We start from the raw sequence: 55,313 nt of genomic DNA on the forward strand, positions 1-55,313 counted from the left end.
GTGCGCTGCCCGGTGTGCGGTGAAGGGCACATGCTCCTGCGCAACGGTCGGCTTGGCCCGTTTCTTGCCTGCTCCAACTACCCGAAGTGCAATACCCTGCTCAATCTCAGCAAGCAGCGCCACATCGAGCCGATCAAGACCCCGCCCATTACCACCGATCTCGCCTGCCCGAAATGCGGCGCGCCGATGTATCTCAGAACCGGCAAACGAGGGCTGTGGCTGGGCTGCTCGAAATTCCCTAAATGCCGTGGCAGGCTTTCATGGAGCACGCTCGATCCGGAGACGCAGGCCCGCTGGGAAAAAGCGATGAACGAGCATATGGCGGCCCATCCGTCCTTGGCCATCACGATGCTCGACGGCAAGCCAGCACCGATGAATTTGCCCATCGAAGACATCATCGCCCGCGCGGAGGACGCAGGACTCATTAGCGCCACAAGCGAACAGCCGGAGGCTGAAGCCACGACGTGAAGCCTTGGGAGTGACGGCTTTAGAGGTCAAAGAGTACCTGTAGGTCATATAAGTCCTATAGGAGTTATATGAAAACGGCTGCCAGGAAAGACAGCCGTTTTTCGTTTGGGGAGATTGTTAAAGAAGGGATTCTCCTCACAGCCACAAGAGCGCGAGGTGGTAGGTGATGAACGAGGCGATCCAGGCCACGGCGAGCACATAGACGGAGTAGAGGAGCACCGGCTTCCATGCGCCGACCTCTTTTTTCATTACGCCTACCGATGCCACGCAGGGGATGTAGAGCAGCACGAACACCATCAGGCTCAGCGCCGTGGCTTTGCTGAAGCTGGGATCGCTCCGAAGAATTTGCGACAGGCTTGTCTGTCCGGCGGCGTGACCGATCGAGAAAATCGTGCCGAGCGTCGAAACCACCACCTCTTTTGCCGCGAGGCCCGTGACCAGCGAGATGCCGATGCGCCAGTCGAAGCCGAGCGGGCGGATGAGCGGTTCGAGCAGTTTCCCGCTCCGTCCGGCGAGCGAGTATTCGAGCTGGCCTGCGTCGATTCGCGCTTTGAGCTTCTGCAACTGCTCCGCTTTCAGCTCCGGTGCGACCGCCGTTGCCTCGATCTTCGCCTTCTCTTGTGCAAGCTCCGCGTCGAGCGCCGAGCTGCGCGGGAAGTTGCTCGCCGCCCAAATCACGATTACCGCGCCGAGAATCAGCGTTCCGGCTTTTTTGAGGTACATCACGGCCTTCATCCGCGCCTGAAATACCACCGAAGTGAGCGTCGGCCAGCGGTAGGGCGGCAGCTCCATCACGAAGGGCTCCGAGTCGCTCTTCAGCACGGTCGATTTCAGCAGCCACGCCGTCCAGAGGCCGATCATGATGCCGAGCAGGTAGATGCCGAACATCACGTTGGCGGCCATCGCTGGCGGGAAGAATGCTCCTGCGAGCAGCACGTAGACCGGCAGTTTTGCGCTGCAGCTCATGAAGGGAATCGTCATGATGGTGGCGAGACGATCCGACCGGCTCTTGAGCGTTCGCGTCGCCATGATGGCCGGAATCGAGCAGCCGAAGCCGGTGATCATCGGAATGAACGACTTGCCGTGCAGGCCGAAGCGGTGCATCACCTTGTCGATCACGAAGGCCGCACGCGCCATGTAGCCAGAGGCTTCGAGGAACGACAGCCCCATGAAAAGCAGCACGATGTTTGGCAGGAACTCCACCACGCTGCCGACGCCTGAGATCACGCCGTCAACAAAGATCGAACGCACCATTCCGGCGGGCAAGTGCGGCGCGACGGTGTCCGAAAGCAGGTCGAAGGCGTAGGCGAGCGCCTCCACCAGCGGCTTGCCGAGCGTGAAGGTGAGCTGGAAGATCGCCCAGACGACGAGAAAAAAGACCGGCAGGCCGAGTACCCGGTTCAGCACCACCATGTCGATGTAGTCGCTCACCGAGGCTCGTGTGGCCTTCGGCAGGTGAACGCACTCCTGCATCGCGCCGCGCACGAAAGCGTGCCGGTCTTCGGTGATGAGCGCTTCGGGATCGGTGTTGTGCAGAATGCCGCACTCCGTGATCGCCTCCTGCAACGCCAGCTCGATTTTGACCCACACCGGAAATTTCTGCACCTGGGTGTAGACCTCGCGGTCGTTTTCAAGCAGCTTGATGGCGAGCCAGCGGTGGTTGGCTGCTGCGTCGAGTTCGCGCTCGTGAGCCAGCAGGAGGGCGATCTTGTCGATAGCCTTCTCGACCTCGGCGCTGAAGGTGATTTTGTTTTTCTTGATCTCGATTCGCCCTTCGCTGACGCTGACGATGTGGTCGAGCAGCTCGTCGAGCCCCTTGCGATTGCGCGCGGAGATCGGCACGATGTGGCTGCCGAAGAGCTGTTCGAGCTGGTCGAGATCGATGGAAATTCCTTTCTCCTCCACCTCGTCCATCATGTTGAGCGCCACGAGCAGATCGACTTCCATCTCCATGAGCTGCACGGTCAGCATGAGGTTGCGTTCGAGGTTGGTGCCCTCGACGACGTTCACCACCACATCTGGTTTCTCGTCGATGATGAAGCGGCGGGTGACGATCTCCTCCGGTGAGTACGGCGTCAGCGAATAGGTGCCGGGCAGATCGACCACGGTGATGCGGTAGCCTTTGTAATCGAGATAACCTTCGTGCTTTTCGATGGTTACGCCGGGGAAATTTCCTACGCGCTGGTGAGCGCCGGTCAGCGCGTTGAACAGCGAAGACTTGCCCGCGTTCGGATTTCCGGCAAGCGCGACCGTAATGGTTTTCTGCTGGCTCATGCGCGTTTTCCGAAACGGTGGCGTCTGCGGAAGCCCGGCCATCCGTGCGGATGCCCTTCGTCCCCGGCCAGTATGTGTACGGTAATCCCTTCGGCCTCGTTGCGTCGCATCGTGAGCAGCATGCCGTTGCAATTCACTTCTATGGGATCGCCGAGCGGAGCAAACCGCAGCACCTTAAGCTTCGCTCCTCTGACAAGACCCAAATCCATGAGGCGCCGCCTGACGGCAGGTTCTGCCGCCACCGAGGTCACCTCCGCCCGATCTCCGGCTTTCAACTCCGATAACTTCATCTCTATTTAATCCTCAGAAAATCAATGGCTTGTTGTCTTAAGTAAAATTAGTGTAAATAACGGTCCGGACAGACGAAAAGTTTTCCCGTATTGATGGCGGGGCAAAATTTCTGAAAAAAAAACAGGTTCTGCGATTAATCCTGCCCGTGAGCCACTTCCCGGCCCGCAAAGGGAGGCCAGCCCATCGTTTTGCCGCCGATCAGATGCGCATGGATGTGTCCGACGCTTTGCAGGGCGTCTTCGCCATTGTTGAACACCAGCCGGTAGCCCGATTCGAGCACTCCGGTCTTCTCGGCCACGATGCGTGCGGCAAGCAGAATCTGCGCGGCGATCTCCGAATCGCCATCCTTCAGATCGCTGAGCGACCGGATGTGCTCCAGCGGAATGATGAGCACATGGATGGGCGCGACCGGGTTGATGTCGTGAAATGCGGCCACGTGGTCATTTTTGTAAACCAGATTGGCCGGAATGTGCCCGGTGGCAATCTTGCAGAAAATGCAGTCTGGATCGTAACGTGTCATGGTGTTGTCGATTTATGAATGCTGAACTATTGTTTCTGGATGATAGACAGGCTCATGCTGCCACCCGAACCGATAAGCACCACCGTGATCGCCCCTTTGATTCCGGTCACGCTTCCCCGGTCACCCTCCTTTTCCGGAACGATCATCGAGGTGGTTTCAAACCCTTTTGCCTTGAGCACCGCTTCGTAATCCAGAAGAGCATGTTCCGGCAACCGCTCGATGGCCATGTCCCAGCTGTTTCCTTCAGGTGTTTCGGTTCTGATGATCTTTCTGATTGTGCCGTATGGATATCTTGGCACATCGGCGGGCGCATCATCCGGCCAAGGCTTTACCGCATCGGTAATCTCGACCGAGCCTTTGCCAGATTCGATCGTGACGGCTGTGGCATTATCGGCAGCCGCGGAAACCGGCTTGGGCGCAGTGTTTTGCTGTTCAGGCGCCTTATGGTTGCAGGCCCCGAGGATACTTGCAAGGGAAATGAGGTACAGACCTTTGGCGGTTTTGCTGAATACCTGCCGGCTCATGATTTTTCCTGATAGGTGGATGATAATAGCTTCATGCAGCACATGTAATATAAAAAGAGCGCCGACTGCGGCAACTTCGTCCACCCGGGGTAGCATAAAGGCGGTGCGATTACTACATTGTCTTCGATAAACTTCGTTAACATTTGTTCTCCCCCTTCGCCATGCTCCAACAGGCAAAATCCGGAGAACGTATTCAAACAATGGAACCTGACGATGATCAAACGACGCATATGCCACATGTTTGGCGCAATGATCCCTCTTCTGCTCGCTACCCTGTTCATGGCTGCCTGCAACGGAAACACCCCGAAGCGGGTCACCGACATTGACGGCAATACCTATGGAACGGTGAACATTGGCGGACATGTCTGGATGGCGGAAAACCTGCGAGTGACCCGTTACCGGAATGGCGATCCCATCGCGGAGGTGAAGGAGGGCGCCTCGTGGACCGCACAGACAGCCGGAGCGCGATGCTCTTACGACAACAGCCCGGAAAACGGTAAAACATACGGCTTTCTCTACAACTGGTATGCCGTCAGCGATCCGAGAGGTCTCGCTCCCGAAGGCTGGCACGTGGCTACTGACAAGGAGTGGCAGGCGCTGGCCGATGCTCTCGGCGGTGAACAGGAGGCCGGTGCTGGCCTGAAAGCTCCTGGAAAATGGGGCAATTCATCCGGAGAAACCCAAAGCAGCGGGTTCAATGCCTTGCCCTCCGGCGCTCGCCGGGATGCCGACGGTGTTTTCCTCATGCTCGGCCAGTTTGCGCGCTTCTGGACCTCCACGCCGGCCAGTAACGGCAAAGCTCTCGCCCGAGCTTTAGGCTTCTACGACAACGCCCTGCGCGTCGGAGAAGTTGTCCCCAGGAACGGCTTTGCCGTGCGGTGTGTCAAGGATTGACGAGGCGCACATTTTGCCCATCAGATACCAAAACGGCAACTACTCGCTCTGTTCCATCAACGGTTCTTTTTCTGTCGTCTCCGCTTCAGCGGCGGTGGCGACGAGCACTTCGGCGATGCGGAGGGAGCGGCGGCACTCTTCGATGTCGGGGCGGCGGTCAGCGAATTTGACCAGATCGGCCTCGTCGAGCAGCTTGATCAACTCCTGGCGGATGCTGATCCTTCGGGCGGCAAGTTCATCTGCGATCTCCTGGGTAACCATTTCCAGCGCGCCGAACTGGTAGCGCTTTTGGAGAAATTCCCGCAGGATGTTGCTGAGTGATTCGTATCCAGCGGCGGGCTGCAAGCCCTTGGAGAGTTGACGGTGGATCGCGCGGAGTCTGTTGCGCGCGGCTCGCCCCGGGTCGGCGAGATGACGGCGCAAAGCGGTGATGAGCAACTTGACAAAGTATCCGGCAAGCCCCAGCGCCGCCAGCGAGAGCAGCACTGGCACAAGCAGCCACGTCGGAAACGGCGCGCTGACCGGCGGCGCGATAGGGCGCAGCTCCGTGACGGTTGAGTCGGTCATGCTCAGCACTGTCACCGATTCGGAGGGGGTGATGACGAGACGTTCCGGTTCCGCCGCCGAAGCGTGTTTCGAGACGACCGTAAACCCCGGCAGCGGCTTACGGCCCGAGCCGAAAACAGCGAGTTCGGTATCCATCCGGAATTCGGCGCGGCCATCCGGCAGGTTTTTCGAGAAAGATTTGGTGCCGGTGATCTCGAACGGCGTGCCCTGGCCGGCTTTGAGCGAGACCACGGAGATCGAGTCACGGTGGTCGTGCTGCACGGTAATGACGTAGCGCAGCCGTTCCCCGGCAAAGAGGCTGTCTGGCTCGGCGCTCACCCTCACGTCGGCGGGACGGAGCGTGGCACTCACGGAGGCTGGAGGTATCGCCGTGCCGAGGCCGGCGGCCATAAGCAACGCTGCAAGTTTCGATTTACACCTTGCGCTCACGGTGCCGGAAGAATGCGTTCAGGCCGCCGATGATCGACTTGCCGGTATCGAGAAAGACCGCATCGACCTTCATGCGGCTCAGTTGCCGCTGCACCGCCTCGCGCTTCGCCCGCTGCTCCTTGGCGTAGCGGGCCAGAAAAGCGCGGCTTCCTGCATCGATTGTCAGGCGCTCGCCTGTCTCCGGATCGACCAGATCGAGCAGCCCGGAATGGGGAAGCTCGTGGTCGAGCGGGTCGCCGATGTGGATGAGCACGAATTCGTGGCGAGCGTTGAGCAGCTTCATGCCCCGCTCGTACTCCGAACCGAGCAGGTCGGTGAGCAGGAAAATAATCGACTTGCGCTTCTGCGTGCGGCGCAGGAATGAGAGTGCCGCATCGATGTCGGTTTTCCGCCCGCATTGCCGCATCGAGAAGATTTCGTTCAGAATGACCAGCGCGTGGGCGCGGCCTTTGCGGGGAGGAATGTAGGTCTCGACCGTGTCGCTAAAAACGAGCAGCCCCACCATGTCGTTGTTCTGCACGGCGCTGAAGGCGAGAATTGCCGAGACTTCGGCGGCCAGCTCCTTTTTCAGCCGTCCGCTGCCGAAGAGCATTGAACCGGAGCCGTCGAGCACCAGCATCAGGATGCGCTCGCGCTCCTCGGTGAAGATCTTGACGTACAGGTCGTTTTTGTGCGCCGAGGTGTTCCAGTCGATGGTGCGCACGTCGTCGCCATACTGGTACTCTCGCACCTGGCTGAACTCGATGCCGCGCCCTTTGAACGAGGAGTGGTACTCACCGCTGAACAGCTCGTTGACCAGCCGCCGCGAACGGATTTCGAGCTTGCGCACCATTGCGGAAAGCTCGCCAGGATCGGGCGCTCCGTTCCTGCCATTCCCCGTGCGGGAGTCTTCAGGGCACCTGGACATGTTCGAGAATGTTTCTGATGAAGTCCTCGGCCTTCATGTTTTCGGCCTCAGCTTCGTAGCTCGGGCGAACGCGGTGGCGCAGCACGTCATAGACGATGCTCTTGACATCCTCCGGTGTGGCATAGGCGCGGCGCTGCAAAAAGGCGTGAGCTTTCGAGGCAAGCAGAAGGAAAATCGAGGCTCGCGGCGACGCTCCGTATTCGATCATCGTCGAGAGACCGTCGAGGCCGTAACGCTCGGGCGATCGGGTGGCCGTGACCAGATCGACGATGTAGCGCTGCACCCGCTGATCGACGTAGATGCGATCCACCAGGCTCCGCGACCGGAACACCTCCTCCGGCTGGACGACCGCTTGCACCTCGATGGGAGCCTGCACCGCTGACGCCCGTTGCATCACCTCCAGCTCCTCCTCGAAGGTCGGGTACTCAACAATCACCTTCATCATGAATCGATCGAGCTGCGCCTCCGGCAGCATGTAGGTTCCCTCGTGCTCGACGGGGTTTTGGGTGGCCAGCACCATGAACGGTTCGCCGAGCGGGTAGGTGACATCGCCAATCGTCACCTGCTTCTCCTGCATCGCTTCGAGCAAGGCGGACTGCACCTTGGCTGGCGATCGGTTGATCTCGTCGGCGAGAATCACGTTGGCGAACACCGGGCCCATGCGCGGGTAGAACTCCATCGTTTTCGGATTGTAGATCATGGTGCCGATCAGGTCGGCGGGCAGCATGTCGGGTGTGAACTGGATGCGGTGGAACGAGAGGTTCATCGCAGACGCAAAGGTTCGCACGATGAGGGTCTTAGCAAGACCCGGCACCCCCTCGAGCAGCAAATGGCCGTTGGCGAGCAGGGCGATGATCACCCTGTCGATGACCGCGCCCTGGCCGATGATGGTGGAGGCAAGCACCTCTCGCACCCGGTCGATAAAAGCCGACTCCTCGGCAATTTGCCGCCCAAGCAATTCAAGATCCGTTTCCTGTTTCATGGGTGAGAGATGAATATTCGCGTGCTTTCAGTGAACAATGTAGAGGTTATGGACGACGTGGACAACTATCAATGATCAGTTCTTCACTCCTGCCAGAAAACACCTTTTATGCCAAACGCCAGCAGCACGAGACCGATGACGAGTGATGGCCAGGAGATCATGTCACCGATGTAGAAGGCGCTGTTGAGCAGCCCTATGCCTGGCGCGAAAAGCAGCACGAGATCGGCTCCGATGAGAATCATGAACGCCTTCAAAAAGCTTATCCTGACGCGCGGTTTGCTATTGTTCTCCTCTTTCTTAGCTTTGGCCATTACGCATTTCCTCTCTTGAGCGATGAATATTTTAGGGATAGAAACCAGTTGCGACGAAACCTCGGCGGCTGTCCTCAGCGATGGATCGGTCCGGTCGAACATTGTCAGTTCTCAGCGATGCCATACCGATTTCGGCGGTGTGGTGCCGGAGCTGGCTTCACGGGAGCATGAGCGACTGATCGTCTCGATCGTGGATGCCGCCATAACCGAAGCAAATATAGCAAAAAATGACCTCGATGTCATAGCCGCTACCGCCGGGCCGGGGCTGATCGGCGCGGTGATGGTGGGGCTTTGCTTTGCCGAGGGCCTGGCCTGGGCGCTTGGCAAGCCCTTCGTGCCGGTCAACCATGTCGAGGCGCACATCTTTTCACCCTTCATCAGCGACGAACCTGGCCACCGCGAGCCGAAGGGCGACTTCGTTTCGCTGACCGTCTCCGGAGGCCACACATTGCTGTCGGTCGTGCGGCAGGATCTGGGCTACGAGGTAATCGGACGCACCATCGACGACGCGGCGGGCGAGGCGTTCGACAAGACCGGCAAGATGCTTGGCCTCGGTTATCCGGCGGGGCCGGTGATCGACCGGCTTGCCCGCGAGGGCGATTCGGATTTCCACCGTTTTCCCCGAGCCCTGACCGCAAGTTCGCAGACAAGCAAGAGTTACCGGGGCAACTTCGACTTCAGCTTCTCTGGCCTCAAAACCTCCGTGCGCACCTGGCTCGAAGCTCACGACTCGGAGTATGTCCAAAAGCATCAGGCTGACCTTGCAGCCTCAATCCAGTCAGCGATTGTTGAGGTGCTGGTCGAAAAGAGCGTCGCCGCCGCGCTCTTGCATAAAGTCAATGCCATTTCGGTGGCGGGCGGCGTGAGCGCCAACTCCGGCCTCCGCTCGGCGATGCAGGCGGCCTGCGACCGGCACGGCATCGAACTCTTCATTCCCGCGCTCGCCTACTCGACCGACAATGCAGCAATGATCGCCACCATGGCGCAGTTGATGATTGCGCGAGGCAAGTACCGGATCGAGGATAATTCCTATGGCGTAGCGCCTTTTGCCCGCTTCGAGGCAGCCAGAAAAGGGGCGCGTTGAAATAGTTTGGGAAATAAATTATCTTCGGATTCGAAAAAAAAGCGCCCTATCCGGCCCGAATGTTGCCGGAGAGCCCAGCTCCGAATACCAACCGCAAGCTACTGACCATGTCTGACACCATCCTTGCCCTGATGCTCTTCGCCCCGCCAGCCGGAGGCGCGACGCCGAATCCGTTCGTCCAGCTCGTACCGCTCGTCCTGATCTTTGTCGTCTTTTACTTCTTCATGATCCGCCCGCAGCAGAAAAAACAGAAAGAGCGCGAATCGCTGCTCAACGACATCAAGCGCGGCGACCGGGTTGTTACCATCGGCGGCATTCATGGGACCGTCGCCGGGATCGAAACCGAGAAAAAAACGGTTCTTGTGCAGGTTGCCGACAACGTCAAGATCAAGTTCGAACGTTCGGCGATTGCCAACATAGAAAAACAGGAAACCGGCGACAAGCTCGCCTCGAAGGAGTAAGAAGCATCGATGCAGGAAATACCCGCAATTCTGGTTCTTGAAAACGGCTCGGTCTATCGCGGCACCGCCTTTGGCCATGCTGGTGAAGCGACAGGCGAAGTGGTTTTCAACACCTCGCTGACCGGCTATCAGGAAATTCTGACCGATCCGTCCTACACCGGACAGATGGTGGTTATGACCTACCCGCTCATTGGCAACTATGGCATTACGCCGAACGATAACGAGTCGAAGAAAATCTGGGCTTCGGCGCTGATTGTGCGTGAAGCCTCCAACGTTTACAGCAACTACGAATCGACCCGCAGCCTCGACGCGACACTCAAAGAGGCTGGCGTGATGGGGCTTGCCGGCATCGATACCCGAAAGCTGGTGAGAGAGATTCGCCAGAAAGGCGCGATGCGGGCGGTGATTTCGACCTTGTGCGATGACGTCGCGGCGCTCAAGGCGCAGGCGGCGGCCATTCCCGAGATGACCGGCCTCGACCTGGTGCAGCGCGTCACCACCGGAGAGCGCTACACGGTGGACAATCCCGACGCCAAATATCACGTCGTCGCTTTCGACTATGGCATTAAGACCAACATCATCCGCCAGCTCAACGCCGAGGGGTGCAAGGTCACGGTGGTCAACGCCAAAACCACCGCTGACGAGGTGCTCGCCATGAATCCCGATGGCATCTTTCTCTCGAACGGCCCTGGCGATCCTTTTGCGGTCACTTACGCCATCGACACCATCCGGGAGCTGGCCGCACGGAACAGCACGTTGCCGATCTTCGGCATCTGCCTTGGTCACCAGTTGCTTTCGCTCGCGTTCGGAGCGAAGACCTACAAGCTCAAGTTTGGCCATCACGGCGCGAATCATCCGGTAAAGAACCTCTTGAGCAACACGATCGAGATCACCTCGCAGAACCACGGCTTTGCCGTCGAAATGGAGAGTCTGCCGGGTGAGCTGGAGCTGACTCACAAGAATCTCTACGACATGACCGTCGAGGGTATCCGCCACCGCGAGCTGCCCTGCTTCTCGGTGCAGTACCACCCCGAAGCCGCTCCCGGCCCGCACGACTCGCACTACCTCTTCAAAGAGTTCACCGAACTCATGGAGAGGTTGAAAAACTGACCCGCTCCGGTGCTGGGGTTCCGAAATGAGCGCCAGCGCCTCTTCCGGCAGCAAGAGCCGACAACACAGGGTTTTACATCAGCGGCGCGGTTGGCATCGGAATTCCCGGCTCTTTCAAGACCGGCTGCCGCCCGGTTGTATTTGCTATACTGGCCTGTACGACCGAAATCCTGGCCTCCCCCGACACGACGAATGGCTCAAACTTCGGCCTGAAATCGGGTCTCGCGCTTAACGGAGCCGTCGGTTACAATTTCGGGTCGGCGCGGCTTGAAGGCGCGGCCGGCTACCAGAAGAACGATTTCAAAGATGCGGATCAAGACCTTTCGCCCCTGACCGTCATGGCGAACGTCTATTACGATTTCGGCAAAGAGTCGAGTATCCGCCCCTACATTATGGGCGGCGCCGGCATGGCTCATGTCAATAGGTTGTGGACGGATGAAAACGAAGAGGTGTTCGCCTGGCAGGCTGGCGCAGGCGTTGGCGCCAAAGCCGCCAAAAACACGACACTTGATTGCGGGTACCGCTACCTGAAGCCAGACAATGTCGATACCTGCGGCCTGGGTGATGGCAAACTGGAGTGCCACACCATCATGCTTGGCCTCAGATACCAGTTCTGAATGCTCCTTCCCTTTGCCATGCCGGATGAACGTTACGATCGGGAACTATTTTTTTGATTTCGTGGTTGCCTTCTGTGTGTTACTTCTTGGTTGTTTTCTGTGTGTTACAAAACCTGTTGATAATATGTATGTTATTTTATATAATAGGTTAAGCCATGCGTTACCATGGCATGACTGTTTGGTCAGTCAGTTGCGCAAAGAGTTCTTTTGTTAACGTTAAACCTAAAAGGAACGATCATGAAACAGACATCAAAAATGGTAATGGTTGCTGTTGCGCTCTTGGCGGGCGTGAGCGGCACCGCTTGGGCGAACGGCACGGAAGTGCCTCCTCCGGCACCGTCAACCTACACTCCTCCTCCGCCTCCGCCGCCGGTTGAAACGCCAGCTCCGGCACCGGTTGTCAAGCAGAGTAATGCCGGTCCGTACATCAGCGGCGCCGTGGGACTCGGTTTGCCTGAAAAACTTGAAGTTCTGGGTGAGGGGGATGAAAAAGTCAAGATGGATAGCGGCATAGCGCTTGCCGGAGCTCTTGGCTACAACTTCAACCCCGTAAGGCTTGAGGCTGAGGTCGGTTATCACCGTCACGACATTAGCGATGACTATGAGATTGATGGCCATGTCTCACTGCTGACGGTGATGGCCAATGCCTACTACGACATCGATGCCGGTTCGGGCATCAAGCCGTACCTCATGGGCGGTGCTGGCTGGGGCCATACCAACGTGAGCGTTACAGACAAGAGTGACGATGTGTTTGTCTGGCAGGTCGGCGCAGGCGTTGGCGCTGAGGTTGCTCATAACACGACCCTTGATCTTGGGTATCGCTATGTGAAGCCGAATGATTTCCTTGTCGATAATGGAGGTCCTAAAGCCAAGTGGGCGATCCACAACATCATGCTTGGCCTCAGGTATCAGTTCTGATTTACGGCTGAAACATTAGCGCGAATCAAAACCGGAAGCCATGGCTTCCGGTTTTTTTATTGCCCCGCCCTCCGCTTCACGCCATCGCGTCCTGAACGAGCAGTATTCAGAGCGCCTTCAACCGCTTTACTGCTTGCCTGAAATGCTTATATTGTTCCCCTGTCTCAAATCGATCCTCGACCGCTGCATGAGTTGCGCCAGCGCCTGGTGGCGGCCGGTTTTCATCATCTAACAAAAGACGCCGCTCAGGCAATGCTTGGTTCATGAAAAAACGACTCTTCACCCCTGGACCGACGCCGGTACCGGAAAACGTCATGCTTCGCATGGCCGCGCCAATCATCCATCACCGGAATCCTGAATTTATGGAGATTCTGGAGCGGGTGCACGAAAACCTCAAGTATCTGTTTAGAACAACCCAGCCGGTGGTGGTTATGACCTGTTCGGGCACCGGCGGCATGGAGGCGGCCATTTCGAGCCTGTTTCGGCAGGGCGACAAGCTTATCACGATCAATGGCGGCAAGTTCGGCGAACGGTGGAGCGAGCTGGCGCGCATCTACACGGGCAACTGCGTCGAGGAGAAGATCGAGTGGGGCACGGCCATTTCACCAGAACGAATCGCCGAACTGCTCGACGAGCATCCGGACGCGATGGGCGTCTGCATCACCCATTCGGAGACCTCCACCGGCACCGCATCTGACGTCAGGGCGTTGTGCGCGGCTATCCGTGAACGCTCCGAGGCGCTGATCCTTGTTGATGGTATCACCGCCATCGGCGCGCACGAGTTCCACTTCGATGACTGGGGCGCGGATATCTGCATCACCGGCTCGCAGAAGGGGCTCATGATGCCGCCCGGCCTGGCGCTGGTGGCTGTCTCGGAGCGGGCGCAGGAGATCATCCACAACCGCAAGCATCAGCCGCAGTATTACCTGAGCCTGCGCAAGGCGCTCAAATCCCATGCAGGCAACGACACGCCTTTCACTCCGGCGGTTTCGCTTATCATCGGTCTCGACGAGGCGTTGCAGATGCTGCGCGCCGAGGGGATCGAAAATGTCTGGGCGCGCCACGAAGCGCTCGCGGGCGCATGCCGCCTCGGCTGCCAGGCGCTCGGCATGGAGCTGTTCAGTGAGTCGCCCTCGTACGCCGTTACAGCGGTCTGGCTGCCCGAAGGCGCGGACTGGAAGGAGTTCAACACCACCCTGAAGATCAAAAACGGCATCACGGTTGCCGCCGGGCAGGACGACTTCAAGGGCAGAATCTTCCGGATTTCGCACCTTGGTTATTACGATGAACTCGACATGCTGACCCTGATGGGCGGGCTTGAGCGGTCGCTCAAAATGATGGAGATTCCTTTCAGGGTTGGCGCTGGCGTCAGCGCCGTCCAGCGGGCGTTTCTCGGGGAGTAGGGGCCGGTTGTTTTGCAGAATGGCCGGGCGAGGTTGATTATATTGGAGAAAATGCCGCCATGAAACGAGCACTGTTGTTACTGATCGCGCTCTTTTCCTTCGATGCGGTCAGGTCAAACCTCGAACAGTACAACCTGTTCTGGAAGGCGAGCCGGCAAGCCCAGGCCGGTCACTACGCGCCGGCCATTCAGCAGTACCGGCAGTTGCTCGATCGCTATCCGGCGGGCCTGTTGCGATGCGAGGCATCCTTCAATCTCGCCTGTGCCGAGTACGCCATGAAGCACTACCGCCGTGCCGCCGAATTGTTCGCCGCGCTTCCGCCCGGTGACGCCACACTTAGCAAGACCGCTGGTTATAACCAGGGTAACGCCCTGGCGATGGAGGCGTTCCGAAGCCGCAAGGGCCCAGCCCAGGAGGCGCTGCTTGGCCGGGCGCTGGCATTCTACCGGCGCGCCCTGCTCGATAATCCGCAGAATGCAGACGCGCGAATCAACTACGAAATCGTGCTGCGTGCTATGCAGCATCGTCAGCCACCCTCGCCTGCGCCACAAGGCGGAGGTTCTCCGGATGGCAAAGGGCAGGATGGCGGCGGCGCGGTCTCGCAGCTGATCCTCGAAAATGCCCGCCAGGAGGAGGCGCGCCAGATGCGCAAATATTTCAAGCCGCTGCCGACCAAGCCTTCGGAGCAGAACCAACCCGACTGGTAAGCCAGATGGCGTGGAACAAGCAAGTCGCCCTGGTCTTTCTGCCCTCCGACAGCGGCGTCGATGGCGCACGCTCGCTCTACGGTGACACCGAGCCGCCCGGCCTGAGGCGATGGCTCGACAGTGGCGTCCGGAACCTCATCAAACGAACACAGTTCGCTATTCCGCCGCTTGCCCTGATGATCCTTGCCTCGATCGAGGTGCCCGGCGTCGAACAGACGCTCTGCGACCTCCGGTTCGAGGAGTTTCCCTTCGACCGGCAATGGGATCTGGTCGGCATCAGCGTGCAGACCGGCATGGCCTCGAAAGCTTTCGAACTGGCCGACCGCTTGCGGAGCCGGGGTGTCAAAGTCGTGCTCGGCGGCCCGCACGTCACCATGTTCCCCGACTCATGCCGCGCGCACGCGGATTGCCTCGTGCACGGCGAGGCGGACGACCTCTGGCGCGATGTGCTCGCAGATCTCGTCACCGATTCGCTCAAAGCCGAGTACCGCCCGGACGCCCCTCCGGACTTGCAGCTTCACCGCCCGGTGAGCCGCGCCTCGCTGAAAAAAAACCGCTACTTCACCACCAACCTCGTCCAGACCGGACGAGGCTGCCCCTACCAGTGCGACTTCTGCAACGTCCACGTGCTGAACGGCAGGGTGCTCCGGCAGCGCAAAATCGACCACATTGTCGATGAGGTGCGACGCTTCAGCGAGGAGGACAAGCGCATCTTCTTTTTTGTGGACGACTCCATCAACGGCGACCCGCTCTTCGCGCGGGAGCTGTTCAAACACCTGATTCCGCTCAACATCACCTGGTTTGGTCAGGCGACCACCGCGCTCGGCCAGCAGCCGGAGCTGCTCGACACCTTTGCCCGCTCCGGCTGCCGCGCGCTGCTCGTGGGCATCGAGAGCATCGAGCCGTCGAGCCGCATCGCCCACAAGAAGACGCAGAACCGTACCGACGAACTGGCGGGCAACATCCGGGCGATCCGAAAGAGCGGCATAAGTCTTTACGGAAGCTTCATCTACGGTCTCGACGGTGACACACTCCAGACGCCGCAAGCCATCCTCGACTTCATCGCCGACACCCGCCTCGACGTGCCTGGTATCAACACACTCCGCCCTATTCCCGGCACGAAGGTGTTCGACCGCCTGCGCGAGGAGGGACGGCTGCTCTTCGACCCGGAGGACATCACCTCGTTCCGCTACACCTTCGGCCAGGAGATGCTTTACCGCCCGAAAAACATTCCGCTGCCGGAGTTCATCGAAAGCTACTCCGAGTTGACGCGCAAGGTCTTCAATATCGGCAACGCCATCCGGCGCGGGCTGGAAGCGCCGGGCATCAACGCCGCCGTGCTTTTTTTCAACCTGTTTTACACCCATCTCTACCGCCTGTCGAGAAACGATCTCCGCAAGCAGCTCGAAACCCTCGGAAGCGCCTGAAAGTGTTTTGAGCGGAGACGAATTATGATTAAAATGAAGTTCGTCTTATTTTAGCGAGGATACTCCCAACGACAACACCGATAAATCAAGGAGAAAGCCATGAAACGTTTTTTGCCATTGCTCGCCACCGGCCTCATTGTTCTTGGTGGATGCGGCCTTGAAAAACCGCCAGCCAAACTTGCAGAAGAGATCGACAAGGCTGAAAAGGCCGATCAGCCCAAGACCGAAGCCGCGGCTCCTGCTGCCGCTCCTGCACCAGCGCCGGCAGCGACCCCGACTGATCCCGCGCTTGCGGAAGGCAAGACCATTTACGAAGGCGGCTGCAACGCATGCCACGACGCAGGTATGATGGGCGCTCCAAAACCGGGCGACAAGGCTGCCTGGGCTCCGCGCATCGCCAAGGGCGAGGAGTCCGTGATCAAAAACACGATCAACGGTCTGAACGGCATGCCCCCCAAAGGTGGCAACGCCGCCCTGACCGACGAGCAGCTCACCAACGCCGCGAAATACCTGATCAGCATCTCGAAATAAGCGAGCGCAGTTTTTTCAGGAGGCCGAGAAAAAGCTCGCCTCCTGAAAATTTTCATGAAGAAAAACGTAGGCCATCAAGACAGAAATTCTCTGTTTTCTGTTGGTGTGCCCTCTTCTGAAATCATTTGGAGGTCAGCGCTCAAAATGATAAACTTCGTATCGTTAAATCGTCATTCACTCATCGAACAGCAATGAAAACTCTCAACGGAGAAAATAGCTATGTCCCGTTTCGTTTCAGCCGCTCTTGTCGGCGCCGCCCTGCTCGTTTCTGGCAACGCTTTCGCTTATGATGCCGCTGCAGGTAAGGCTACCTATGATGCAAGCTGCGCAACCTGCCACAAGACTGGCATGATGGGCGCCCCGAAAGTTGGTGATAAAGCCGCATGGGCTCCCCGTATCGCTCAGGGCATGAACACCCTGGTCTCGAAATCGATCAAGGGCTACAAAGGCACCAAAGGCATGATGCCTGCCAAGGGTGGCAACGCAAAACTGACCGACGCACAGGTCGGCAACGCCGTTGCTTACATGGTTGGCCAGAGCAAATAAGTTCTCTTTGCATACCAGCGGAAAACGGGAGCCAGCCTCCCGTTTTTTGTTGCCCACCGATCCTCCGATTCACTCCCGCCGGTGATCCGATATTTTCTTATCTTTGCCTGTAGATCGTCGAGCGAGGAATCATCACAACGACTGGAATTACCCATGGACACCGAACTGCTCGGTTATGCGGCAGGCATCCTGACCACCATCGCATTTATTCCCCAGGCGATCCAGATGATCCGGACACGACAGGCGCGTGACATCAGCATGACCTGGGCCGTAACCATGACCGCCGGCGTTTTTCTGTGGCTTTGCTACGGCATCATGAAGCAAAGCTTTCCGATGATTTCAGCCAACAGCATCACCCTGCTTTTGCTCTTCATCATCCTTTTTTTCAAAATCCGGGATCAAGGCAATTCCAACTCCTGAATATCATCTTTCCATCATTATGGCACGACTTTCCATAGGGTTTATCGGCACCGGACGCATTGCCCAGGCGCTTATTTCCGGACTTTCACACGACCCGAACATCGTCATCTGCGGCTACGACAAGATGCCTGATGCACTGCACTCGGTATCCCTGCAATACGGCGTCAATACCGAGGAGTCAATCGAAAGCCTCGCGCGCGACGCGGAGATCATCGTCATTGCCGTCAAGCCGTACCAGATGGCCGAAGTGCTCGCAGAGCTGAAACCCGCACTCCACGGGCAGCATCTCATTGTCAGCGTGGCGGCAGGAATCTCGACAGGCTTCATTGAATCGAACTGCCCTGAGGGCACGAGGGTGGTGCGAGTGATGCCGAATACCCCGGCGTTTGTGGGTGAGGGGATGACCGCCTTGTGCAAAGGGATGCACGCCACAGCGGACGACCTTCTGGTTGCCGAACGGATTTTCAACGCGATTGGCAAGACGGCCATCATCGAGGAGAGCGGCATGGATGCCGCGACGGCAGTGTCGGGCAGCGGACCGGCCTACATGTTCAGGATCATCGACTCCCTTGCCGAAGGTGGAGAGGCGTGCGGCCTCGACCGCGAAACCGCGCAACTGCTCGCTGCCCAGACGATGCTCGGCGCGGCGAAAATGGTGCTCTCGGGCCACAAAAGCCCCGAAGAGCTGGTGCGCGAAGTGACGACTCCCGGAGGTACCACCGAAGCCGGGCTGAAAGCGATGGACGAGCGCGACCTGCGTGGAGCGCTCATCGACACGGTCAGGGCCGCCGCCGCCCGTTCGAAAGAGCTGATGAAGTAGTGACGATGTTCACGCGCCTCATCCTCTGGCTGCTGCCGCTCCTGCTCGTGCTTCCGGCAGCAAGCGCCGCGGAAACTGCCGGCGGAAAGCTCTTCATTGAATCAACGCTCGACAACGCTACGCCATGGGTCGGCCAGGAGGTAAAGCTCACCTACACGCTTTTTTTCAGTGGCACCGCGCCGCAGATCGAAGACAAAAGCCAGCCGGAGCATTCGGGCATATGGGTGCGCGAACTCGCCCCGGAAAACTATATCAACAGTGCGCCGGTATCGAAAAACGGCGAACTCTTCAGGAAAGCGGTCATCAAGCAACTTCGGCTGGTCCCGCTACAAAGCGGCAAACTGCCGGTTACCGGCTACCGCTTGCGCTGCCTCGTGCCGCAACAGGGCGAGGCGTCACTCGACAGCCGCAACGACACCGAGACCATCGTAACCGCGCCGACCGCCATCATTCAGGCGCGGGCGCTGCCAAAGCCCGCGCCCGCAGATTTCAGCGGAGCCGTCGGCCACTTCACCCTTTCGGTTTCACCGGAAAATAGCACGGTTCATGCTGGCGAACCGCTAAGCCTTTCAGTCGGCATCAGTGGCAAGGGAAACCTCGATACTCTGCCCCCCCTGAAGGTTTTACTGCCGGAAGGAATCCGGCAAGAGGTGTCGGTTGCATCGCCCGATACGGCTTCTGCAAAAGGTTCGACCTCGTCGGTGAACACAAAAATGCTCCTGATTGCGTCGAAAGAGGGCACATTCAGGTTTGTTCCGCTAAAGCTCACCGTTTTCGATCCTGAAACCGGGCGCTACGAAACCATAGCGTCAAACGCCATCGTGATCAAGGTCATTGCCGGTCGGACCGCGATGATGCCGCCGCAATCTCCGCTCCCGGGTGTCATGCCTCCACCCGCCGATCCTGATCCGCTGGGCGCAGTGATCAGGCCAATCATCATGAGCATGGGCCTTGCCGTTCTGGTGCTCATTTTCGGTCTGCACCTCCGTTACATCAAGCGGTACAAGCGTACCGGAGTCCAACAAAAAACGAGTGAAGCGGCGGAACCAATCAGACCGACAGCGGCACCTGCGCCCGCCACTCAGACGAGCACTGGTGGCAAATCACCGCAATCCCTCCGGAACGAGCTGTACGGCGCTGTCAAAAAAACCGGAATCATGAACCCCGCGGGCCTGACCACAAAAGAACTTGGCAAGCTGCTGAAAGAAAAAGGGGTAAAGGCGCAGACCATTTCGGCGTTAACGGAACTGCTTTCAGGCATCGACCACGCCCTCTACTCGCCGGGCCAAATCTCTCCGGAAAAGCTTGAAACCATGAACCGGGACGCCAGCCGGATCATAGCCGATCTGACTCGTTCCTGACAATTATGGACCATCAAACCTGTCAGGAACCGTTCAGCCCTGACAGATGCAGGGCGACTTCAGGATGATCGGTGATGATGCCATCGGCACCAAAACGTTTCATCCTGAGCATGTCTTCTGGGTGATTAACCGTCCAGACAACCACCTTCGCGCCAAGACCGTGCAGCCATGACACCAGCGACTCATCGACCAGATCGAGCCGGGGATTGACATATTCCGGCACGAACCCGGGGCGCTCCGGGAAACGGTCGAAAACCGCTCGTTCCTCCACAAGCAAACCGTAGCAGAGCGTGGGGGCGAGATTTCTGGCGGCAACAAGAATGCGATCGTCAAACGACTGAAGCCGCACGCGGCGCTCAAGCTCCGAGGCTGCGATCTCCCGGGTCACGAGCGCGGCATACTCCTCAGGCAGAGGATGCGCCGCTCCGTCCAGACCAGGCCACGACTTCACTTCGAGATTGTAGATCATTTCCCCCGGACGCCCGGCACGGCGAAGCTGCTCTTCTACCGTGCCGAACACCTCGGACAATATCGGACGAACCGCCCGGACGCTGTGCCGAAAAGGGAAATCGGCCGACGCCTCGCCGCAATCGAGCTGCGCGATCTCGTCATAGTTCATGGCGTAGAGATAATGCTTCGACGGATTGTCACCAGATGCGCAACTCACCCACGGATCGTGGGACACGACCATGCGAAGGTCTCTGGAAACGTTGAGATCGAGTTCAATCACGCGACAGCCAAGATCGGCCGCCTTGCAAAACGCCTGAAGGGTATTGTCTGGATAAAAAGCCCTGGCTCCGCGATGAGCCTGAATTTCAAACGTCATAAGAACGGCTTGATGAACTTCACAGGCCAAAGGCCTTCCTCGCCGGGTTCCTGCTTGATGGATCCGTGAAAAGGCAAAATCTTTTTGCGCGATCTATCAAAATAAGCCCTGACGGTTTCTGTGGCAGCTCAGGCGCTCTTGTTTCCGTTCGAAGCCCGGAACGGTTTGGACGCAACGGCTTTTTTGCCTCTCTTTTTCTGAATGTTCTTGCCTGCAGGCTTGGTACCGTTTACCGGAACAAGCCCGTGAGTACCGTAAAGACCAGGTGAGGTGTTGGTGCGGGTCTTGTTGAATTTGTTCTTACGATACTTTTTTTCAAGGTCGGCGTAAGGACTCGGTGGGTCCGGCGACGTATTAAAATTATTATAGTTAGGCTCATCGAGAGCCTCGTCAGCCTCATCCAGGACCACGTCAGGATGAATCTTATTGTACAAGTTGGTATACGTTTAGTTTACAAAACCTTGAGCGGCAAACCCAGCTTTGGGGCGTTTTCGGCAAGGACTTGTAGTTAACAATTTCGCCCGTAAAAAGCAAGATGGTGTTTTGCTGTTGTGATGTCGTCAAAATCGCTTCCAAGGGGCGAGGGGTGGCTTTGTCATTGTTTGTTGTTGTTGCAAATCGTAACTTTCATTCCAGTAAACACAACCATCAAACCTGGAGATCATCATGGACATTCGCCGCCTGATTCTGGCCTTCATCCTGCCGCCCGCAGCTGTCATGAACAAAGAAGCCGGCACCATCATGCTAACCGGAATTCTTACCCTCTGGGGCTGGATCCCCGGTGTGGTGGCAGCCCTTATCATGATCTCGAAAGAGCAGTCCGGCAAAACTGCGGAAGCGTAAAGTTCTTTCGAACTTCCAGTAAGTACACTGGCCACTCCATAAGAGTTCCTCACTGGCCCGGCATTTTCTGAAAAAAAAGAAATCCGGGCCGGGTGTTTTTACCAATGTTCAGAGCACATCGACTCCTGATCCATACAGCGTCTGAACCTTTCAGTTCAGACGCTGCAGAGGCTCAACCAGCGACAACCATGTCTTCATCCAGCCACAAGCGCATCATCGGAATCGATTTCGGCACCAAGCGGATCGGAGTGGCGCTGAGCGATCCGTTGCGGATGTTCGCGCAGCCTCTTGGTACGTTCGATATGGAGGGGCTCGTCAGGGTGCTGTCGAGGGTACGGGACGATGAGGGAATCGAGCTGGTCGTGGTTGGCTATCCGATGAGCGACAAGGGTGAAGAGAACCGCATGACCGGCGTGATCGACCGTTTCGTCGCGGAGCTTCGGGAGTCGTTTCCGGGCACTTTGATCGAGACTTTCGATGAGCACCGCTCGTCACGCACGGCGATGAAAATCCTGGCCGCTTCGGGAAGCAGCCGGAAGAAACGCAACGAGAAAGGACGGCTCGACACCGCCGCAGCCTGCCTGATTCTGCAAGGATACCTCGATAGCCATTCCTGAGCGCACCAACACCGTGCGTCAAGGGATTTTAGGTTTAACATTTCACACGGGCTTCTGTATCTTTATCGTTAGGTGTCTGGTGTTTGCGGATACCCGGAATTTCCTTTTTCACGCATCATTGACCGATTTTTCCTCATGACCAATTCGGAAACCCTCGCGATGTTCAAGTCGAGCGGCGCCTTGCTCGATGGCCATTTCCGGCTCACTTCTGGCCGCCACAGCAACTCCTATTTCCAGTGCGCCAAGGTGCTGCAATACCCGGAATATCTTTCGGCGATCTGCGGCCAAATCGCCGGATTTTTCAGGGAGAGCGGCATCACGACGGTCATTTCGCCCGCCATTGGCGGCATCGTCGTCGGCACGGAGGTCGGTCGGCAGCTTGGCGTCAAGACTATCTTCGCCGAACGCAAAGAGGGTGCGATGATGATCCGGCGCGGCTTCTCCATCGATCCCTCCGAGCAGGTGCTGGTGGTCGAGGATGTAATCACCACCGGTGGCTCCGTCGCCGAGGTGATCGAGCTGGTCAAGGCCGCCGGAGCGACTGTGGCCGGAGTCGCCTCGGTAGTTGACCGTAGCAACGGCAAGGTACGGCTGGCGGACAAGCAGTTCTCGCTGCTCACGATGGAGGTGGTCAGCTACGCGCCGGAGGAGTGCCCGCTCTGCAAGGAGGAAATCCCGATTTACGCGCCGGGCAGCCGAACCAATCCCCAGTGCTGAGCAGCCAGATGCAGCAGGGCATCCACACCATTTCGTTCGTCGGACTCGGGCTTATCGGCGCCTCGCTGATGCAGGCGCTCAAGCGCGCTGCCGGGGCGACAGGGCGGAACATCGAGATGATCGGCTTTGATCCGGCCTTTGACGCAGCAGACATCGTGGCGATTACCGGCGAGTGCGGTCTCGACCGCTTCGAGCCTGATCCGGCGAAATTGTACAACGCTGATCTCGTCGTGCTCTGCGCGCCGGTTGTCACCAACATCGCCCTGCTCGATGAGGCGAAACGGCACATCCGCAAGGATACCTTGGTGAGTGACGTGTCGAGCACCAAGGCTGAAATCGCTGCCAAAGCGCAGGAGCTCGGCATCGAATTCATCGGGATGCACCCCATCGCCGGGCGTGAACAGCAGGGCTACCAGGCGGCCTCGCCAGAGCTGCTCGACGGCCGACTTGTGATTCTCTGTACCGAATGCGCCACTCTTGAAACAACCCTTGCCACAGAACTGGCCGGGCTGCTCCGGGCCGCCGGATGCAAGCCGCTCTTCATGAGTCCGGAAGAGCATGACCGGGTCTACGCCAACATCAGCCACCTGCCGCAGCTTATTTCGACTGCGCTGATGGCTCACTGTCGTGAGAATGTCGAATGGGCAGGCCCCGGATTCGCGTCGATGGCGCGGCTGGCGGGCAGCCCCTGGGCGGTCTGGCGGGACATCGTGGAAACCAACAGAAGCAACATCGCTGACGAGATGGAGGCATTTTCCGCGCTTCTTGCCGACGTAGCCGGAGAAGTTCGCGGCGGCAACTTCGAGGCGCTCGAATCAAAATTCCGCGAAGCGAACGATCTCTATCAACGCCTTCAGGAGAGGAGCAGCTCATGAAGTTCGCCATCTTCGTGAACACTACCAGGGAGAAAGCGCTGGAGCTGGCCCGAGAGCTGACGGCGTGGCTCGATGCGCGGTCGATCGATTACGTCTTCGATCCCCAGTCGGCCAAAGCGCTCGGCTGCGGCAAATGGGAGGAGAAGGCAGACCTCAGCCAGCACTGCGACGCCTTCGTCGCGCTTGGCGGCGATGGCACGCTTCTGCTTGCTTCGCACTATTCCCGCTCCAAGCCGGTGGTGGGCATCAATGTGGGCGACCTCGGCTTTCTGACCGAGTTCAGTCCGGACGAAATGTGGGTGGCCATGGATCATCTGGTGAGCGGTAACTACTCGATCCACACGCGCTCGCAGCTCGAAGCCACGCTTGAATCGGGAGAATCGCTGACTTCGCTCAACGACGTTATCTTCGAAAAAGGCTCCGCTGCACGGCGGCTGCCAGCCTTCACCATCCTGCTCGACGATGAAATGCTCGGATCATACCGTGCCGATGGCATCATCATCGCCACCTCGACCGGTTCGACGGCCTACTCGATGTCCGCAGGCGGCCCGATCATCGCCCCGAAATCGAATGTGTTCGTCATTACCCCGATCTGTCCGCACATGTTGACGGTCAGACCGATCGTTATCAGCGACGACAAAACCATCAAAATTTCGGTCGATTCGCAATCCGGGGAGTTTCCGCTGAAAATGGATGGCATCCAGAAAAAACTGCTCGCTCCTGGTGAAGTGGTCACGGTGAAAAAGTCGCCACACCACATCAATCTGGTGGCCAACGAAAAAAGGAACTACTGCGAAATCCTTCGCAAAAAGCTGCTCTGGAGTCACGAACATCCCACGGGAGAGTGACTTCCACAGTCTTTTCCGATACCCTCTCATGATCGATCAAAGAACGAGTTACCCTTCTTCCATGACCCGACACCTTTCCCCATTCTGGCTGAACCGGCTGCTCGGCATTCCCTCCTCGACGCCGCTCACCCCCCGCCTCATGGCATCGACGTTGCGCGTGGCCTTCTGTCCGTTGCAGGAAGAGAGTCCCCGGCTTGACCACTTCATCACAGCGTTGCGAGAGTCATTCGTGGAGTGCGGGGTAACGATAGTCGAAGAGGCTGCAGGTGAAGGACGGGATTCGCGCGTCGAGGCGGGGACGGCGCTCATCGCGCCGGGCAGATTCGAGGACCATCAGCTGCCGATCAGCCGCGTCTCGACGCTCTACAACAACCTGATCGTCGGCGTCTACGACGAGCCGCCGCCGGTGCATGGTGGTCAGACGCCGCAGGAGAGGCTCGACGCGGTGGTCGGCAAGCTCGCTTGGGAGATGGTGCATCTGTTGATCTATGTGACCGAAAATTCGTGGACGGTGTGCAGCATGAACGGTGGCATCACCACCTTCGACACGCCGCTGCCGGAGTCGCGTGACGTACTCGAATCGCTGATTCCGAAGCTCACCGCGCAGGTGGTGCCGCCACGCGACGGCGAGCTGGAGCTTCGGACCGGAGCGCTCGACACCTCGGCCCCAGAGTTCCTGGAGTTCGCCGCTGATTTTGTGGAGTGTGGACGCATCTGGGCGGGAAACGAGCGCTTCATGAACCACACCTCGCGCGAGTCGCTCGACTACCGTAACGGCTTCTGCCGCAAGATCGTTTCGCGCTACCTTGACGAGCGTAACGGTATGAGCTACGGTTTCTTCGCCCGCCAGCTCCCGGTGAAGGTCGCGCCTGCAATCGAGGCTGATGACCTCGGCGGAACATCAGTCGGCGACGCATTGGTGCCGGTGACAATCGCCGGGAAACAGCTGCTCGTGCCCGTGCCCGGCGTGCGTATCCTTACAACACGGTCGGGATGCCGGAAAACCGCCATCGACCCGCGCCATGACCTGGTGGAGATCGGTCTCGACAACGGACATGCATGGCTGGTCACACCTGCCGGATTGCCGGAGGGCCTCGTCTCGAAGCCCTCGTTCGACACGCTGACCATCATAGCCCACGCTATCGGCAATGCGATGATCGCCAGCATTCTGCTCGCGCTTGCACCTGGCAACCGCTTTCCCGGTCTGCTGGCGCGCTTTGGCTGTGGCATGACGCATTGGCACTACTATCTCGACGAGGAGATGATTCCGGACGGCTACGTGGTGCATGGTTTCGACAATCCACCGGTGTCGTGCTCAACACCGCAATCGGCGGCCTACAGCCTGCTCGGGAAGCTCGACGCGCTGGAACGGGCGCTCGAAGGCGGTACCGATTACCTCGGTGACGTGCACATCGAACCGGGCCATGGCACTAACGTGGTCGGCACGAGATCACTGGCCAAAATGGCGATGTTTCTGAACGCCGATAGTTGCGTTTGTTCGCAACGGGAGGGGTGAGGAGGGGCCGGTTCTAACTGGCTTGGCAGTGCAGGTCTTTTTCTGGAACTCCCTGTCGATGTCGGGATCGATTCACCGGCGCAACGATTTCGACTTTTCAACTACCCCTGAGCCTGCTTTTCGCTGTACTTCCAGCGGCCCTGGTGGTCGAGCACCATCTCGACGATCTCGCGAACGCAGCCGCGTCCACCTTCGAATACCGAGATGTAGGCGACGCGGTTGCGGAGGTACTCCGCGCCATTGATCGGCGTTACTGGCAATCCGGCCTTTTTCAGCAATTCCAGATCGTCGATATCGTCGGCAATGCAGGCACACTCATCGTCCTGCAGGCCGTGGCGGCTTTTGAATGCTTCGTAAGCGTCAAGTCGCTCCTCGCCGTCGAGGAAGAGATCGATTGGCCCTGTGGCTTCGAGCATCTGGCGGAAGGCTCCGGCCTGCCGCCCGGCGATGATCGCCACCTTCATGCCGAGACGCAGCGCCTCGCGGAGTCCGGCCAGGTCGCGGGCAAAAAGGGTGGGCATTTCGCGCCCCTCGCCGTCGAGAGTGATCACGCCGCTGGTGAGGACGCCGTCGAGGGAGATGACCAGCGCCTTGATGCTATCGAGGGCGGCGTTGATCTGCGAAGAGGGATCAGCCTGGTAGGGCTGCATACCGAAAAACTGGAAAGAGCTCAAGAGTGTATCTGGTTAACGTGAATGAAATTCTTCCCGGATCGACTGCATGCAGCGCTGAAGCTGCATCAGCTCCCGCACCATTTCGCCGAATCCGGCGAGCGGAGCCTGGGTCGAAGCGTCGGACATGGCGGTCGCCGGATCGGGATGCACCTCGAAAAAGAGGCCATCAACTCCCGCGGCAACGGCGGCGCGGGCAAGCGGCATGAGGAACCGGCGGTCGCCTCCGGAAACGCCTGCTCCGGCACCCGGCAACTGGACGCTGTGGGTGACATCGAGAATGACCGGCCAGCCGGATTCGGCCATGATTGGCAGCCCCCGGTAATCGACCACGAGATTGTGGTAGCCAAAGGTGGTGCCCCGTTCGGTAAGCATAATCTTTTTGTTTCCCGTTGCGGCGGCTTTGGCCGCGGCAAGAGCCATGTCTTCCGGCGCGAGAAACTGCCCTTTCTTGATGTTGACGGCAAGCCCCGTCGATGCTGCGGCCACGATCAGGTCAGTCTGGCGGCAGAGGAACGCGGGAATCTGGAGCACATCGACATAGGATGCCGCGAGTTCGACCTCGGAGGTTTCGTGAACATCGGTTAGCACCGGCATCCCGAAATAGTCTCTGATCTCGCGCAGGATTTCAAGTGCCTGGCGGTCCCCAATGCCAGTGTATGAAGAGGCCGACGAGCGATTCGCCTTGCGGTAAGAACCTTTGAAGATGACGCGCACATCTTCCTTTTTGCGGATGCGGTCGAGTTCGGCGGCCACATCCATCGCCATCCGCCGGTTTTCGATAAGGCAAGGCCCCGCGATGAGAAACAGGCCCTTCGGCCCTGGCAGCGATACAGTGCCAACCGAGAACTTTTGCATCCGTTGTCCTGTTTGATTAAAGAGTTAACGCCAGTAACAAGCGAAGCCGGTTTGTTTTGACTTGATAAATTAGGCTGTAAATTTAATCAATAATTTCTCTTTTCACTCTTCAACAGGAATAGCTGTTTATGAATACCGCAGATACCAGACAAAGGCTGCTCGACATCGAAAAGCAGATCGCGAGCCTCAGGGAGGAGCAGGCGACCGTCAAGGCGCAGTGGGAGGCAGAGAAGGAGCTTATCCACACCTCCCGCCGTCTCAAGGAAGAGCTTGAAGACCTGCGTGTACAGGCTGAAAATTATGAACGCAGCGGTGATTACGGCAAGGTCGCTGAGATTCGCTACGGCAAGATCGCCGAGATCGAAAAGGCGCTGGAGGAGAACAACCGCAAGATCGAAGCGCGACAGGCCTCCGGCGACCTCATTATGAAGGAGGAGATCGACGCGGGCGACATCGCCGACATCGTTTCGCGATGGACGGGCATTCCGGTCAGCAAGATGCTCCAGTCCGAGCGGCAGAAGCTGCTCGGCATCGAGTCCGAGCTGCACCGCAGGGTGGTTGGCCAGGATGAAGCTGTCCGCGCGGTCAGCGACGCGGTCAAGCGTTCGCGCGCGGGCATGGGCGACGAGAAGCGACCCATCGGCTCGTTCATTTTCCTCGGCCCGACCGGCGTCGGCAAGACCGAGCTGGCCCGCACGCTGGCCGAATACCTGTTCGACGACGAGGACGCGCTAATCCGCATCGACATGAGCGAGTACATGGAGGCGCACACCGTGAGCCGCCTTGTCGGAGCACCTCCCGGCTACGTCGGCTACGAAGAGGGCGGTCAGCTTACCGAAGCGGTACGGCGCAAGCCCTTCTCGGTGGTGTTGCTCGACGAAATCGAAAAGGCGCACCCGGATGTGTTCAACATCCTGCTCCAGATTCTCGACGACGGGCGGCTGACCGACAGCAAAGGGCGCACGGTGAACTTCAAGAACACCATCATCATCATGACCTCGAACATCGGCGCGCAGCTCATTCAGAGCGAAATGGAGCATCTCGAAGGGCGCGATGCTGATGCGGCGCTGGCCGGGTTGAAGGAGAAGCTCTTCCAGTTGCTCAAGCAGCAGGTGCGGCCTGAGTTCTTGAACCGCATCGACGAGGTAATTCTCTTCACGCCGCTGACACGTGAAAACCTGCGGGAGATCGTCACCATTCAGTTCAACCGGATCAAGGAGACCGCCAGGCGCCAGCGCATCACCCTCGAAATCTCGGACGAGGCGCTCATGTGGCTTGCCAAAACCGGCTTTGACCCGGCATTCGGCGCGCGCCCGCTCAAGCGCGTCATGCAACGGCAGATTACTAACCGCCTTTCGGAGATGATCCTCGCCGGTCAGGTTGGCGAAGACGACACCGTCGAGATCGGGCTGGAGAACGATGCCATCGTAATGAAGAAGAAATAACAACAAGCCTCGGGCTGGTCTTATCAAAAAAAGGCCAGCCTGTTTTTTATTTCCATGAAAGCGACTCTCCTTGCGGCGCTGCTGCTTTTTTTGAGCTTTACCTCCGCGCTGGCCGCGCCATCCACGCCCGACAGTCTTTCGATCAAGATCGGCCAGATGCTTATGATCGGCTTCCGTGGCATGGAGGCCAAAGACGATTCAGCTATCGCCGCTGATATTCGCGAGCGGGGCATCGGCGGCGTGGTGCTGTTCGATTACGACGTGCCATCAAAATCTCCAATTCGCAACATCGAGTCGCCGGAGCAGCTCCGGCGTCTTACCTCGGAGCTGCAAAAGCTCTCGACCACTCCGCTTTTCATTGCTGTCGATCAGGAGGGTGGGCGCGTCTGCCGCCTCAAGCCGTCGCGCGGCTTTCCGCCGACCGTTTCCGCCGCTTATCTCGGCACACTCAATAATTCCGACAGCACATGGCAGGCCGCCGGATCGACCGCCGCTTTACTCAAAAGTCTCGGTATCAACGTGAATCTCGCGCCGGTGGTTGATCTGAACGTCAACCCAAGCAATCCCGTCATCGGCAAGCTCGACCGGAGCTTCTCGGCAGATCCGGTTGTCGTTGCCCAGCAGGCTCGAATGGTCATCGATGCGTTCCACCAGCAAGGCATCATTGCTGCGCTGAAGCACTTCCCCGGCCACGGCAGCTCGACCACCGATACGCACAAGGATTTTACCGATGTCACCGCCACCTGGTCAAAAAAAGAGCTTGATCCCTACTGGGCGCTGATCCGTGAAGGGTATAGCGATCCGGTCATGACAGCGCACGTTTTCAACGCCCGCCTCGACAGCCTCTACCCGGCGACGCTCTCGAAGGCGACGATTGACGGCCTGCTTCGCAAACAGCTCGGCTTCCGGGGTGTGGTACTCAGCGACGACATGCAGATGAAAGCTATCGCCGACCGTTATGGCCTCGAAGAGGCGATCCGGCTGGCGATTGACGCAGGGGTCGATGTGCTGATTTTCGGCAACAACGTCAGCTACGACCCGGAGATCGCTAGCAAAGCAACGAGCATTATCCGCCACCTCGTTGAAAAAGGGGCTATTTCGCCGGAGAGGATTAACGAATCGTACCGGCGGATCATGACCTTGAAAACCCGAACTATCATTTCTCGCCCATGAAAACCCTCTACCTCGTACGCCACGCCAAGGCGGGCTGGAAAGATCCGGCCCAGTCCGACTTCGACCGCTCCCTCACCAAACAAGGCCGCCGCCAGGCCGAAGAGATGAGTGAGCGCCTGCGCAAAAAAGGCATCACTCCGGAACGGCTCATTTCAAGCCCTGCGCACAGAGCACTCGAAACGGCGGAGATTTTCGCGGATACGCTGGGCATCGAGCGGCGGGAGATCGTGCAGAAGATCGAAATCTACGAGGGCGGTATTGATGCACTTGCCGTCATTGTCCGGTCGCTTGCGGACGAGGATAATACGGTCATGCTCTTCGGCCACAACCCGATGATCAGCCATTTCGTCCAGTGGCTCACTGCCAAACCCGCCGAAGCGATGAATACCTGCGGAATTGCAAAGATCGAGCTGGACTGCGACCATTGGCGCGATACCGCCGAGGGTAGCGGCAAGCTGGTGTGGTACAAATTCCCGGAGCGGGAGTGAGGGCTGGCCAACCGCAGGGGCGCATTATGTGCGCTCTTGAGAGCTTATAGGTCATATAGGTCTTATAAGTCCTACACGACCTATACGCTTAAACTTCAATAATGCTCCGGCTTGGGATCCCTTTCCATCAGCTCCAGAATGGCTTGCGGGGCGGGTTTGTTTTCGTAGAGCATTTCATAGACGGCTTGCGAGATGGGCATTTCGACGCCGAGGCGTTCGGCGAGCTTGACTACGGCTTTGGAGGTGAGCACCCCTTCGGCTACCATGCTCATCTCTCCGATCACTTCGTCGAGCTTGCGGCCCTTGCCAATCTGCTCGCCGACGTAGCGGTTGCGGCTGTGCTGGCTCAGGCAGGTTACGACCAGGTCGCCGATGCCGGACAGACCCGATAGGGTCAGCGGGTCGGCGCCAAGCTTCGAGCTGAGGCGCGAGATTTCAGCCAGGCCGCGCGTGATGATCGCCGCCTTGGCGTTGTCGCCGAAGCCGAGTCCGTCGGAAATTCCGGCGGCGATGGCGATGACGTTCTTGACTGATCCGGCGATCTCGACGCCGATGAGGTCGGTGTTGACATAGACGCGGAAGCTGCTGGTGTGAAACGCCTCCTGAACCCGGCGGGCGGTCGCTTCCGAAACAGAGCAGGCGACAACGGTGGTCGGCTGCTGGCGGGCGACCTCCTCGGCATGGCTTGGGCCGTAGAGCACGGCGATCTGCTCCGGCGCGATGCGGGGCAGCGCTTCGAGTAACACCTCGGACATGCGCTTTCCGGTGTGCTGCTCGATCCCCTTGGCGACGTTGACGATGATTTTGCCGTCGAGAGGCAGGTGCGCAAACGCCGCCGCCGTCTCCCGCAGCGCATGCGACGGCACTGCTGTCACGATCATCTCCGCTGTTTCGACGGCGTCGTGAAGATTTTCGACCACACGCAGGTTGTCGGGAAAAAGAACCCCTTTGAGGTAGCGCTTGTTTTCGCGGTCGGCCTCAAGCGCGCGGGCGAACTCCGGGCGGTGCGCCCACAGCCGTACTTCGTGGCCTTTATTGGCCAGCAGCATGGCAAGCGTGGTTCCCCAACTTCCTGCGCCGAGAACAGTGATCTTCATTGTAAACAGCCGCTCAGTTTTTCCGCCCGAAGCTCAGGCGGTTTTCGGTTCCAGAAAAGAGGCGCTTGATGTTGGCACGGTGCGTGTAGATGATCGCCACGGCTACAATGCCTCCAAATATGAGCAGGTGATAGTCGAGGCTGTCATGCACGAACCAATGGTCGAAAAAGCGGTAATCGAGGCCGGAGCCGAGATCGAAGACATATTTGCGGATGGCGATGATCAGCGGGAAGGCGATGGCCGCAAGAATCGATCCTACCGAGACGTAGCGCGAAATCGTAACGGCCAGAAGGAAGATGCCAATCACCATCAGCATGCTTACCGGTGCGATACCGATCAGCATACCGGCGGCGGTGCTGACCCCCTTGCCCCCCTTGAAACCGGCAAAGACCGTGAAAACGTGGCCGATGACGGCGGCCATGCCTGCGATCAGGCTCAAAGCGATCTCGTTCATGTCGGGAAACGCGCCGAGGGGGTGCGCCTTGAAAAAGCCGACCACCGGCACGGCGGCGATGGTGCCTTTGGCAATGTCGATGAGTGTTACGACCAGTCCTGCCTTCCAGCCGAGCACGCGGAAGGCGTTGGTGCCGCCGGCATTGCCACTGCCGAACTCGCGGATATCGATGCCCTTGAGCAGCTTTCCGGCAATGATGCTGGTCGGAATGGAGCCAATCAGGTACGCGACGACGATGATGGCAAGAAATGTCAGCATATCAGTCTCGATTAAATGACAGACAAACACATAATCGAATGGTCAGGCCTTGACGACCTCTCCAACAATGTAGGCATTTTCATCCTTCGACTTCAAGTAGCCCATGATGTGATCGACGCGATCTTTCGCGACAATCATCACCAGACCGAGGCCCAGGTTGAAGGTGCGGCGCATATCCTCTTCGGGCACCGAGCCCTCCTTGCGGATCAGGTCGAAAATCAGCGGTTCCGGCCATGAATTCCAGTCCACCGAAAGGGCGAGGCCTTCCGGCACGATGCGCATGGTGTTCCCCATGAGACCACCGCCGGTGATATGCGACATGCCGCGCAGGTCGCCAGTGCCAAGCAGCGGTTCGATGACCGGCAGGTAGGAGCGGTGCACCTTCAAGAGCTCCTCGCCGACCGTACCGTCAAGCTCGGCAAACGTCTCGTTCATCCGCCCCTCGAACACCTTGCGGGCTAGCGAATAGCCGTTGGTGTGCAGGCCGGTCGAAGGCAGGCCTATCATCACGTCGCCCGCCTCGATCTTCGAGCCGTTGATGATGTGCGGCTGATCGACCATGCCGACAATCGTACCAGCGAGATCGAAATCCTCCACGTCGTACACGCCCGGCATCTCGGCGGTTTCGCCACCGATGAGCGCCGCGCCGTTCTCGCGGCACGCCTTCACCATGCCGGTCACCACGGACGCGGCAATCTCAGGCTTGAGCTTGCCGCAGGCATAGTAGTCGAGGAAAAAGAGCGGGCGGGCGCCGCAGACCAGAATGTCGTTCACGCAGTGGTTGACCAGGCAGGAGCCGACCGTGTCGTACTTGCCGAGCTCGATGGCGATCTTGAGCTTGGTGCCCACGCCGTCGATGCTGCTGACCAGCACCGGCTTCTCATACTTCGCGAAATCGGGCTGAAAGAATCCGCCGAACGCGCCGATGTCGGTCATCACCTGCGGAGTGAAGGTCTGGCGGACATGGGGTTTGATGAGGCGGACGAACTCTTCACCTGCGGAAATATCGACTCCGGCTTTCTTGTAATCCATAGCTCTTGTTCGTGATTATCCTTTTAATTTTTTTTTGCGTTTGCGGTCTTAGCTGCCCGCCGGTTTCTCGAAAATCGCGTCGCACTGCGATTCCGCAAAGAACTCGCAGTGCAGACTTGCAACCGCCGCCTGCACGTCACTTTCATCAACCACCACGCCCACGTTAATCTCCGATGCGCCCTGCGAAATCATGCGCAGGTTGACGTTGCGAAGCGAGTTGAAAATCCTGCCGGCAACGCCCTTCGACATACGGAGATTGTCGCCAACCACGCTGACCGTGGCTACCTTGTGCTCAATCTCGACCTCACCGAGCGCGCCGAGCGCCTTGATGAGCGGCTCGCTCACCACGGCATCGTCAACCGTCAGGGAGACCGAGACTTCGCTGGTCGAGATCATTTCGACCGAAATGCCAAAGCGCTCGAACACGTCGAACAGCTCGCTCATAAATCCGTGGCGGCCAAACATCCGGTTCGAGCGGATATTGAGAATCGCCTGCGCTTTCTTGACGGCAATGGATTTGACCAGACCGCCGTGGCTCTTTCCTGCCAGCAGCTCCGGATCGTTGGTGATCAGCGTGCCTTTGGAATCCGGGTGCCAGGTGTTGAGCACATAAACCGGAATGTTCTTTTGGACCGCTGGGGCGATGGTGTCGGGATGGAGCACTTTCGCGCCGAGATAGGCCAGCTCGGCAGCTTCGGAAAAGGTCATGACCCTGATGCTCTTCGCCTCCGGAACTATTCGGGGATCAGTCGTCATGACGCCATCAACGTCCGTCCAGATTTCGATAGACTCCGAATGCAGCCATGCGCCGAAAAGTGCTGCCGACAGGTCGGAGCCTCCGCGTCCCAGTGTGGTGGTACGGCCCGACTCGGTCGCGCCGATGTAGCCCTGCGTCACGACGACTGTGCCTGCATCGAGCAGTGGCTTGATGATCTCGCTGGTGTTTTTCTGGCAAATCTCGGCGAGTGGGCGGGCAAAGCCGAATCGGTCGTCGGTGATCATCACCGTCCGCACGTCGATCCACTTGCAGCTCACGCCCGCTTCGTTCAGTGCGGCGGCGAACACGGAGGTCGAAAGCAGTTCGCCGAATGAGCAGAAGCGGTCTTTCGAGCGCTCGGTCAGCTCACCGACGATCTCGATGCCCTCGGTGAGGCGTTCGAGCCGGGTGAGATAGACCTCGATCTTTGCGATCACCTCCTGTTGGAGCTCCTCGCTTTCGATCAACTCCCCGATCAGATCGAGGTGAAACTGGCGAACCTCGCCAACAAGCTGCTGGGCCTCTTCGAGACAGCCGGAGCCGGCCGCATCGGCGATCTGGATCAGTTTGTTGGTTATTCCGCTGCACGCGCTTAAAACGACGAGCGGCGCGCTCGATTTCTTCTTTTCCGCGACATTGGCGATCACCTGCCGCATGGCCGCAGCCGAGCCAACAGAGGTGCCGCCAAATTTCATGACTACCATACTCTCAATCGAAAGAATTGGATTTTGATTGTTTCAGGATCGTTTTCCGGTTCGGATTTACTATACTTCCATGATCGACTCACTTCATGAATCCGGAACACCGGAAATCCAGTTTCACCGGCCCCATGAACGAGATCACCCGGTTCGCTCCGAAAGCCGCAAAAGCGACAAGCATACTCAGAGCACTGGCGCTCATGGTGCTCGCGTCCCTGATGCTTACGCTTGGCGCATGCCAGAGCATACGGCCACTCTCCGATCGCATGGAGAGCAAATATAGTTTAAAAAAGAGAAAAACTTCTATCTCACGCCTCCGTCCTCAAGGCCCGGAACGGTGCAGTGTGCCGGTACAGGTTTCCGCACGGGCCTTCAGGGCGATGCTCGATTCTATCGAAGAGGCCAGAGGAGTGAAATATCGCTTTGGCGGAACCACGCCGGAAGGATTCGACTGCTCCGGCTTCGTGCAATATCTCTACAACCGTTCGTTCCAGATGATCTTGCCCCGTGCCTCGAATGATCTCGCACTGGTGGGCCCGATCATTCACAGAGATCGCCTGCAACCCGGTGACCTGGTCTTTTTCGCCGCCGGGGACGAGATTACCCACGTCGGAGTCTACCTCGGTAACGAACGCTTCGCCCACGCATCTTCAAAAGCAGGCATCAGCATCAGCACGCTTTCCCAGAGCTATTACGCCACCCATTTCGCTTTCGGCACGAGGATCATCCGGGTTGAGTAGCCACGCGGATGATCCTTGAAGTTTCGTGGTTCTTTTCCATCAGTCCCAAAAGTCTTGTCAGCCCCCCATCGTTCCATTCTCGCCGTTTTGCTATCTTCCCACACAGCACTCACTCACAGTAACAACATCGTCAATGCAGCCGCCGAAAACTCACAACCATATCGAACTCGCGTTCGAAATTGACAGCGACCTCTACGAACTCTATATCGCCGTGCTTTCCCAGGTCGGCATCGAATATTTCCTCGAAGATGACCACAAGCTGCTTGCCTACCTTCCCGAAAGCGACTGGAACGCCGACAAAGAGGCGTCCATAAATATCATGCTGCAGGAGACCTTTGGCTCGGTGCCGCGCTTCACGGCATCGTTTATGGCCGACCGGAACTGGAACGCTGAGTGGGAGGCGCACCTGCAGCCGGTGGAAATCTCCGACCGCTTCCTGATCATCCAGCACCAGAAGGAGTACGATGTCAAACCGGGGCAGATTGTCATCGCGATCAATCCGAAGATGTCGTTTGGCACCGGTTACCACGCCACCACGCGCCTGATGCTTCGCCAGATGGAGGAGCTTGACCTCGCCGACAAAAAGATCATGGACATCGGCACCGGCACGGGCGTGCTCGCCATCGCGGCCCGCAAGCTCGGCAACCGCAATCCGATTCTCGCCTTCGACAACAACGCCTGGGCGGCGGAGAACGCCGTCGAGAACGTCGCCGAAAACGACGTGGCGGATATCCGCGTCGAGCTGCTCGACGCCGAAGAGGAGCTGGCGGCAACCCTCGAAGAGGGCTATGACCTGATTCTGGCCAACATCAACAAGAACGTACTCGACCGCATCCTGCCGACCATCCGCCGTCACGCGCCGAACGCCCAGGTGCTGCTCTCCGGCGTGCTGGTCTATGACGAGCCGTGGCTGAAGCAGCTGCTCAAGCGGATCAAATACACCAACGTCAAGACCATTTACGAAGACGAGTGGCTCTCGGCGCTCGTTGAACCAAAAAACTGATTGAGACCGACGATTCAGAATCAGGGGAGCGAACTCTGCCCCGCCCCGGCTTGAAAGCCGAGGCAACATGAATGCAAGAGATTTGAAGGGCCACGGGGCTGAAGCTCTGCTGAATGCAAGGTCGGGTTCTCGCTAATAATTGTAAAACCATGTCCAACGCAACCGAACGCATTGCCTGCATCGATGTCGGCACCAATACGGCCCTGCTGCTGGTCGCCGATCTTGACGCTGCGGCCAGCAACATCGTGACCGTCGATCACCGCCAGACCATCGTGCGCCTCGGCCAGAACGTCGATGAATACCGGATGATCCACCCTGAAGCGCTCGACCGGCTGATTGCCTGCATGACGGAGTACCGGAATCTGTGCGATGGACTTGGCGTGCAGCGGATTCTGGCCGTCGGTACCAGCGCCCTGCGTGACGCGGCCAACCGCGATGAAGTCATCGCGGCGGTCAAGGGCGAGACCGGCATCGAAATCCGCTGCATCAGCGGAGACGAGGAGGCCGCGCTCACCTTTTTCGGCGCGGTGGCCGGGCTGCCGGAGGTGCCGGAACCGTTCACGGTGATCGACATCGGCGGTGGCAGCACCGAAATCATCATGGGCACAGTCGAGCAGGTTGACAGCGCGGTCAGCATAAACATCGGTTCGGTGAGAATGACCGAACGCTTTTGCGCCGCGCAGCCCCCGTCGCCGGAGGCGTTCGAGGCGGCAAAAAAGGAGATTAACCGCAAGCTCGCCAGAAGCCTGCCGCCGTTTTTCGCGGGTCGCCAGCAGGTTTTCGGCGTCGCGGGCACGCTGACCACCATTGCACAGGTGTGCCTCGGTGACCGCCATTTCGACGCGGCGAAAGTGCAGGGCTACCGGCTTGAATACGATGCGGTGCACGAGCTGCTCGACCGGCTCCGCGCGATGAAGCTCAACGAGATCGTGGCGCTCGGCATCCCAGAAGGGCGCGCCGACGTCTTTACGATGGGCGTGCTCATCCTGCATCAGTTCATGCGGATGCTCGGCGTCGGCAGCCTGACGGTGAGCATCCAGGGCCTGCGCTACGGCGTGGCGCAGCAGGAGCTTCAGAAGCTTCTGATGCTTCGCAACCGGACCTGAAGCTCACGGCTTTCTGCACGAGAGCCAGATGAGACTGCCCGTAGCGTTTTTCGTGAAAAAGAGATAGCGCTCGCTGCTCTCCCCGATTTTGTACCGCTTGCGCAGCTCCTCGACCGACAGCGGAAAATCGCGCCGCTGGATGGCCGCATTCGTGATTTCCAGTTCAGCAAGCTCCTTCCGGAAACTCTTCTGCCTGAATGGACGGCACTCCTCGATCCGGAAGCTTCTGCCCGGAAATGGCTCGATCAACCGATCTGACGTCAGATAATCCACCGTGCGATTGAGAAATTCAAGATGGAATTGACGCGCAAGCTCGCCCGTCAGCCGCGCCTTGATGATCGCCGTGTCCGGCTCGTAGAGCCACGTGCCGGGCGCTTCGGCGACCACGCGAGCGGGCGGCACGCCACCAGATGAAACGATCTCGAACGTCTCGCTTCCGAGGCACACCGCACGAATCTCCGGCGTCAAGCCAGCTTCGCGTTCGCGGTAGAGCAGCAGTAGCACCTCCTTGCACTCCCCATCCACCGACACGGCGATAACTTCCGAGAGCGTCGGCAGTTGTGTTTCCAGACCGCTGATTTCCAGCGCGGGTGACGCCTTGATGCAGACTCGTCGTGCCTTGCGGAGCAGCATGTCGTGCAAGCGTACCACATCGGGACTCGACGCCGATAGCCCCGCCGAGCGCCCGCCGTGCTCGCGCCGCGCCGGATCGACCAGTACCCAGTCGAACGAATCGTCGGCATACCCTGCCAACAGTTCCTCACTGTCGCCAATGAGCGTCTCGACATTCGTCACCCCCATCATGCGCCGGTTCGCTTCGGCTAGCCGTGCCAGCGCCTCGTTCCGCTCGCACGATACCACCGAGTCGAAGCGCTGGGCGAGAAAGAGCGTATCGATTCCGAGACCTCCCGTCAGATCAATCGCCCGCCACCCCCGCATAAGCGACGCTTTCCACTCCGCAGCCCGCTCGCCGGAAGCCTGTTCGAGGCCGAGCCGCGTATAGAGCATCGGAAAGCGCGACAGCGATGGCAGCTTCGCGGCAGCCTTTTTCCGGCAGGCAATCTGCTCGGCTATCGCCCGCACCGGCAAATCGCCCCTTCCGTGAAATTGCATCGCAAACGTCGCCGGATCGTCACTGGCGTGGGCGTCGATCAACGCAAGCACCTGCGGATCGAGCAGCCTGTTGAGTTCGTCGAGGGTCATAGTGAAAAAAAGATTTCATGGGGAGCGCCGCGTTGCGCGGGTACATTCCCTTGCTTCAGTATCCATTTTTTGTTCATATCACCCGGTTTCAGCAGCCGTTGTCTCTCTTTGTTTCGAAAGCCGTTGATGGTCCGAATAAACTGAAAGGCCAACTGATCACCATGTGCTTTCGTGGTGGCTACGAGACAGGAACTTATGGAATTGATCTACTTTTTTCTACTTTTCGTCCGGCTTTACCTTCCGTTACGAATGACTGTTGAGTGACGACCAATGAGCACTGTTCCTGAAGAGGATTTTTCCGGAAATCACGATGACTCGCTTCCCTTGCCGTCCGGCGGCGGCCTGAAATCGAAGCTGCTGGCAGCGTTTCCTCCTTTTGCGAGCCGGAACTTCCGGCTCTATTTCGTTGGGCAGATCGTGTCGATGATCGGCACCTGGCTTCAAATGGTGGCCCAGGGGTGGCTGGTGCTCGAAATGACCGGTTCGGCGTTCTGGGTTGGCGTCACGGCGGCCACCTCGACCGTGCCGACGCTGCTGCTCTCGCTTTTTGGCGGTATGATTGTTGACCGCTATTCGCGGCGCACGATACTCCTCTGGACGCAGGCGCTCTCGATGATGCTCGCCCTCATCCTCGGAGCGATCACCCTCAGCGGCCATATCACCATTCCCGCAATTCTCGTGCTGGCCTTCCTGCTCGGCAGCGTTGGCGCACTCGCCACGCCGGCGATTCAGGCGTTCATCAGCGAAATGGTCGAGCGCAAGGATCTGCCTTCGGCGGTGGCGCTCAACGCCTCGATTTTCAATGCGTCGAGGGTGGTCGGGCCGGTGCTGGCCGGCTTCATGATTACCTGGGTCGGCACCGGCGGGGCGTTCATTGCCAACGGCGTCAGCTACGTGGCGGTCATCGCCGCGCTTCTGGCGATCCGGCCGACAGCCGCGCCGCCGCGTCCGGCGGTGGAGGAGCGCCCGATCCAGTCGATCCGTTCGGGCATCGCCTATACCCGCCGGCATCCGGTTATCAGGGCGATCGTGCTGTTCGTGGGTGTGGTTTCGATCTTTGGCTGGTCGTTCATGTCGATGCTGCCGGTGGTGGCCAGGCAGACCTTCGGTATCGGCGCGGCGGGGATGGGCTACCTCTATTCGGCGTTCGGCCTCGGCTCGCTCTCCGGCACTGTGGTGGTGTCGATGACGAGCGGCAAGGTGCGCGCCGACCGGCTGGTGATCGGCGGCATACTGACCTTCGCCGTCGCGCTGGCGGCCTTCACCTTCGCGACATGGTTGCCGCTAGCGCTCTTTTTTCTCTACCTCTCTGGGCTCGGGATGCTCTCGGCTTTTGCCACGATGAGCGCCACCGTGCAGCGGCTGGTCGATGACCGCTTTCGCGGGCGCGTCATGAGCATCTACCTCATGGTGTTGCTTGGCTTGATGCCTTTCGGCAATCTGCTGATGGGCTTGCTATCGGAGCATTTCGGTACTCCGGCTGCGCTCAGAACCGGCGCGATGGTAACCATCGCCGCTACGATCTTTCTGTTTATGTCGCGCGGGGAGATTACGAAGGCCTGGCAGGAGTATCGCACCACAACGGAAGCTTAGCCGGAACGCTTGCGAGGGCAATGCGGTTATGGTGGAAAAACCCTGACCGCCATGAGACGAGTGACCACATTGCTGGTTATGATGCTGACCGTGTTATCCGCTTGTCAGGCCTCACCGAAAGCTTCGCCAACGAAACCGGGCAACGCCATGAGCAACAATCATCCGCAGAATCCCTACTACTCCCGCACCGATACTACCCGGCTTGATTTGCCGAACGAGGTCTGGAAAAAGGTGCTCTCTCCTGAACTCTATGCCGTGGCCCGGCTTGCCGAAACCGAACGGGCTTTTACCGGCAAATACTGGAATTACGAAGGTCTTGGGACCTACTACTGCGCGGCCTGTGGCAATACCCTGTTCCGGTCGGATGCCAAGTTCGCCAGCACCTGTGGCTGGCCGAGCTTTTTCGAGACGGTACGTCCTGGCAGTGTCGCGTATCGTGAAGATACCTCGTTCGGCATGGTGCGTACCGAAGTGCTTTGCGGACGTTGCGGCGCGCACCTTGGTCACGTCTTCGACGACGGTCCGCCTCCGACCGGCAAGCGCTTCTGCATGAACTCGATCTGCCTCGATTTTGAGCCGGATCAGCCTGAAACAGCAAAGCCGCAGTGATCTTCTGCGGCTTTGCTGGACCGTTGTGCGGCATGTCAGGCACACGGTCATATCACGATATTTTTCAGTGCACCGATGACATATCCACCGTCTCTTTTTTGTCCACCCTGATAAAGAGCAGCAGTGGCAGGCAGACAGCGAAGAGGATGGCGATCATCTTGAAGGCGTCCATGTATGCCAGGTGGTAGCTCTGGCGGACGACGATGCCTTCGAGCGCAGCCATTGCTGCCTGTCCTGCTTCGACCGGCGAACTCATGTACTGACCGAGCGCCTGCTTCATGTCCTGCAACCGCTGAACGGCGGCGGGGTCGTAGGGCGAGAGGTGGCTGAGAATGTCGATGCGGTGCGCGGCCACGCGCTGGGTGACGTAGGTGTTGGTGATGGCGATGCCGAACGAACCGCCAAGCTGACGCACCATATTGTTCAGGCCGGTCGCCTGCCCGATATCCTTGCCGTGCAGTCCCGTGACGGCGAGCAGGGTGACCGGAATGAAGATGAAGCCGAGGGCGAAGCCGCGAATGAGCAGCACGAGAAAAAAGTTCTCCGCGCCCGACATGAGCGTCTGGTTGCCAAGCTCCCAGCAGAACCAGAAGAAAGCGACCATGCCGACCGTCATGAGCAGCTTCGGCGACGCACCCTTTTGCAACGCGATACCGAGCGGCATCGAAATGATGCCGGTGAGCATGGCGCTCGGAAAGAGCACCAGACCGGTCAGGAGCGCCGTGAAGCCGAGGAGTCGCTGCACGAAAACCGGAAAGATGAAGAGTGAACCGTACAGGCCGAAGCCGACGATGAAGGTCAGTACCGCGCCGATGGCGAGGTTTTTGCTTCGCGCCAGCACGGAGAGGTCAACCGCCGGATGGTCGGTGTGCAGCTCCAGCCAGACAAACGCGATGAGCGAAACCACGGCGATGATGGTGAACCAGACGATATAATCGGTCTCGAACCAGTCCTTCTGTTCGCCCCGCTCAAGCACGAACTGGAGCGAGCCGATGCCGACGGAGAGCAGGCCGATGCCCGCCCAGTCGATTTTTTCGACCACAGGCTTCACCTTCGGCTCTTTCACGAAGGTGAGCGACGCCCAGGCCGCCGCGATGCCGATCGGGATGTTGACGAAAAAGCACCACTCCCATGCGAAGTAATCGACCAGATACCCGCCAAGCAGCGGGCCGATGGTGGGGCCGAGCACCAGCCCCATCGAAAAGATGCCCGTTGCCGCGCCGCGCTCCTCCGGCCTGAAGGTTTCGTACAGGATCGCCTGCGAGGTGGGCAGCAGTCCTCCTCCGCCGATACCCTGGATGAAGCGGAAGAAGACCAGCATCCAGATGTTTGTCGAGATGCCGCACAAAAACGAGGCGCCCGTGAAGAGCACGATCGAGGCCACGAAGTAGTTGCGGCGCCCGAACAGGTTGCCGAGAAATCCCGACAGTGGAATGACAATCACGTTGGCGATGGCGTAGCTCGTGACCACGTAGGAAACATCCTCGATGCTCGCGCCGAGGTTGCCGCTGATGTGGTTGAGGGCCACGTTGACGATGGTGGTGTCGATCAGTTCGAGCATCGCCGCGATGATCACCGTTGCTGTGATGATCCATTTTCTGGCCCCGGTTTCGTAATGATGTTCCAGCGCCTGAGCGCCCGGTATGGTTGTTGCGGTACTTGACATCACTTCACCTTCACTTCTGCGATCACATTCATTCCAGCGGCAAGCGGCAGGTCGGTTTTTTCGTCGAAGACGATCTTGACCGGCACACGCTGGGTCACTTTTACGAAGTTGCCGCTGGCGTTATCGGGGGGAAGCAGGGCGAACTCGGCGCCTGTTCCTGCGGAGATTGAATCGATATGGCCTTTCAGCTCCTTGCCTGGGAAGGCATCGACTTTGATGATTACCTTTTGGCCGGGGCGCATGTGTTCGAGTTGCGTTTCCTTGAAGTTGGCCACGACCCACAAGTCGCCGCTGCCGACAATGGCGATGAGCTGTTGGCCGGGAGTAACATACTGGCCGGGCTGGACGTTCTTTTTCGAAACCTTGCCGTCAGCCGGAGCGGTAATGGTTGTCCATGACAGCTGGAGTTCGGCGTTTTTCAGCTCGGCCTCGGCAAGTTTTGCCTGGGCGAGTGCGGCCTTGTAGTTGTCTCCGGCGGCGGCGTGCTGTGCAGACGCGGCGGTCGCGCCAGCCGTGGCGGCATCGAGCTCCGCTCGGGAGATCACATCCTGTTTCTGGAGGTTCTGGCTGCGGCGAAGGTCGGCGGCAAGCTTGATTTGCGCCGCCGCCGCCGCTATGATGTCGGCCTTCGCTCCCGATACTGCCGCCCGCGCTTTCAGGAGCTGCGCTTCGGCCATATCGCGCTTGATCTGGTAGTCCGAAGGATCGAGCCGGATGAGCACGTCGCCTTTTTTCACCATCTGGTTGTCGTTGGCAAGCACTTCGACCACCTTGCCCGGCACGCGCGGAATGACCGGATAGATGTTGCCGGCGATCTGCGCGTCATCGGTCTCTTCGTAACTGAGCGAGCGGATGAGCTTCATGCCGCCCCAGACAAGGCCGATGGCCAGCAAAATGCCGAAGATGACCAGGCGGCCCATCGAGCGTTCCGGTTTTGGCTTGCCTTTTTCGTTGTCCGGTGCTTCGATGTTGGATTGCTGCGTTTCTGCCATGGATAGTAAATCTGTCGTTGGTGTTTACAGGATTGCTTCTTTTTGTTTCCGCTGAACCGTTCCGGTTTCATTGACGCCTTCCGGCGAGCGGAGCACCAGCACCGGGCACGGCGCGTGGCGCATCACCGATTCAGCAGTGCTGCCAACCAGCAGGCGCCCCAGATTGCTCGCGCCGTGCGAGCCGAGCACGATCATAGCTGCCCCGGTTTTCGACGCATATTCGATGATGGTCGCGCCGGGCGAGCCGTACTCGACGGCGAAACGCACCCGGCAGCCGTAGGCAGAGAGCAGGTCGGAATAGCTCGAAAACTGATGGAGATGCTCTCTGAGCATTGTGCCCCGGTCGCCGTTTCCGGCGTCGCCGACATACAGCACGATCAGCTCGGCGTCAGCCGGGCAGTGTTCGGCGGCATAAAGCAGCGCCCTTTCGGAAGATGGCGAAAAATCGACAGGGCAGAGCATAATTTTCGATGGTTTTACATGGTTTGTCGTCATGATTATCACTCCGTTTATCGCTCGATCAGATCGCCAGCGGCGCGTCTGACCGAATAGGCATTCATCACATATTCATATCGGGCCTGCAAGTTCGCCAGCTCGGCTTCGGCCAGCGCCGCTTCGGCGTCGAGCAGATCGAGCGTGGTGGCCAGCCCATTGTCGTAGCGGATTCGCGCGTGTTTGGCCGCAAGATCAGCCTGCGAAACCTGCAAGCGGGTGGTCTGGATTTTTTCGGCGCTGCTCTTCAGATCGTTGACCGACTGGCGCACCTCGGCCTGACTCACCTGCTCGGCGTCGAGCTGCTGCTGCTCCGCCGAGCGCTTCATCGCCGTAGCCTCCCTGAGCGCGGCGCTCTTCCTGAATCCATCAAAAATCGGCACCTGAAGCTCGACGCCCACCGCGACGTTGGTGCGCATCTTGTCGAGGTCGGGCACATAGCCATTGGTGCTTCCCCACGAAGCGCTGCCTACGATCTTCGGCAGAAACTCACGGGTAGCGAGATTTTTTTTGTACGACGCCGCCTTGAAATTCTCGCGGGCGAGCATCACCTCCGGCCGGTGGTCGAGCGCCGAAGCGGCAAGCTTGTCGGCATCCATATCGGCAGCCGTAATATCAAACGACCCCTTCAGGCTCAGTGGCGCTTTTTCGTCGAGACCACAGAGGCGACGCAGCGTAATCTCCTGATTGCGGAGCTGGTTCTGGTAATCGATCTCGCGATTGGCCGCGCCCGCCAGCCGCACCTGGGTCGTCAGCAAGTCGAAGCGGGTGGCTGCACCCTGGTCATAGCGCTTCTGCATGTGGTCGAGGTTCGTTTGCAGCGCGGCAACCTCCTTCTGCTGAACCCTGACCGCCTCCTGCAAAAAGAGCACCGAGTAGAACGCCTGCACGGTCGCCAGCGAAAGGTCGCGGAGGGTCATGTCCTGCCGGAGCCTTGCCGAGTTGCGAGCCGCTTTGGCCAGATCGACGGTGCTTGCGGTGCGCCCGAAATCGTAGAGCATCATCTCGGCGGTGAATCGCGCATTGTAATTGTTGTTCGGCATGAACTTCATGGCGAGGCCGCCGAAGGTCATTTCGGAGACCGGATCGAGGTAGGTGTAACCCGCCTTGCCCGAGATTTGCGGAAACCAGGCGCTGCGGCTTTCGGTGACTTTCGCGTCGGCAGCGTTCAACTCCTCCAAGGCCTGCCGGGCTTTCGGGTTGTGCTCGCGCGTCATGCGCAGCGCCTCGTCGAGTGTCAGCGGCGCGCCGCTGGTTTCAGCCGCCAGCAAAGGCTCGCCCGCCGAAAAGGAAACGGCGATCATGAGCAGGGCGGCGATGGTATTTCTTTTTTTCATAGTATGCGACATGGTTAAATCGACAGGAAATCAACATCAATTTCCATGCCATAATTTCTTTTTCACGCCAAAGTTGCTTAACTCTTTTTTATTGTTTGACTTATCTGTCATGACCCGATTTCGCGGCTTTTGATGAATTCTGAAATTTTCAGAATATTCCGCAAAAAGTATTCTGAAGAGATCAGAAATCCGCCAATGAATGCCACCACCTTGCCCGAAGCGCTCAAGCTCATGCAGTACATCGGCGACGCCATTGGGACCATCCGCGACCCGCAGGAGCTGTTCCGCACCGTGACCGACAAGTTGCGTCTTCTCTTTGCGTTCGACTCGGCGGTCATCATCACGATCGACCGGGAGCGGCGCGAGGCGAGCGTCTTTTTTGAGATGCTTCGTTTCGAGCTGCCTGAGCAGTTGCGCCACCAGACGCGCTCCATTGCGGGTACCTGGCTCGAAGGGCACCTCGACGACCGCACGGTGACGGTTGCCTCCATTGCTCGCGACATTCCCTCGTTCGGCGCGGACGGCGCCCCGCTGCTCTGGACGCTGCATGAGCTCGGAATGCGCCAGATCGTGCTCTCTCCGCTCCGTTCCGGCGGGCGGGTGATCGGTTTCCTCAGCTTTGTTTCCGCAGAAGAGAAGCTGTGGAGTGATGGCGACAAATCGCTGCTTTCGGGGGTCAGCTCCTCCATCGCCATCGCGGTGAGCAATGCGCTGGCCTACGAAGAGTTGCGCCAGCGCGAGGCCGAAACCTCCATGCAGCTCGCGATAAACAATGCGCTGTTCACCATCAAGGATCGAAGCCAGATGCTGCTGACTGTCTGCGAGCAGATCAGCCGCCTTGTGCCTTGCTCGTTTCTTGGCATCCGCGTGGTTGGTTCGGACGGGCGGTTCCATATTTATGATAACTTCATGCGTGGGTCGGGCAGCAGTTTCGCCCCCTTTTCGCCACTCGAACATCTTGAAATGTTGCCCGACGACCCCGTTGCGCGGGAGAGCATTGAGGTGATTTCGCGGCCCGGCATCTATTCCGGCGAGCGCTTCGACGAGCTGTGCCGGGATTTTCGCATTCTCGAACTGGTGCGCGATCGCTTCGGCATCAGCTCGATCATCGTCTTGCAGCTTTGGGATTTGCCCGGCAGCCGTGCGGGGTTGATTATTTCAGGCGTCGGCGTTACGCTGGGCGACGAGGAGGCGCGTACGGTCAGCCTCATTGTGCCACAGCTCGCGCTGGCATTGCAGAACTACCTCGCTTTCGACGAGATCGACCGGCTGCGCCGCAAGCTCGAAGGGGAGCGCACTTACCTCGTCGAGGAGATTCGCGCCGCGCATAACTTCGAGGAGATCGTGGGCAACAGCGCACCGCTGGCCGAGGTGTTGCGTCGTGTCAGTCAGGTCGCTCCGACCGATGCAACGGTGCTTATCGAGGGCGAAACCGGCACCGGCAAGGAGCTGATCGCCCGCGCAATCCACAACCTCTCGCCGCGCAAGGAGCGGGTGCTGGTGAAGGTCAACTGCGCGGCGTTGCCCGCTTCGCTCATCGAGTCTGAGCTGTTCGGCCACGAAAAGGGGAGCTTCACCGGCGCGACTGAGCGGCGTATCGGCAAGTTCGAGCTGGCCGACGGCGGCACCATTTTTCTTGACGAAATTGGCGAGCTGCCGCTGGAGCTTCAGGCCAAGCTGCTGCGGGTGCTTCAGGAAAAGGAGCTCGAACGCATCGGCGGTCGGCGCGTGATTCCGGTCGATGTGCGGGTTATCGCCGCCACCAACCGCGACCTTAAAAAGGAGGTCGCTACCGGTCGCTTCCGTCAGGATCTCTACTTTCGGCTCAACGCCTTTCCCCTGTCGGTGCCGCCGCTTCGCGAACGCCGCGACGACATTCCCGTGCTCGCTCTGCACTTCGCCCGAAAATTCGCCCGCGAGTTTGGCAAGCCGGAACGCGCCATCCGCGAGCGCGATATGAACGAGCTGGTCTCGCGCGAGTGGCGGGGTAACATCCGCGAACTCTCCCACACCATTGAGCAGGCGGTGATTGTCGCCGAAGGTGACTCGCTCGACTTTTCCACGGTGCTGCCGCTACGAAATGAATCTGTTCCGCTGTCCGCACCATCGGCGCTCATGACGATGGCGGAGCTCGAAGAGGAGATGCGAGGCATGGAACGCAAGCTCATTCTTGATGCCCTCGATCGCGCCGGAGGCCGCGTCAGCGGCGAAGGAGGTGCCGCGGAGCTGCTGAAGATCAACGCCAAGACGCTCTACTCCCGCATCGACAAGCTGGGAATTCGCAAGCGGTACGGGGCGGGGTGAGCAAGGATTTGCTTACATTGACCCATATGCTTCTTTTTTTCAGTCTTATCGTTGCTTCCGGTTCTTTTGAAACAACGCCACCCCTAAATCAAAAAGATCATGAAAACCATCACCCGTCGATTGTTTGCTGCCGTGCTTGTGCCGGGTCTGTTGTTGCTCTCGGCATGCGGCAAGAAAGATTCCAGTGCTCCCGATTCTGCCGGTGTCGAGCATGCGGCTCCCGCCATAGCCGGTCCCTTTACCGGTGTACTTACCATGAAGACTACCATACCCAAGGCCGGAACGAGCGATATGAAGCTTTACATCGGCCCGAAAGGGATGCGTGCCGAAAGCAAGACCAACATCGGTGCTCACGGCGGAGAGGTGTCCATGACCATCCTTTCGCTGAAGGACAGCCCCGACAAGATTTACATGATCAATGGCGCGACCGGCGCCTGCATGGAACTTGATGTGTCGAAGGTGAAAAAGCAGCCGGGCGGCGACCCGTACAAGAATGCCAAGATCGAAAATCTGGGCAGGGAGCGCGTCAATGGTTACGACTGCAACCATGTCAGGATTTCGTGGCCTGACAAACAGAACACCGTCGATCTCTGGGTGAGCAAGGATATTCTCGACTATTTCGCTTATGCCAAGATGCAGGGTTCGGATGACCAGACCGATACCCAGCTTGCCGAAAAGCTGAGGGCTGCCGGCCTCGACGGCTTCCCTGTCAAGACGCTGCTTTCTCCGGAAGGCGTGGTCACCGAGCTGGTCAAAGCTGAGCGCACCACTCCGGACGACAAGCTCTTCGAGGTGCCAGCCAACTGCACGAAGATGGAGATTCCCGCCATTCCGGCCTCCCCGCAGGGCATGAGCAAGGAGGACGTGAAAAAGATGCAGGACTGGGCGCGCAAGATGCAGCAGCAGATGCCGAAGCAGTAATCAGAACAACGATGACATAATTGCCACGAAACCCCCGCAACGTCGGGGGTTTCGCATTTTTTGGCCGTTCGCAATCCTGGCGAGTGTGCCGAGGCTTTTTGGTGTGATGTTTTTACCCGCACACCTCGCGGATGGCGCGGGTGATGATGGGAATGCCGCGTTCGATCTCTTCCGGGGTGTTGTTGCAGTAGGAGAGGCGCATGGTGTTGTTGCGTGTTCCTTGCGGGTCGAAGGTGCTGCCGGTGACGAAGACCGCGCCGCCTTCGATGGCGCGCTTGAGTATTTCAGTGGCGTCGGCTCCCTCCGGCAGGGTCAGCCAGATGTAGAACCCGCCTTTCGGTTCGTTCCAGCGGACGTAGGCGGGCAGGTTGCTTCGCAGGGCTTTGACCATGGAGGCGGCGCGGCGCTTGTACTCTTCGCGCACCGAAGCGACGTATGTATCGATCCTGCCCGAGCGGATGAATGCGTCGGCGATGACCTGGGTGAAGCTTGACGAACAGGCGTCGGCGGACTGCTTGATCAGCTCGCACTTTTCGTAGATTGCCTCTGGCGCCAGCATCCAGCCAAGGCGCAGGCCCGGGCCGAGAATCTTGGAGAAGGAGCCCATGTAGCAGACGTCGATGTCCTCCGGATCGATCGCCTTGATGGGTTGCAGGGCTTCGCGGTGTTCGTCGCTGAACCAGAGGTCGCCGTAAGCGTCGTCTTCGAGCAGCGGAATGTCGCGCCCCTGTAACGCTTTGATCAGCTTCCTCTTGCGGTTGGTGCTGTAGAGCATTCCCGCCGGGTTGTGGAAGTACGGTGTGATGTAGAGAAACTTCGCCGGGTCGGGATTCTCCACCTCCTGACGGAGCATGGCGATGTCGATGCCCGCTTCATCGACCGGCAGCGAGACGATCTCGGCTCCGCAGGCGCGGAACGCCGCGATGGCTCCGATGAAGCAGGGGTACTCGGTCAGCACCCGGTCGCCCGGATCGACGAAAGCGCGGGCAAAAATACTCAGAGCCTGCTGTGATCCGGTGGTGATCATGAGGCGGTTCTTCTTGACTGGCAGGCCTTTGCGTTCCAGAAAACCGCCAAGCGATTCGAGCAGTGAGGGCAGGCCGGGTGTCGGGCCGTACTGGAACGCGGCCTGTTTGGTTTTGGTGTCGAGGTTCCGGAACAGCTCCTCGACCTCATCGATCGGAAACAGCTCGTTACCCGGCATTCCTCCCGCAAACGAGAGAATATCAGGGCGAGAAGCGAGGCTCATTAGCTCCCTGATCGCTGAGGAGCGCAATGCAGAAACGGATTTCGAAAATCGTGGCATTGGGTTTCAATGATTGGCCTTTTCTCAGAGCTGGTACACATCGCCCGTCTTGAGCAGCTCCATCTTGTGCAGTTGCAGCACCTCGATGGCCTTCTGTGGCGTATCGGTTCGGATGACGGCGGTCGCCCGCCCTTCGCCATTGGTAAAGGCGTACATGTACTCGATCGATATGCCGTTATCGGTCAGGATTTGCAGCGCATGGTGCAGCGCTCCCGGTTTGTTGGGCATGATCATGCCGATGACGTCAGTGATCTTGACGGCAAATCCCTGCTCTTTCAGCACCTTTTCAGCCAGCTCCGGCTTGCCGGTGATGACACGCAGGATGCCGAAATCGGTTGTGTCGGCGATGCTGAATGCCGAGATGTTGATGTCGTTGTCGGCCAGGATGCCGGTCAGCTCGGTCAGTCTTCCGGCGCGGTTTTCGAGAAACACCGAGAGTTGTTTGATGATCATGGCGTCTCCTTGTGTTCGTTGAGTTTGCGTTTGTCCACGACGCGCTGTGCCTTGCCCTGGCTGCGTTCGATGGTGCCAGGTTCGACCAGCCTGACATTTGCATGCAGGCCGAGGATGCTGGTCAGGTTGCCGCTGATGCGTTTGCGGAGACCTTCGAGCTCTTTGACTTCGTCGGAGAAGAACTGGTCTTCGACTTCGACCTGGATTTCGAGGGTGTCGAGGTTGTTCTGGCGATCGACCACGAGCAGGTAGTGCGGTTTGGTTTCGCTCATTTCGAGCAGCACCGATTCGACCTGCGACGGGAAGACGTTCACGCCGCGAATGATGAGCATGTCGTCCGAACGCCCGACGCACTTCTCCATGCGCACCAGCGTGCGACCGCAGTCGCAGCGCTCGACGTGCAGGCGGGTGAGGTCGCGCGTGCGGTAGCGCAGGAGCGGCAAGGCCTCCTTGGTGACCGCGGTGAAGACCAGTTCGCCCAGCTCGCCGTACGGCAGCACCTCGCCGGTTTCAGGATTGATGATTTCTGGAATGAAGTGATCCTCGAAGACGTGCATCCCGTGCTGGATGCTGCACTCCATCGAGACGCCCGGTCCGATCACTTCGGAGAGGCCGTAGATGTCGTACGCCTTGATTCCGAGGAGCTGCTGGATCTGCGAGCGCATCTCCTCCGTCCACGGCTCCGCGCCGAAGATACCCGCTTTCAGCTTGATCTTCGAGCGGTCGAGCTTCTCCTCCATGATGGCCTCGCCGAGGTATGCCGCGTAGGAGGGGGTGCAGGCGATGGCGGTCGAACCGAAATCCTCCAGCAGCTGGAGCTGCTTTTTGGTGTTGCCGCCGGAGATCGGGATGACCGACGCGCCGATTTTCTCGGCGCCGTAGTGCAGGCCAAGACCGCCGGTGAAGAGTCCGTAGCCGTAGGCGACCTGGATGATGTCGTGTTTCGTGACCCCGGCCATCGTGAGCGAACGGGCGACCACCTCGGACCACATCATGATATCGTTATGGGTGTACCCGACCACGGTCGACTTGCCGGTGGTGCCGCTTGAGGCATGGAATCGCACGATATCCTGCTGAGGCACAGCAAACAGCCCGAACGGGTAGTTGTCGCGCAGGTCCTGCTTGGTGGTGAAGGGCAGCTTTTTCAGGTCGTCGATCGAGCGGATGTCTCCCGGCTCGATGCCCATCTCCTGCAGCTTGTTGCGGTAGAATGGCACGTTGTAGTAGATCCGTTCGACCATTTGGCGAAGGCGTTCGCCCTGCAGCGATGCCAGCTGGTCGCGCCCCATGCATTCGTGATGCTCGTTCCAGATCATGGATGGTGAAGTTCGGTGTTGGAAAGCTGCAGTCCCTTGCGGAACGCCCTGATATTGATGTCGACGACCTCCTGCCCCTTGGTGCTGAAAAGCGCCTCGATGCTCGCTTCGAGTTTCGACGGCGCAATACCGGCGAATGGTGCTCCCGCACCCAGCATGACCATGTTCGACGCCCTTGCGCTTCCGGCATCTTTGGCCAGATCGGCGGCATGAACCAGTACCGGACGACCGGTTTTGCCCAGTTCTGCTTCGATCTCCTCCATCGGCGGGTAGCCGGTCATGTTCACGAACGGATCGAGCGAGGTGACGATGCGTCCGTCAGGTGCGAGGTATGGAAGGTATCGAAGGGCTTCGAGCGGTTCGACTGAGAGGATGAGATCGCCCGTGCCGAGCCCGATGAGGTCGGCGAAGAGCTCCTGATCCGAAATTCGCAGATGTGACTGCACGGCACCGCCACGCTGGCTCATGCCGTGTACCTCCGCCTGGCGGATATTGAGTCCCTCATGGAGTGCCGCCCAGTCGATGACCGCGGCGATGCTGAGAATTCCCTGACCGCCGACACCGGCGAGAATGATGTTTTTCTGCATGTTCGTTTACTGCGCTGATGCCGCGGCGCGGCGTTTTTTCTTTGCTGCCGTCTCGATGCACTCACGCTGGGCGATGACCACCGAGACGCCGTTGTACGCAAACTCGTCGCGCAGCACGGAGACGTTTTCGTGGAGATGCTGGCGCAGTGGCACGATGGTTCTGATGTGCGCCTCTTCGACGCCGAGGCCGATGCAGATATTCACCAGCTTCGAGCCGGAGGCCGACGAGCACTGCCCGCCGGTCATGGCGGTGGTGTTGTTGTCCGCAATGATCACCGTCACCGGTGTCCGGTCGTTGACCGCGTCGAGCAGGCCGGTCATGCCGGAGTGGGCGAAGGTCGAATCGCCGATGACGCATACGGCCGGCCTCAGTCCCGCATCTGCGGCACCCTTGGCCATGGTGATGGCAGCGCCCATGTCCACGCAGGTATGGATCGCGTTGTAGGGAGGCAGGGCTCCGAGCGTGTAGCAGCCGATGTCCGAAAAGACATGGTGGTCGGCGTTTTCTTTGATGGCGATGTTGATCGCGTCGAACATGTCGCGGTGTCCGCAGCCCTTGCAGAGCTCCGGCGGCCGTCCCACGACGATCTCCGGCGTGGTGGCGGTCTCAGGCGGCTTTACGCCGAGCGCCGCAGCAACCAGGTCGGTGGTCAGCTCGCCGTCACGCGGTAGGGTCCCGTCCATGCGCCCACGTACTTTCGCCGAACCGAAATAGCCTCGGAACAGCTCTTCGTAGACAGGATAGCCCTCCTCGACGACAAGCACCTCGGAGCAGGCCTCGAACAGTTCGTTCACCTGCGTCCGTGGCAGCGGATACTGCCCGATTTTCAGCAGCCGGCATTCGATGCTGTGGGCTTTCCGTGCCTCCATCGCGTAATTGTATCCGATGCCGAAAGCGATGATGCCAAGAGGGCCGTGCCCCTCGACTGGCTGGTTGAGAAACGACGACTCCGACAGCGCTTCGAGCATTGGCTGGAGGTCGAGCAGATGGCGGTACTGTACGCGGGCGTTTTGCGGCATCAGCACGAACCGGCCGGGCGCGTACTCGGCGCTGAGAGGATTCTGCTCCAGCGAGGCTTTCAGTTCGACGCCCGCGCGGGAGTGCGATAGTCGCGTCGTCATGCGCATGATGACCGGCAGGCGCACAGCTTCGGAGAGTTCGAAAGCGTGGAACATCGCGTCGTACAGCTCCTGCTGGGATGCCGGTTCGAGCACTGGCACCATGGCGAAACGCCCGTACACGCGGCTGTCCTGTTCGTTCTGTGACGAGTGCATCGACGGGTCGTCGGCCACGGCGAGCACCAACCCTCCGTTTACGCCCGTGATGGCCGAGTTCATGAAAGCGTCAGCAGCGACGTTCAGCCCGACATGCTTCATACACACGAGGCTTCGCTTTCCGGCGTACGACATGCCGAGGGCCGCTTCGTACGCGGTTTTTTCGTTCGCCGACCAGGCGGAGCGGATGCCGCTTTGGCGAGCCGGTGCGGAGCGCTGGATGTATTCGGTGATTTCAGTGGACGGGGTGCCGGGATAGGCATAGACGCCGGACAGTCCGGCATCGATCGCGCCCTGCGCGACAGCCTCGGCACCAAGAAGAAGTAAGCGGCTACGATTCATCTGTGGATTCTAACCTGGTCAATTGACAAAAATCAGAAAAATTTTGATTCCAAAGGAATCATAAAAAACGATAAGACTGCTCTCCGCTTACAGAAGAGCTGTGAATAGCCGTTATGGTCGGAAAGATAGTGAGGCGGACGTGCTTTTCTGAGACGTTTCAAACGCAGAGAGGCGTTGTTGACATCATCGCCTGTGGATTTTGCGAAACCCATGACGATGAAGGCTCGTTCGGTTTGACTCCATGAGAATGGTCAGGGCGATCCTCTTTTGTTCGCCCTGCGAGTGTTGTGAATTTCGGGAATGGCGATTCCTTTAACTCATTTTGCCGTCTCCTTCTTCCTGAACTCGATTGCCAGCCATTTTTCCTCGTATCCGGCGTGGGTGACTTTCATGCCGGCCAGGAAGGTTGGGAGGACGACACTTTTCTGGTGGTTGCCGATTCTGATCGTCAGCAAGTCGCCGACCTGCACGATGTTGGCTTCCATGCGGTTGTCAAAGACAAAGGGCAGGCGCAGCTTCATGACGTAATGCCCTTCGCCGGGCTTGACGATCTCTGTATGCTCTTCGTGGTAGAAGATGTCGAGCGGGTTGCGGTCGCCGTAAACTGTTTCGCCCACCTTTTTAAGCATCTCAAGACCGAGCACCTCGGTGCGGAAGAGCGGCACCCGGGTGATGGGAATCGGCCCGAAAGAGGATTCGATCTCTGCGATGTATTTTTTCTGAATCTCTTTCCACCCTTTGAAATACTGGCCGTCAACGTCGTCCATGTAAACGCGGTTGATGACGATCTGATCAATCGTGATGTTGTACAGATTGAGGTAGGTGAGTGCCCGCATCGACTCCTTGACGACCATTTTCTCCGGATTCATGACAAGTCGCACGGTGGTTTTCGAGTTGTCCGACAGGAGTTCGATGATCCCTTCGACCGACGAAAAGAGGTGATCGACCTGGTCATAGACGTCGGTGTCGGGCACGAAGTCGTGCAGGCGGCTGATGCGTTTGGAGAGCGGCCTGATGACCGGCTTGACGACGTACTTCTCCATGTTGCGCATCAGCTTGAGCATCCAGCCGAAGGTTTCCGGAATGGAGAGCAGGCGCAAGGTTTCGCCGGTTGGCGCACAGTCAACCACGAGCAGGTCATACTCGCTGGACTCGTTGTAGCGCTTGATGTAGGAGAGCGAGAAAAGCTCCTCCATGCCCGGCAGAACGCCCATCTCCTCGACGTAAATTCCCTCGATGCCCTGCACCTCCATCAGGTGGGCGAAGTGTTCGCGCACCACCTCCCAGTTGAGCGACAGATCGCCGTAAACGCTCACCTCCTGG

Annotated in this window: 57 protein-coding genes and 1 pseudogene (2 of these 58 running past the window's edge); 31 read left to right on the forward strand and 27 right to left on the reverse strand. The window is 58.8% G+C overall.

Going from position 1 to position 55,313, the window contains the following annotated elements; genetic code table 11:
- Positions 1–468: the final stretch of a type I DNA topoisomerase gene (gene topA, locus AYT24_RS00275; protein WP_010931749.1), read on the forward strand. The gene continues 1,932 nt to the left of window position 1, outside the view; only the last 468 of its 2,400 coding nucleotides appear in the window; its start codon lies off the left edge, out of view; the stop codon is at positions 466–468.
- 135 nt (positions 469–603) lie between these two features.
- Here the strand turns inward: topA and feoB are convergent, their stop codons facing one another.
- The 4 genes from feoB to AYT24_RS00295 all read right to left on the reverse strand — a co-directional run bounded on the left by feoB (position 604) and on the right by AYT24_RS00295 (position 4,077).
- Entirely contained in the window at positions 604–2,742 is a 2,139-nt protein-coding gene (gene feoB / locus AYT24_RS00280; RefSeq protein ID WP_010931750.1) for a ferrous iron transport protein B, read from the reverse strand.
- On the reverse strand, positions 2,739–3,032 hold the full coding sequence (locus tag AYT24_RS00285; RefSeq protein WP_010931751.1) for a FeoA family protein: 294 nt from the start codon (positions 3,030–3,032) through the stop codon (positions 2,739–2,741). Before AYT24_RS00285 ends, feoB begins: the two co-directional genes overlap by 4 nt.
- 134 nt (positions 3,033–3,166) lie before the next feature.
- Positions 3,167–3,553 (reverse strand): histidine triad nucleotide-binding protein, encoded by a 387-nt coding sequence (locus tag AYT24_RS00290; protein ID WP_010931752.1) that lies wholly within the window; start codon positions 3,551–3,553, stop codon positions 3,167–3,169.
- Positions 3,554–3,579: 26 nt separating this feature from the next.
- Entirely contained in the window at positions 3,580–4,077 is a 498-nt protein-coding gene (locus AYT24_RS00295) for a hypothetical protein (protein ID WP_164926794.1), read from the reverse strand.
- Positions 4,078–4,290: 213 nt separating this feature from the next.
- On the opposite strand from AYT24_RS00295, the gene AYT24_RS00300 reads away from it, so the two are divergent.
- The gene (locus tag AYT24_RS00300; protein ID WP_010931754.1) at positions 4,291–4,971 is read left to right on the forward strand and encodes a fibrobacter succinogenes major paralogous domain-containing protein; all 681 of its coding nucleotides are present in this window, start codon (positions 4,291–4,293) and stop codon (positions 4,969–4,971) included.
- Between the two features lie 39 nt (positions 4,972–5,010).
- Here AYT24_RS00300 and AYT24_RS00305 read toward each other — a convergent pair whose 3' ends face one another.
- The 4 genes from AYT24_RS00305 to AYT24_RS00320 all read right to left on the reverse strand — a co-directional run bounded on the left by AYT24_RS00305 (position 5,011) and on the right by AYT24_RS00320 (position 8,167).
- Positions 5,011–5,967 (reverse strand): hypothetical protein, encoded by a 957-nt coding sequence (locus AYT24_RS00305; protein ID WP_010931755.1) that lies wholly within the window; start codon positions 5,965–5,967, stop codon positions 5,011–5,013.
- Positions 5,951–6,874: a DUF58 domain-containing protein gene (locus AYT24_RS00310; protein ID WP_010931756.1), complete on the reverse strand. Its 924-nt coding sequence runs from the start codon at positions 6,872–6,874 to the stop codon at positions 5,951–5,953. The genes AYT24_RS00305 and AYT24_RS00310 overlap by 17 nt, the downstream gene beginning before the upstream one ends.
- Positions 6,858–7,856 (reverse strand): AAA family ATPase, encoded by a 999-nt coding sequence (locus AYT24_RS00315; protein ID WP_010931757.1) that lies wholly within the window; start codon positions 7,854–7,856, stop codon positions 6,858–6,860. The genes AYT24_RS00310 and AYT24_RS00315 overlap by 17 nt, the downstream gene beginning before the upstream one ends.
- Positions 7,857–7,939: 83 nt before the next feature.
- Positions 7,940–8,167 carry a hypothetical protein gene (locus AYT24_RS00320; protein WP_164926795.1) on the reverse strand — a complete coding sequence of 76 codons (228 nt, stop codon included), beginning with the start codon at positions 8,165–8,167 and terminating at the stop codon, positions 7,940–7,942.
- 22 nt (positions 8,168–8,189) lie between these two features.
- Here AYT24_RS00320 and tsaD point away from each other — a divergent pair, with 22 nt between their 5' ends.
- The 13 genes and pseudogenes from tsaD (at position 8,190) to AYT24_RS00385 (ending at position 19,572) form a co-directional block, all read left to right on the forward strand.
- On the forward strand, positions 8,190–9,251 hold the full coding sequence (gene tsaD / locus AYT24_RS00325) for a tRNA (adenosine(37)-N6)-threonylcarbamoyltransferase complex transferase subunit TsaD (RefSeq protein ID WP_010931758.1): 1,062 nt from the start codon (positions 8,190–8,192) through the stop codon (positions 9,249–9,251).
- A 107-nt stretch (positions 9,252–9,358) separates the two neighbouring features.
- Complete coding sequence (yajC, locus tag AYT24_RS00330) at positions 9,359–9,712, forward strand: preprotein translocase subunit YajC (protein ID WP_010931759.1); 354 nt, start codon at positions 9,359–9,361, stop codon at positions 9,710–9,712.
- Between the two features lie 9 nt (positions 9,713–9,721).
- On the forward strand, positions 9,722–10,822 hold the full coding sequence (gene carA / locus AYT24_RS00335; RefSeq protein ID WP_010931760.1) for a glutamine-hydrolyzing carbamoyl-phosphate synthase small subunit: 1,101 nt from the start codon (positions 9,722–9,724) through the stop codon (positions 10,820–10,822).
- Between the two features lie 53 nt (positions 10,823–10,875).
- Positions 10,876–11,439, forward strand: a pseudogene (locus AYT24_RS00340) (outer membrane protein); the annotation flags it as partial.
- A 237-nt stretch (positions 11,440–11,676) separates the two neighbouring features.
- Positions 11,677–12,357 (forward strand): outer membrane protein, encoded by a 681-nt coding sequence (locus tag AYT24_RS00345; protein ID WP_164926796.1) that lies wholly within the window; start codon positions 11,677–11,679, stop codon positions 12,355–12,357.
- A 263-nt stretch (positions 12,358–12,620) separates the two neighbouring features.
- On the forward strand, positions 12,621–13,760 hold the full coding sequence (locus tag AYT24_RS00350; RefSeq protein WP_010931764.1) for a pyridoxal-phosphate-dependent aminotransferase family protein: 1,140 nt from the start codon (positions 12,621–12,623) through the stop codon (positions 13,758–13,760).
- A 59-nt stretch (positions 13,761–13,819) separates the two neighbouring features.
- On the forward strand, positions 13,820–14,467 hold the full coding sequence (locus AYT24_RS00355) for a tetratricopeptide repeat protein (RefSeq protein WP_010931765.1): 648 nt from the start codon (positions 13,820–13,822) through the stop codon (positions 14,465–14,467).
- Positions 14,468–14,472: 5 nt separating this feature from the next.
- Positions 14,473–15,894 carry a B12-binding domain-containing radical SAM protein gene (locus AYT24_RS00360; protein ID WP_010931766.1) on the forward strand — a complete coding sequence of 474 codons (1,422 nt, stop codon included), beginning with the start codon at positions 14,473–14,475 and terminating at the stop codon, positions 15,892–15,894.
- Between the two features lie 99 nt (positions 15,895–15,993).
- Positions 15,994–16,425 (forward strand): c-type cytochrome, encoded by a 432-nt coding sequence (locus AYT24_RS00365; protein ID WP_010931767.1) that lies wholly within the window; start codon positions 15,994–15,996, stop codon positions 16,423–16,425.
- A gap of 219 nt (positions 16,426–16,644) precedes the next feature.
- Positions 16,645–16,971: a c-type cytochrome gene (locus tag AYT24_RS00370; RefSeq protein WP_010931769.1), complete on the forward strand. Its 327-nt coding sequence runs from the start codon at positions 16,645–16,647 to the stop codon at positions 16,969–16,971.
- A 153-nt stretch (positions 16,972–17,124) separates the two neighbouring features.
- Positions 17,125–17,391 (forward strand): SemiSWEET transporter, encoded by a 267-nt coding sequence (locus tag AYT24_RS00375; RefSeq protein WP_010931770.1) that lies wholly within the window; start codon positions 17,125–17,127, stop codon positions 17,389–17,391.
- Positions 17,392–17,410: 19 nt separating this feature from the next.
- Positions 17,411–18,211: a pyrroline-5-carboxylate reductase gene (gene proC / locus AYT24_RS00380; RefSeq protein WP_010931771.1), complete on the forward strand. Its 801-nt coding sequence runs from the start codon at positions 17,411–17,413 to the stop codon at positions 18,209–18,211.
- Between the two features lie 5 nt (positions 18,212–18,216).
- Positions 18,217–19,572, forward strand: coding sequence for a BatD family protein (locus AYT24_RS00385; RefSeq protein ID WP_226986875.1), 1,356 nt, complete (start codon positions 18,217–18,219; stop codon positions 19,570–19,572).
- A 22-nt stretch (positions 19,573–19,594) separates the two neighbouring features.
- Here AYT24_RS00385 and AYT24_RS00390 read toward each other — a convergent pair whose 3' ends face one another.
- Entirely contained in the window at positions 19,595–20,398 is an 804-nt protein-coding gene (locus tag AYT24_RS00390) for a glycerophosphodiester phosphodiesterase (RefSeq protein ID WP_010931773.1), read from the reverse strand.
- Between the two features lie 128 nt (positions 20,399–20,526).
- Positions 20,527–20,832: a hypothetical protein gene (locus AYT24_RS00395; RefSeq protein ID WP_010931774.1), complete on the reverse strand. Its 306-nt coding sequence runs from the start codon at positions 20,830–20,832 to the stop codon at positions 20,527–20,529.
- Between the two features lie 232 nt (positions 20,833–21,064).
- Here AYT24_RS00395 and AYT24_RS00400 point away from each other — a divergent pair, with 232 nt between their 5' ends.
- The 6 genes from AYT24_RS00400 (at position 21,065) to AYT24_RS00425 (ending at position 25,814) form a co-directional block, all read left to right on the forward strand.
- The gene (locus AYT24_RS00400; protein WP_010931775.1) at positions 21,065–21,241 is read left to right on the forward strand and encodes a YqaE/Pmp3 family membrane protein; all 177 of its coding nucleotides are present in this window, start codon (positions 21,065–21,067) and stop codon (positions 21,239–21,241) included.
- Between the two features lie 188 nt (positions 21,242–21,429).
- Positions 21,430–21,858, forward strand: coding sequence for a Holliday junction resolvase RuvX (gene ruvX / locus AYT24_RS00405; RefSeq protein WP_010931776.1), 429 nt, complete (start codon positions 21,430–21,432; stop codon positions 21,856–21,858).
- A 135-nt stretch (positions 21,859–21,993) separates the two neighbouring features.
- Complete coding sequence (gene pyrE / locus AYT24_RS00410; RefSeq protein ID WP_164926797.1) at positions 21,994–22,575, forward strand: orotate phosphoribosyltransferase; 582 nt, start codon at positions 21,994–21,996, stop codon at positions 22,573–22,575.
- A complete protein-coding gene (locus tag AYT24_RS00415; protein ID WP_319792418.1) occupies positions 22,569–23,450 on the forward strand; it encodes a prephenate dehydrogenase in 882 nt (293 codons plus the stop codon). The genes pyrE and AYT24_RS00415 overlap by 7 nt, the downstream gene beginning before the upstream one ends.
- A complete protein-coding gene (locus AYT24_RS00420; RefSeq protein WP_010931779.1) occupies positions 23,447–24,298 on the forward strand; it encodes an NAD(+)/NADH kinase in 852 nt (283 codons plus the stop codon). The genes AYT24_RS00415 and AYT24_RS00420 overlap by 4 nt, the downstream gene beginning before the upstream one ends.
- Before the next feature lie 61 nt (positions 24,299–24,359).
- On the forward strand, positions 24,360–25,814 hold the full coding sequence (locus tag AYT24_RS00425) for a hypothetical protein (protein ID WP_164926798.1): 1,455 nt from the start codon (positions 24,360–24,362) through the stop codon (positions 25,812–25,814).
- Between the two features lie 101 nt (positions 25,815–25,915).
- Here the strand turns inward: AYT24_RS00425 and AYT24_RS00430 are convergent, their stop codons facing one another.
- Entirely contained in the window at positions 25,916–26,488 is a 573-nt protein-coding gene (locus AYT24_RS00430; protein ID WP_010931781.1) for an HAD-IIIA family hydrolase, read from the reverse strand.
- Positions 26,489–26,500: 12 nt separating this feature from the next.
- On the reverse strand, positions 26,501–27,343 hold the full coding sequence (gene kdsA / locus AYT24_RS00435) for a 3-deoxy-8-phosphooctulonate synthase (protein ID WP_010931782.1): 843 nt from the start codon (positions 27,341–27,343) through the stop codon (positions 26,501–26,503).
- 128 nt (positions 27,344–27,471) lie between these two features.
- Here kdsA and AYT24_RS00440 point away from each other — a divergent pair, with 128 nt between their 5' ends.
- Genes AYT24_RS00440 through sixA form a run of 3 tightly spaced genes read left to right on the forward strand, consistent with a single transcriptional unit; the run spans position 27,472 to position 30,449 of the window.
- Positions 27,472–28,788, forward strand: coding sequence for an AAA family ATPase (locus tag AYT24_RS00440; RefSeq protein ID WP_010931783.1), 1,317 nt, complete (start codon positions 27,472–27,474; stop codon positions 28,786–28,788).
- A 54-nt stretch (positions 28,789–28,842) separates the two neighbouring features.
- Entirely contained in the window at positions 28,843–29,961 is a 1,119-nt protein-coding gene (locus AYT24_RS00445) for a glycoside hydrolase family 3 protein (protein WP_010931784.1), read from the forward strand.
- Entirely contained in the window at positions 29,958–30,449 is a 492-nt protein-coding gene (gene sixA / locus AYT24_RS00450; protein ID WP_010931785.1) for a phosphohistidine phosphatase SixA, read from the forward strand. The genes AYT24_RS00445 and sixA overlap by 4 nt, the downstream gene beginning before the upstream one ends.
- Positions 30,450–30,544: 95 nt before the next feature.
- On the opposite strand, the gene AYT24_RS00455 is transcribed toward sixA, so the two are convergent.
- Genes AYT24_RS00455 through lysC form a run of 4 tightly spaced genes read right to left on the reverse strand, consistent with a single transcriptional unit; the run spans position 30,545 to position 34,751 of the window.
- Entirely contained in the window at positions 30,545–31,546 is a 1,002-nt protein-coding gene (locus tag AYT24_RS00455) for an NAD(P)H-dependent glycerol-3-phosphate dehydrogenase (RefSeq protein WP_010931786.1), read from the reverse strand.
- 13 nt (positions 31,547–31,559) lie between these two features.
- On the reverse strand, positions 31,560–32,258 hold the full coding sequence (plsY, locus tag AYT24_RS00460) for a glycerol-3-phosphate 1-O-acyltransferase PlsY (protein ID WP_010931787.1): 699 nt from the start codon (positions 32,256–32,258) through the stop codon (positions 31,560–31,562).
- A 42-nt stretch (positions 32,259–32,300) separates the two neighbouring features.
- Complete coding sequence (gene purM, locus AYT24_RS00465) at positions 32,301–33,290, reverse strand: phosphoribosylformylglycinamidine cyclo-ligase (RefSeq protein ID WP_010931788.1); 990 nt, start codon at positions 33,288–33,290, stop codon at positions 32,301–32,303.
- A 48-nt stretch (positions 33,291–33,338) separates the two neighbouring features.
- Entirely contained in the window at positions 33,339–34,751 is a 1,413-nt protein-coding gene (lysC, locus tag AYT24_RS00470) for a lysine-sensitive aspartokinase 3 (RefSeq protein ID WP_010931789.1), read from the reverse strand.
- A 125-nt stretch (positions 34,752–34,876) separates the two neighbouring features.
- Here lysC and AYT24_RS00475 point away from each other — a divergent pair, with 125 nt between their 5' ends.
- The 3 genes from AYT24_RS00475 (at position 34,877) to AYT24_RS00485 (ending at position 37,594) form a co-directional block, all read left to right on the forward strand.
- A complete protein-coding gene (locus tag AYT24_RS00475) occupies positions 34,877–35,485 on the forward strand; it encodes a C40 family peptidase (RefSeq protein WP_226986825.1) in 609 nt (202 codons plus the stop codon).
- Positions 35,486–35,618: 133 nt separating this feature from the next.
- Positions 35,619–36,488 (forward strand): 50S ribosomal protein L11 methyltransferase, encoded by an 870-nt coding sequence (gene prmA / locus AYT24_RS00480; protein ID WP_010931792.1) that lies wholly within the window; start codon positions 35,619–35,621, stop codon positions 36,486–36,488.
- 149 nt (positions 36,489–36,637) lie between these two features.
- Entirely contained in the window at positions 36,638–37,594 is a 957-nt protein-coding gene (locus AYT24_RS00485; protein ID WP_164926799.1) for a Ppx/GppA phosphatase family protein, read from the forward strand.
- 3 nt (positions 37,595–37,597) lie between these two features.
- On the opposite strand, the gene AYT24_RS00490 is transcribed toward AYT24_RS00485, so the two are convergent.
- A complete protein-coding gene (locus tag AYT24_RS00490) occupies positions 37,598–38,797 on the reverse strand; it encodes a THUMP-like domain-containing protein (protein ID WP_010931794.1) in 1,200 nt (399 codons plus the stop codon).
- 270 nt (positions 38,798–39,067) lie between these two features.
- Here AYT24_RS00490 and AYT24_RS00495 point away from each other — a divergent pair, with 270 nt between their 5' ends.
- Positions 39,068–40,390: an MFS transporter gene (locus AYT24_RS00495; RefSeq protein ID WP_010931796.1), complete on the forward strand. Its 1,323-nt coding sequence runs from the start codon at positions 39,068–39,070 to the stop codon at positions 40,388–40,390.
- 147 nt (positions 40,391–40,537) lie between these two features.
- The gene (gene msrB, locus AYT24_RS00500; RefSeq protein ID WP_164926800.1) at positions 40,538–40,999 is read left to right on the forward strand and encodes a peptide-methionine (R)-S-oxide reductase MsrB; all 462 of its coding nucleotides are present in this window, start codon (positions 40,538–40,540) and stop codon (positions 40,997–40,999) included.
- Between the two features lie 64 nt (positions 41,000–41,063).
- Here the strand turns inward: msrB and AYT24_RS00505 are convergent, their stop codons facing one another.
- From AYT24_RS00505 to AYT24_RS00520, 4 genes are read right to left on the reverse strand one after another with little or no spacing between them, the layout of a single operon-like run.
- A complete protein-coding gene (locus tag AYT24_RS00505; RefSeq protein ID WP_010931798.1) occupies positions 41,064–42,665 on the reverse strand; it encodes a DHA2 family efflux MFS transporter permease subunit in 1,602 nt (533 codons plus the stop codon).
- The gene (locus AYT24_RS00510) at positions 42,665–43,657 is read right to left on the reverse strand and encodes an HlyD family secretion protein (protein ID WP_010931799.1); all 993 of its coding nucleotides are present in this window, start codon (positions 43,655–43,657) and stop codon (positions 42,665–42,667) included. The genes AYT24_RS00505 and AYT24_RS00510 overlap by 1 nt, the downstream gene beginning before the upstream one ends.
- Positions 43,658–43,681: 24 nt before the next feature.
- Entirely contained in the window at positions 43,682–44,152 is a 471-nt protein-coding gene (locus tag AYT24_RS00515) for a universal stress protein (RefSeq protein WP_010931800.1), read from the reverse strand.
- A 14-nt stretch (positions 44,153–44,166) separates the two neighbouring features.
- Entirely contained in the window at positions 44,167–45,486 is a 1,320-nt protein-coding gene (locus AYT24_RS00520) for a TolC family protein (protein ID WP_164926801.1), read from the reverse strand.
- 195 nt (positions 45,487–45,681) lie between these two features.
- Between AYT24_RS00520 and AYT24_RS00525 the strand changes: the two genes are divergently transcribed.
- Positions 45,682–47,790 carry a sigma-54-dependent Fis family transcriptional regulator gene (locus AYT24_RS00525; protein WP_164926802.1) on the forward strand — a complete coding sequence of 703 codons (2,109 nt, stop codon included), beginning with the start codon at positions 45,682–45,684 and terminating at the stop codon, positions 47,788–47,790.
- Positions 47,791–47,889: 99 nt separating this feature from the next.
- A complete protein-coding gene (locus AYT24_RS00530; protein WP_010931803.1) occupies positions 47,890–48,711 on the forward strand; it encodes a DUF4412 domain-containing protein in 822 nt (273 codons plus the stop codon).
- Between the two features lie 112 nt (positions 48,712–48,823).
- On the opposite strand, the gene AYT24_RS00535 is transcribed toward AYT24_RS00530, so the two are convergent.
- The 6 genes from AYT24_RS00535 to AYT24_RS00560 form a co-directional block, all read right to left on the reverse strand.
- Positions 48,824–50,017: a PLP-dependent aminotransferase family protein gene (locus AYT24_RS00535; RefSeq protein WP_010931804.1), complete on the reverse strand. Its 1,194-nt coding sequence runs from the start codon at positions 50,015–50,017 to the stop codon at positions 48,824–48,826.
- A 24-nt stretch (positions 50,018–50,041) separates the two neighbouring features.
- Entirely contained in the window at positions 50,042–50,470 is a 429-nt protein-coding gene (locus AYT24_RS00540) for an ACT domain-containing protein (RefSeq protein WP_010931805.1), read from the reverse strand.
- Positions 50,467–51,786 (reverse strand): phenylacetate--CoA ligase, encoded by a 1,320-nt coding sequence (locus AYT24_RS00545; RefSeq protein ID WP_010931806.1) that lies wholly within the window; start codon positions 51,784–51,786, stop codon positions 50,467–50,469. Before AYT24_RS00545 ends, AYT24_RS00540 begins: the two co-directional genes overlap by 4 nt.
- Positions 51,783–52,373: an indolepyruvate oxidoreductase subunit beta gene (locus AYT24_RS00550; RefSeq protein WP_010931807.1), complete on the reverse strand. Its 591-nt coding sequence runs from the start codon at positions 52,371–52,373 to the stop codon at positions 51,783–51,785. The genes AYT24_RS00545 and AYT24_RS00550 overlap by 4 nt, the downstream gene beginning before the upstream one ends.
- 6 nt (positions 52,374–52,379) lie before the next feature.
- Positions 52,380–53,990 (reverse strand): thiamine pyrophosphate-dependent enzyme, encoded by a 1,611-nt coding sequence (locus tag AYT24_RS00555; RefSeq protein WP_010931808.1) that lies wholly within the window; start codon positions 53,988–53,990, stop codon positions 52,380–52,382.
- A 317-nt stretch (positions 53,991–54,307) separates the two neighbouring features.
- Positions 54,308–55,313: the 3' portion of an ArsA family ATPase gene (locus tag AYT24_RS00560; protein ID WP_010931810.1), read on the reverse strand. The gene runs 191 nt beyond the window's last position; the window shows 1,006 of its 1,197 coding nt (coding positions 192–1,197); its start codon lies off the right edge, out of view — the gene reads right to left on this strand; its stop codon occupies positions 54,308–54,310.

The sequence above is a fragment of the Chlorobaculum tepidum TLS genome, from assembly GCF_000006985.1.
GTDB classification, from domain to species: domain Bacteria; phylum Bacteroidota; class Chlorobiia; order Chlorobiales; family Chlorobiaceae; genus Chlorobaculum; species Chlorobaculum tepidum.

What these genes read in the sequence shown, in the direction of transcription:
- feoB (WP_010931750.1), bottom strand. Translation starts at nt 2,742, where the DNA reads ATGAGCCAGCAGAAAACCATTACGGTCGCGCTTGCCGGAAATCCGAAC.
- AYT24_RS00285 (WP_010931751.1), bottom strand. Translation starts at nt 3,032, where the DNA reads ATGAAGTTATCGGAGTTGAAAGCCGGAGATCGGGCGGAGGTGACCTCG.
- AYT24_RS00290 (WP_010931752.1), bottom strand. Translation starts at nt 3,553, where the DNA reads ATGACACGTTACGATCCAGACTGCATTTTCTGCAAGATTGCCACCGGG.
- AYT24_RS00295 (WP_164926794.1), bottom strand. Translation starts at nt 4,077, where the DNA reads ATGAGCCGGCAGGTATTCAGCAAAACCGCCAAAGGTCTGTACCTCATT.
- AYT24_RS00300 (WP_010931754.1), top strand. Translation starts at nt 4,291, where the DNA reads ATGATCAAACGACGCATATGCCACATGTTTGGCGCAATGATCCCTCTT.
- AYT24_RS00310 (WP_010931756.1), bottom strand. Translation starts at nt 6,874, where the DNA reads ATGTCCAGGTGCCCTGAAGACTCCCGCACGGGGAATGGCAGGAACGGA.
- AYT24_RS00315 (WP_010931757.1), bottom strand. Translation starts at nt 7,856, where the DNA reads ATGAAACAGGAAACGGATCTTGAATTGCTTGGGCGGCAAATTGCCGAG.
- AYT24_RS00320 (WP_164926795.1), bottom strand. Translation starts at nt 8,167, where the DNA reads ATGGCCAAAGCTAAGAAAGAGGAGAACAATAGCAAACCGCGCGTCAGG.
- tsaD (WP_010931758.1), top strand. Translation starts at nt 8,190, where the DNA reads ATGAATATTTTAGGGATAGAAACCAGTTGCGACGAAACCTCGGCGGCT.
- yajC (WP_010931759.1), top strand. Translation starts at nt 9,359, where the DNA reads ATGTCTGACACCATCCTTGCCCTGATGCTCTTCGCCCCGCCAGCCGGA.
- carA (WP_010931760.1), top strand. Translation starts at nt 9,722, where the DNA reads ATGCAGGAAATACCCGCAATTCTGGTTCTTGAAAACGGCTCGGTCTAT.
- AYT24_RS00345 (WP_164926796.1), top strand. Translation starts at nt 11,677, where the DNA reads ATGAAACAGACATCAAAAATGGTAATGGTTGCTGTTGCGCTCTTGGCG.
- AYT24_RS00350 (WP_010931764.1), top strand. Translation starts at nt 12,621, where the DNA reads ATGAAAAAACGACTCTTCACCCCTGGACCGACGCCGGTACCGGAAAAC.
- AYT24_RS00355 (WP_010931765.1), top strand. Translation starts at nt 13,820, where the DNA reads ATGAAACGAGCACTGTTGTTACTGATCGCGCTCTTTTCCTTCGATGCG.
- AYT24_RS00360 (WP_010931766.1), top strand. Translation starts at nt 14,473, where the DNA reads ATGGCGTGGAACAAGCAAGTCGCCCTGGTCTTTCTGCCCTCCGACAGC.
- AYT24_RS00365 (WP_010931767.1), top strand. Translation starts at nt 15,994, where the DNA reads ATGAAACGTTTTTTGCCATTGCTCGCCACCGGCCTCATTGTTCTTGGT.
- AYT24_RS00370 (WP_010931769.1), top strand. Translation starts at nt 16,645, where the DNA reads ATGTCCCGTTTCGTTTCAGCCGCTCTTGTCGGCGCCGCCCTGCTCGTT.
- AYT24_RS00375 (WP_010931770.1), top strand. Translation starts at nt 17,125, where the DNA reads ATGGACACCGAACTGCTCGGTTATGCGGCAGGCATCCTGACCACCATC.
- proC (WP_010931771.1), top strand. Translation starts at nt 17,411, where the DNA reads ATGGCACGACTTTCCATAGGGTTTATCGGCACCGGACGCATTGCCCAG.
- AYT24_RS00385 (WP_226986875.1), top strand. Translation starts at nt 18,217, where the DNA reads ATGTTCACGCGCCTCATCCTCTGGCTGCTGCCGCTCCTGCTCGTGCTT.
- AYT24_RS00390 (WP_010931773.1), bottom strand. Translation starts at nt 20,398, where the DNA reads ATGACGTTTGAAATTCAGGCTCATCGCGGAGCCAGGGCTTTTTATCCA.
- AYT24_RS00400 (WP_010931775.1), top strand. Translation starts at nt 21,065, where the DNA reads ATGGACATTCGCCGCCTGATTCTGGCCTTCATCCTGCCGCCCGCAGCT.
- ruvX (WP_010931776.1), top strand. Translation starts at nt 21,430, where the DNA reads ATGTCTTCATCCAGCCACAAGCGCATCATCGGAATCGATTTCGGCACC.
- pyrE (WP_164926797.1), top strand. Translation starts at nt 21,994, where the DNA reads ATGACCAATTCGGAAACCCTCGCGATGTTCAAGTCGAGCGGCGCCTTG.
- AYT24_RS00420 (WP_010931779.1), top strand. Translation starts at nt 23,447, where the DNA reads ATGAAGTTCGCCATCTTCGTGAACACTACCAGGGAGAAAGCGCTGGAG.
- AYT24_RS00425 (WP_164926798.1), top strand. Translation starts at nt 24,360, where the DNA reads ATGACCCGACACCTTTCCCCATTCTGGCTGAACCGGCTGCTCGGCATT.
- kdsA (WP_010931782.1), bottom strand. Translation starts at nt 27,343, where the DNA reads ATGCAAAAGTTCTCGGTTGGCACTGTATCGCTGCCAGGGCCGAAGGGC.
- AYT24_RS00440 (WP_010931783.1), top strand. Translation starts at nt 27,472, where the DNA reads ATGAATACCGCAGATACCAGACAAAGGCTGCTCGACATCGAAAAGCAG.
- AYT24_RS00445 (WP_010931784.1), top strand. Translation starts at nt 28,843, where the DNA reads ATGAAAGCGACTCTCCTTGCGGCGCTGCTGCTTTTTTTGAGCTTTACC.
- sixA (WP_010931785.1), top strand. Translation starts at nt 29,958, where the DNA reads ATGAAAACCCTCTACCTCGTACGCCACGCCAAGGCGGGCTGGAAAGAT.
- AYT24_RS00455 (WP_010931786.1), bottom strand. Translation starts at nt 31,546, where the DNA reads ATGAAGATCACTGTTCTCGGCGCAGGAAGTTGGGGAACCACGCTTGCC.
- plsY (WP_010931787.1), bottom strand. Translation starts at nt 32,258, where the DNA reads ATGCTGACATTTCTTGCCATCATCGTCGTCGCGTACCTGATTGGCTCC.
- purM (WP_010931788.1), bottom strand. Translation starts at nt 33,290, where the DNA reads ATGGATTACAAGAAAGCCGGAGTCGATATTTCCGCAGGTGAAGAGTTC.
- lysC (WP_010931789.1), bottom strand. Translation starts at nt 34,751, where the DNA reads ATGGTAGTCATGAAATTTGGCGGCACCTCTGTTGGCTCGGCTGCGGCC.
- AYT24_RS00475 (WP_226986825.1), top strand. Translation starts at nt 34,877, where the DNA reads ATGAACGAGATCACCCGGTTCGCTCCGAAAGCCGCAAAAGCGACAAGC.
- prmA (WP_010931792.1), top strand. Translation starts at nt 35,619, where the DNA reads ATGCAGCCGCCGAAAACTCACAACCATATCGAACTCGCGTTCGAAATT.
- AYT24_RS00485 (WP_164926799.1), top strand. Translation starts at nt 36,638, where the DNA reads ATGTCCAACGCAACCGAACGCATTGCCTGCATCGATGTCGGCACCAAT.
- AYT24_RS00490 (WP_010931794.1), bottom strand. Translation starts at nt 38,797, where the DNA reads ATGACCCTCGACGAACTCAACAGGCTGCTCGATCCGCAGGTGCTTGCG.
- AYT24_RS00495 (WP_010931796.1), top strand. Translation starts at nt 39,068, where the DNA reads ATGAGCACTGTTCCTGAAGAGGATTTTTCCGGAAATCACGATGACTCG.
- msrB (WP_164926800.1), top strand. Translation starts at nt 40,538, where the DNA reads ATGAGCAACAATCATCCGCAGAATCCCTACTACTCCCGCACCGATACT.
- AYT24_RS00505 (WP_010931798.1), bottom strand. Translation starts at nt 42,665, where the DNA reads ATGTCAAGTACCGCAACAACCATACCGGGCGCTCAGGCGCTGGAACAT.
- AYT24_RS00510 (WP_010931799.1), bottom strand. Translation starts at nt 43,657, where the DNA reads ATGGCAGAAACGCAGCAATCCAACATCGAAGCACCGGACAACGAAAAA.
- AYT24_RS00515 (WP_010931800.1), bottom strand. Translation starts at nt 44,152, where the DNA reads ATGACGACAAACCATGTAAAACCATCGAAAATTATGCTCTGCCCTGTC.
- AYT24_RS00520 (WP_164926801.1), bottom strand. Translation starts at nt 45,486, where the DNA reads ATGAAAAAAAGAAATACCATCGCCGCCCTGCTCATGATCGCCGTTTCC.
- AYT24_RS00525 (WP_164926802.1), top strand. Translation starts at nt 45,682, where the DNA reads ATGAATGCCACCACCTTGCCCGAAGCGCTCAAGCTCATGCAGTACATC.
- AYT24_RS00530 (WP_010931803.1), top strand. Translation starts at nt 47,890, where the DNA reads ATGAAAACCATCACCCGTCGATTGTTTGCTGCCGTGCTTGTGCCGGGT.
- AYT24_RS00535 (WP_010931804.1), bottom strand. Translation starts at nt 50,017, where the DNA reads ATGCCACGATTTTCGAAATCCGTTTCTGCATTGCGCTCCTCAGCGATC.
- AYT24_RS00540 (WP_010931805.1), bottom strand. Translation starts at nt 50,470, where the DNA reads ATGATCATCAAACAACTCTCGGTGTTTCTCGAAAACCGCGCCGGAAGA.
- AYT24_RS00545 (WP_010931806.1), bottom strand. Translation starts at nt 51,786, where the DNA reads ATGATCTGGAACGAGCATCACGAATGCATGGGGCGCGACCAGCTGGCA.
- AYT24_RS00550 (WP_010931807.1), bottom strand. Translation starts at nt 52,373, where the DNA reads ATGCAGAAAAACATCATTCTCGCCGGTGTCGGCGGTCAGGGAATTCTC.
- AYT24_RS00555 (WP_010931808.1), bottom strand. Translation starts at nt 53,990, where the DNA reads ATGAATCGTAGCCGCTTACTTCTTCTTGGTGCCGAGGCTGTCGCGCAG.